Source organism: Methyloversatilis universalis FAM5 (assembly GCF_000214035.2).
Classification (GTDB): domain Bacteria; phylum Pseudomonadota; class Gammaproteobacteria; order Burkholderiales; family Rhodocyclaceae; genus Methyloversatilis; species Methyloversatilis universalis.
Genome location: NZ_AFHG01000029.1, coordinates 171615 through 228454, shown reverse-complemented (window position 1 = coordinate 228454; position 56840 = coordinate 171615). Strand labels below are relative to the sequence as shown.

The window sequence follows — 56840 nt, the reverse complement described above, 5'->3', positions numbered from 1 at the left end:
ACCGGCGACAGCGCGAAGCCGCCGCGGGCGCCGAACAGCCCGCCCCGGGCATCGCGGAAACCGAAATCGACCTTGGATTTCTGCTTCAGGTCGGTGCCCACGTTTTCCAGCTTCAGCGCGATCCGGTCCAGTTCGATCACCGCCGGCGTGGCGAAGCCCCGGTCCTCGAAACGGACCGCGCCGTCCTTCAGGTTGAAGGTGGACAGCTGGGCTACCCAGGCGGGGCCGGACCCGCTGCCGGCCGCGGACGCCGGTCGTGCCGGCGCCGCGGGCGCGTCACCGGCCCGCACCAGCCCGGCCAGATCGATGCCGCCGTCGGCCAGGCGCGCGGCGCGCAGACGCGGCTTGATCAGATCCACGCTGTCCACCGCCACCTTGTGGGTCGATACGTCGATGCGGGCGCCGGTGACCGAAATGTCCTCCGCCTGGGCGAAGGGCTGCTTCTCGCCGCGGCGCGTGAGCTTGAGCCGGGCGATGCCGGCTTCGGTCACGACCACCTCGCCCTGCGGTGCGCCATCGACCACACGCAGGCCGAAACGGGTGCCCAGGCGCGCCTGTGCCTGATCGACCGAAAAATTGATCAGGTCGGCGAAATAGGGGCTGAAGCGCGGCAGGTCGACCCCGCTCACCGTCAGTTCGCCCTCGATGTCGGGCTTGGAGGCGCGCAGCTTGGCGTCCAGAGACAGCCGCACATTGCCTTCGCCCTGGGCGCCAATCACCAGCGTGGCCGGTTCGTCGCCCTGCAGCGAGAAATCGCGCAGCACGATGTCCATCGGCTCGATCGCGTAGCTGAAAGCCTTGGCCGGCTGCTCGTCGGTAAAGGCCACGCGGGCCTGCATCACCTCGAACAGCCCCACCTTCACCTCGGGCGGTGCCGCCGGTCTGGCTGCGGTCGGGGCCGGCGCGGTCTCGGCCGCGCCGGCACGCGGCCGCGGCTGCAGCGCCAGCAGGTTGAGCCGGCCGTCCTTGCCGCGGGCGATCTCGAAATCCGGCTGGTCGATGCGGATGCTGGCAATGTCGATCTTGCCGGCCAGCGGCTGGATCTCGTTCAGCACCACATCGAGTGCCGGCAGCTTGAACAGCGGCTTGCCGTCGCGGCTGTCCAGCTCGAGGTCGCGCAGTTCCACCGCGCCATGCAGCGCGATCAGCGGGTCACCGCCGGCCCTGGCCTGGCGGAAACTCAGCTCAATGTCGGTGTCGAGCGAACCGGAGGTGATGCGGAAACCCAGCGGCACCGGCGAGTATTCGTCGAAACGCGCCAGATTGAGTGCGTTGAATTCGATCTTGAGCGCCGCTTCACGCTCTTCGACGAAGGGCTTCACCTTGCCGTTGAGCGAGAACGGGGCATCGTTGATGCGCGCTGCCAGCGACGGTTCGACGAACAGTTCGACGTCGGCCGGCAGGTTGGACACGAAGGGCAGGCCAAGCCGGATGTCACTGATCACGTGCTTGCGCGCGAAGGGCTGGTCGTCGATGTCGATGCGGCCGTCACGCAGCTGGATGTTGTTGATCGAGAAGCGCGCCGGCTCCTCGCTCGGCGGCTGGTCGAGAATCTTCTGCAGCACGTCGCTGAAGTTGAACTGCCCGTGCTCGTCCAGCCGGACCACTTTCAGCACTGGCCGGTCCACCTCGACCGAACGCACCACCGGCGCGCCCCTGAACAGCGAGGACCACTCGACATCGACCGCCACCCGGTCAAGCGTGAGCGCCTCGTCCTTGCCATTGGCTTCCAGCAGCCGGATGCCGGAGGCGCTCAGCTCCAGCGTGTAGGGGTTGATCGCGACCTCCTGCACCGTCAGCGTGCGGCCGAGGAAGGCGGAGCCGTGCTTTTCAGCCAGCGAACGCACCAGATGCGGTGCGGCGAAGGCGCCGAGCAGTCCGAACAGCACCAGGCCCGCAACCAGTCCGAACAGGGTCTTGCGCAGCGCGGGGCGGGATTTGAGCGATGAAATCGTCATGGCAGCGGAAGTCGGAGATGTAAGTGGAATTGAATCGGCATCAGGATGCGCTGGCCGCGGCCAGATGGGCGTCGGCCGCAGCGACCGCCTGATCCAGTACGACGAGGAAATCCTGCAACGCGGCGTTCAGCGGTTCGGCTGACAGCCCGCCGCTGCGCAGCGCGCGCTCCAGTGCAGCGGCCTGCGCGCCGGCCCGGGCAAAGCACAGATTGAGACAGACGCCCTTGAGCGCATGGATCTGGCGGACCAGATCGCTGTCGGACAGCGTACCGATGCCGGCCGCCAGCCGGTCGCGCAGCGCGCGCACCTCGTCCAGCGTGGTCAGCAGGATGTCACGGTAAAGATCGAGATCACCGTCGAACTGGTCGGACACCGCGGACAGGTCGATGACCGGCGCAGTCACCGGCGCCGCATCCGGCGGCGTCTCCGGAACGGACGCCGCCACCGGCGCGCGAGGCACCGGCACGCTGCCGGCGCGATCGAGGGCGGCCGCGGTATGCGCCAGCACGCCCAGCAGGGCGTGCGTGTCGATCGGCTTGGTCAGGTAGGCGCGCATGCCGAGCGCCAGACATTCGTCGCGCTCTTCGGCCACCGCGTGCGCCGTCAGCCCGACGATGGGCGGTGCGGCCGCACCGAGGCGGGCCAGGATTTCGCGGGTGGCGGTCTTGCCATCCATCACCGGCATCTGGATGTCCATCAGCACCAGGTCGATGCCGCCCGCCACCACACGCTCCAGCGCCTCGCGGCCGTTGCCGGCCTGCTCGGCGTGGGCGCCGGCCCGCTCGACCAGATGGGCGGCCACGGTGCGGTTGACCGCGACGTCGTCGACCACCAGCACGCGGAGATCGCTGAGCGACGCCTCAGCCACCCTGCGTGCCGCGTCGCGCACGGCATCGATGTCCGACTCTTCCAGCCAGACCTCGGCCCAGAAGGTGGCGCCCACGCCGGGCTCGCCGTCGCCGCCCACGCTGCCGCCCATGGCTTCCGCCAGCCGCTTGCAGATGGTCAGGCCGAGTCCGGTACCTCCGTGACTGCGCACCACCGACGCGTCGGCCTGGACGAAGGGCTCGAACAGCGCGGCGATGTCGTCGCGGGCAATGCCGCGGCCGGTATCCCGCACGGTCATGCGCAGCTTCACCATGCGGTCCACCCGCTCCTGCAGCGACAGCCCGACGTCAATGCGCCCGCTGGCCGTGAACTTGATCGCGTTCGACACGAAGTTGTTCAGGATCTGCGCCAGCCGGGTCGGGTCGCCGACCAGCGCCGGCGGCACATCAGGCGCAAGCGAAAACGCCAGCGCGATCCCCTTGTCCTGGGCCTGTGACGTGAAGGTGGCGCGGCAGGTGTCCAGCAGGTCGGGCAGCGCGAACGGAATGGTTTCGAGATCGAGCTTGCCGGCTTCGATCTTCGAAAAATCGAGGATGTCATTGACGATCATGCGCAGCTGGTCGGCCGCGATGCCGAGCTGGCGACCGTGGTCGGCCATGGCGCCGGTACCGGCGTGCTCTGCCAGGATGCGGGCGAGGCCGACCACGCCATTCAGCGGCGTGCGGATTTCGTGGCTCATCGCCGCCAGGAAGGCGCTCTTGGCGCGGCTGGCTTCGCGCGCGTCCGACACCGCCTGCTCGGCGCGCGCGAGCAGGGCTTCGCGCTCCTGCTCGCGCGTCTGGAGCGAGGCCGCCATGGCGTTGAAGGTCTGCGCCAGCACGCTCAGTTCGCGTTCGCCCTGTTCGGCGACCCGTGCATCGAGCTGGCCGGACGCGATGCGCTGCGCGCCATCGGACAGACGGCGTATGCCGGCCGCCAGCCAGCCGCTCAGCAGCCAGGAAAACAGCGCGGCCAGCGCCATGCCCAGCGCGGCCACCATGGCGGCCAGCCGGTTTGCCTGCGCCACCTTGAGTCGGGCCTGCCGGCTGTCGATGCCGAGCTGGACCCGACCGGCCACCACCTGGCCCGCCCTGATGTCGGTCTGGAAGGCGTACAGGTCCTGCCCTTCGGCCAGCGGGTCGTCCATGGCTTCGAACGGCCGGGCCAGTGCATCCGGGTCGCCACGCGCCACCACTTCGCGCCCGTCCTGGTCGAACACCCGCACGAACACCGCTTCCTCGCGCGATACCAGGTCCAGCGACACCGCCTCCACCTTGGCCAGATCGCTGGCGATCAGCGCGTCGGACACCGCCGCCGAAAAAAGCGAAGCCGCCACCTGGGCGCTGCGGCGTATCAGATCGGCCTGCGAGCGCTCCATCTGGCCGAGCGCGCCGAAAATGGTGACCGACAGCGTGATGGCCTCGATCAGCGCGATGCCGATGATGGCCTTCCAGCGGAAGGACATGCGGGCGATGCGAAAGCCGCTCATGACCGGTTCAGCGGGCCGGCTCGGCCAGCAGGGCGTCCAGCACCCTGATGTCGAGCGCGCGGATCGGATCCCAGTCCCTGTCCTGGGCCGGTACCAGGCCCTTGAAGCCGATCTGCTTCAGCAGCGCCGCACCCTGCGGGGTCGCCGCGACCGCCTGCACGCCTTCCAGGAAGCTGCGGCCCAGCGCCTCGGGCGCGCCCGGCAACCGGGCGAACGCGTGCGGCGGATATTCGGCCGAACGCCAGATCACCTTCAAGCGGTCTCGCACGTCGGCATCGATGGCTTCCAGCGTGCGTTCGATGCCGCCGCCGGCCGGCACCAGGCCGCGTGACACGTTCAGATAGACCGAGTCGTGCGAGGCGACGAAACGCGGCTTCACGATCACCCCGCCCTTCTTCAGTTCGGCCAGCGGAATCACCGTGGCGGCGAACGCGGCCGGCGACGGGAAGGCCACCTCCCGGCCGTCCAGTTCCTGCACCGAGTTCACCGTACTGTCGCTGCGCACCACCAGCAGCCCCCGCAGCTTGCGGTCCTTCTCGCGGGCAAATGCCTGGTAGCCCGCGCTCTGATGGAACACCACGTAGTGATAGGGATTCATGTAGGCGATGGCGTATTCGCCGCGCGCCAGACGCTTCTCGAATTCGGTGATGGTGGGCGCGGTGGCGAAGCGGAACTCGCAGCCGGTGGCGCCCGACATGTCCTTCAGCAGCGGAATCCAGCTCTGGGCCAGTTCGCTGGCCGACTGCTGGGGAACGATGCCGACCGTGACCGTGCCCTCGACCGGGCAGGCCGCGTGCAGCGCCGACGCAAACAGGGTCGCGCACAGCGCAATGAAATGACGCAGTTGAAGACGTGAATGCATGGATCCAGGCCGGTGACAGGGCAAGACAAAACGGCGGCATGAACCGCTCACCGGCGATTCTATCGCTCAAGTCGCACACCGGTCCGGCCGATAGAACATACCGATTACCCGTGATGACCTGCCCAGAACCCGCCCATGTCTGATCTCATCGGATCCGTTGCGAACCTCACCGGTTACCGCGATCGCGATCTCATCGACAGCACCTTCGTATCCGTACTCGGCGACTGGCTTGATCCGGTGCGTCTGAGCCTCTACCGCTGCGTGGGTGACGTCGCTGACCTCCGGCTGCTGCTGCAGGCGCGCATGCGCAAGGGCGTGGGCATGGAAAGCGGGGATCCGAGCTGGACCGCGCTCGACGCCCTGCCCGCACTGTCCGCCCAGCCGCATTTCGAACAGGCTTTCGCATCGGAAGAACCCCTGCTCGACCTGCCCTTCGAAAACCAGGAAGGCCCCTGGCTCAACCTGTTCGCGGTATGGGCCGGAGCAAGACGCTTCGGCATCATCGAACTGGTCAGCGAACAGCCGCTGCTGCCGGTGCAGCTGCGGCTGGTCACCGGGCTGCTGAAGATCTATCGCAACCAGATCAGCCTGCTCGACTACAGCGAGCGTGACAGCCTGACCGGCCTGCTCAACCGCAAGACCTTCGACGAACAGTTCCTGAAGTGTCTGGACACCATGAGCGCCGCTGTCAACGACGACATCCCGGTGCCCACCTGGTGGCTGGGCGTGGTCGACGTCGATCACTTCAAGCGGGTCAATGACAGCTACGGTCACCTGATCGGCGATGAGGTACTGCTGCTGGTCGCACGCATCCTGCGCACCGCCTTCCGCCACAGCGAACACCTCTACCGTTTCGGCGGCGAGGAATTCATCGTGCTGCTGCGTGCGGAAGATGACGACGAAGCGCATCTGGCTTTCGATTTCTTCCGCCAGCAGCTCGCCAGCTTCGCCTTTCCCCAGGTCGGCTCGATCACCGCCAGCGTGGGCTTCACCCGGCTGCGGCCGATGGACAACGCCAGTGGCGCGGTGGACCGCGCCGACCGGGCGGTCTACCACGCCAAGCGCAACGGGCGTAACCAGGTGCACTCCTACGAGTCGCTGCTGCAGTCAGGGCTGCTCAGCGAGGTGAACAACAGCGGCGCGATCGAACTGTTCTGAGCCTCACCGGACGCCGGAAGGGCTGCGCAAACGCTCGGGACGAAGATCGCAAGGTCGGAAACGAGAAAGGGCCGCGGATGCGGCCCTTTCTTCAGCTGCGGTCGGCAGGACCGCAGCCCGGATGTTGGCGGAGTGGACGGGACTCGAACCCGCGACCCCCGGCGTGACAGGCCGGTATTCTAACCAACTGAACTACCACTCCAGAATCGGTGCCGGCGCGAGCGCGTCCGGACTAGCAGGCCAGCGTGGCGCTGGCGTCCCCACGGGGATTCGAACCCCGGTTATCGCCGTGAAAGGGCGGTGTCCTAGGCCTCTAGACGATGGGGACCAGGGTTGTCGACTTTCATCGACAACAAAAAAGGCCGCTTTCGCGACCTCTTCCGTCATCGCCCTGCCCTGAGACAGCGCGACGTGTGTTGGCGGAGTGGACGGGACTCGAACCCGCGACCCCCGGCGTGACAGGCCGGTATTCTAACCAACTGAACTACCACTCCATGTTGGTGCCGGCAGACTGCTTCCGGACTTGCACGCCAGCTTATCGCTGGCGTCCCCACGGGGATTCGAACCCCGGTTATCGCCGTGAAAGGGCGGTGTCCTAGGCCTCTAGACGATGGGGACCTAGTGGTGAAACTCGGTGCATCTTTACTGCTTTTCTCTTTCACGCCCAGGTCAGAAACCTTGGTGGAGGTAAGCGGGATCGAACCGCTGACCTCTTGCATGCCATGCAAGCGCTCTCCCAGCTGAGCTATACCCCCGTCGAAAGAGGAGCGCATTATAAACAGTGATCAGCGTTTGTAAAGCGCTTTCGGCGAAAAAATTTTTACGACCGTGCCGCAGACAGACATCCGATTCCGAATGAATACCCATATGGCATGGTCAGTCACTCGCCGTATTCAGGCAGCACCTTCCCCGGGTTCATCAATGCATGCGGATCGAATGCGCGCTTGATGGCCCGCATCATGTCCATCTCGACCACGCTCTTGCACTCGCCCAGCAGCGCGCGCTTGAGCTGGCCGATGCCGTGTTCGGCAGAGATCGAACCATTGAGCGCCCTCACCGCCTCGTAGACCACCGCGTTCGCGACCTGTGCGTCCGCCACCAGCCGCGCGTTATCCGACGCATCGCTGAACGACAGGTTGTAGTGCAGATTGCCGTCGCCGGCATGGCCGAAGGCAACGATGCGCACACCGGGCAGTTCAGCCTCAAGCCGCTCACCGGCCACCTCGAGAAACTGCGGGATGGCCCCCACCGGCACGCTGATGTCGTGCTTCACGCTGAAGCCCTCGATGCGCTGTGCCTCAGAAATGTTTTCGCGCAGCGACCACAGCGCGAGGGCCTGTGCGCCGTCCTGAGCGATCACCGCATCGCGCACTGTGCCGGACGCCATGCAGGCGGCGAGCAGCGCTTCCAGCCGGTCGCTGATCCGGTCTCCGCTGCCGGCCAGTTCCACCAGCGCGTACCAGGGCGCCGGAACCGACAGCGGATCACGCGCGCCGGGGATGTGCTGCAGCACCATTTCAAGCGCGGTGCGGCCGACCACTTCGAAAGCATTGAGCGCGTCACCTGCGCCGGCCTGGAGCCGGTGCAGCAGGTCGATCGCACGCTGCGGGCCATCGAGCGCAACCCAGGCCAGCGCGGTGTCGGTCGGCTGCGGCGCGAGCTTGAGCACAGCCGCGGTAATGAAGCCCAGCGTGCCTTCCGCACCGATGAAAAGATGCTTCAGGTCATAACCGGTATTGTCCTTGCGCAGCGCACGCAGACCGTCCCACAGCCGTCCGTCCGGCAGCACGACCTCGAGGCCGAGCACCTGGTCACGCGCATTGCCGTGACGCAGCACGTGCACGCCGCCGGCGTTGGTCGACAGGTTGCCGCCGATCTGGCACGAACCTTCGGACGCCAGACTGAGCGGAAACAGCAGGCCGGCGTCGCGTGCGGCCTGCTGCACGGCCGCCAGCGTGCAGCCGGCCTCGACCGTGATCGAGGCGTTGTCCGGATCGATCGCGCGGACGCGGTCCAGCCGCGACAGGCTCACCAGCACTTCGCGCCGGCCGGCGTGTGGCGTGGCACCGCCGCACAGGCCGGTATTGCCGCCCTGGGGCACCATGGGCAGACGCGCCTCGTTGCAGATGTGAACCACCTGTACCAGTTCGTCAACCGTGCCCGGACGCACCACGCACAGCGCCTCGCCGCTGTAGCGGCCGCGCCAGTCGGTGAAATGCGGCGTCGTGTCGGCCGCATCGGTCAGCACGCAGGCGTCGCCGAGCACGGCACGGAACCGGGCCAGCGCGGAATCGATCAGGCCGCTTTCCATGCCGCTGCGCCTCCGCGCTCAGTCTTCGGTGATGACTTCGGCGTACAGGTCGTGCACATCGCAGTCGGTGATGCGCACGCGCACGAAGTCGCCGACTTCCAGATCCTGACCGTCGAGGATGTGCACCAGACCGTCGATGTCCGGCGCATCGCCTTCCGAACGCGCGACCGCACCGTCCTCGTCGACCTCATCGACCAGTACGATCATTTCGCGGTCGATCTTCTCTTCCAGGCGCTGGGTGGAAATGTCTTCCTGGAATTCCATCAGGCGCTGACGGCGCTCTTCGCGCACCTCTTCCGGCAGCGCACCCGGCAGGTCGTTGGCACTGGCGCCCTCGACCGGCGAATAGGCAAAACAGCCGACTCGATCGAGGCGGGCTTCGCCGAGGAAGTCCAGCAGCTCCTCGAACTCCTGTTCGGTCTCGCCCGGGAAGCCGGCGATGAAGGTGCTGCGTATCGTGATGTCCGGGCAGATCGAGCGCCAGGCGCGGATGCGTTCGAGATTGTTCTCGGCATTGGCCGGCCGCTTCATCGCCTTCAGCACGCGCGGACTGGCGTGCTGGAAGGGCACGTCGAGGTAGGGCAGGATCTTGCCCTCGGCCATCAGCGGAATGATGTCGTCGACATGCGGATACGGATATACGTAATGCATGCGCACCCACATGTCCAGCTCGCCCAGCGCGTTCGCAAGGTCGTACAGCTTGGTGCGCAGCGGCTTGCCGCCCCAGAAGCCGGTGCGGTACTTCACATCGACGCCGTAGGCGCTGGTGTCCTGCGACACGATCAGCAGTTCGCGCACGCCGGCATCGCGCAGCGCCTCGGCTTCGCGCATCACGTCGCCGATCGGCCGGCTCACCAGATCGCCGCGCATCGACGGGATGATGCAGAAGCTGCAGCGGTGGTTGCAGCCTTCGGAAATCTTCAGGTAGGCGTAATGCGACGGCGTGAGCCGTATGCCCTGCGGCGGCACCAGATCGGAAAACGGGTCGTGCGGCTTGGGCAGGTGGCGATGAACCGCGTCCATCACCTCTTCGGTCGCGTGCGGACCGGTCACCGCCAGCACCTGCGGATGCGCGGACAGCACCTGCTGGCGCTTCGGGCCTTCGGCGCCCATGCAGCCGGTGACAATCACCTTGCCGTTTTCGGCCAGTGCCTCGCCGATTGCGTCCAGCGATTCCTCGACAGCGGCATCGATGAAGCCACAGGTGTTGACCACCACGACATCGGCATCGTCGTAGGTCGGCACGATGTCGTAGCCTTCGGAGCGCAGCCGGGTGAGGATGGACTCGGAGTCCGAAGTCGCCTTCGGACAGCCGAGAGAGACGAAGCCGACCTTGGGGGTCGGCTTCGCGGTGCTGCCAGATTCAGAAGTACGGGTCACGCCGCGTCTCCGCCGCAAAACCCGACATTTTACTTGTTTTGCGGGCCTTTATCGCCCCCCGGTCCGAAGCCCGGGAACTTGAAGCCGGACATCATCGAGCGGGTCTGCTGCTCGATCTGTTCCTGCATCTGCACGAACATGCGCTTGCTCTGTTCCATGTAGGCACCCATCATGCTCTGCATGGCCGGGCCCTGGAAGTTCAGGAACTGCGCCCACAGGTCCTTGCTCATGGCGTTGTTGTCGCCGTAGATGGCGCGCGCCTGGTCCTGAAGCTTGCTCTGCACGTCGGTGAAGGCCTTGATGTTGCCTTCAAGGTACTTGCCCATCATGCCCTGCATCGCATTGCCATAGAAGCGGATCATCTGCGACAGCAGGTCGGACGTGAACATCGGCACGCCTTCGCTTTCTTCTTCGATGATGATCTGCAGCAGGATGCTGCGGGTGAGGTCTTCGCCGGTCTTCGCATCAACCACCTGGAACTCTGCGTTCTCCAGCACGAGTTCCTTCACATCGGACAGCGTGATGTAGGAGCTGGTACGGGTGTCGTAAAGCCGGCGGTTGGGGTATTTCTTGATCAGGCGGTTGGTGGAACTCGTTCCCTCGCGGCTTTCGGAAGCGCTCATTGTGTGGTGTCCTCGCTCGTTTGAACTGCCCCGGGGCGGTGTGTCCGCCCACTCTTTTTCGATCATACAGCAAGCAAAGGCCTTATGCGGCAGTGCCGCATAAGGCCTTGCGAACCGTCACAAAGCGATGTTGCTGTGCGACGCGACGGTGATTACTGGTAGTACAGGCCGCCGTTGATGTTCAGCGTCGCGCCGGTCACGTAGCCCGCGTTTTCCGACGCGAGGTAGGACACGGCCGCGCCGATCTCTTCCGGCTTGCCCAGACGCTTCATCGGCACCGAGTCGATGATGCCCTGACGGATGTCCTCGCGGATGGCCATCACCATGTCGGTACCGATGTAGCCCGGAGCGATGGCGTTCACGGTGACGCCCTTGGACGCCATTTCGGCGGCCAGCGCCTTGGTGAAGCCGACCACGCCGGCCTTGGCGGCCGAGTAGTTGGTCTGGCCCGCCTGGCCCTTCACGCCATTGACCGACGAAATGTTGATCACGCGACCCCAGCCACGCTCGGCCATCTTGCCGGCGACGTGGTGGGTCACGTTGAACAGGCTGTCGAGGTTGGTGGTCAGCACCGCATCCCACTGCGCCTTGTCCATCTTGGAGAAGAACTTGTCGCGGGTGATGCCGGCGTTGTTCACGACCACATCGACCGGACCGATGTCCTGTTCAACCTTCTCGATCATGGCCTTGCAGGAGTCGTAGTCGGACACGTCGCCCTCGGCGGCTTTCATCTCGAAGCCTTCGGCCTGCATCTTGGCCAGCCATTCGTCCTTTTGGGGGAACGCGGGCAGACAGTTCGCCACGACGGTGTAGCCGTCCTTGGCCAGTGCCTTGCAGATTGCGGTACCCAGACCGCCCATACCCCCGGTAACCAGGGCAACTCGTTTCGTCATGACTTCTCTCCCAGCCAGCTGCGTTGAAAACCCTCCACCCCCGCCGGTCGGGGTGGAAGGTGTGCGCGGACCTCCGCGCCGGCGGTCAGGACATGTGCTGGCCGCCGTTGATTGCGATGTTGGCGCCGGTGACGAAAGCCGCTTCGTCCGACGCCAGATAGGCCACCAGGCCTGCGATCTCTTCCGGCTTGCCGAGGCGGGAAACCGGAATCTGCGGCAGGATCTTGGTGTCCAGGATGTCCTGCGGAATGGCGGTCACCATCTTGGTGCCGATGTAGCCCGGGGAAATCGTGTTCACGGTCACGCCGGCACGCGCCACTTCGAGCGCCAGCGCCTTGGTGAAGCCGTGCATGCCTGCCTTGGCGGCCGAATAGTTGGTCTGGCCGAACGCACCCTTGGAGCCATTGACCGACGACACATTGACCACGCGGCCCCACTTGCGCTCGGTCATGCCGTCGATGACCTGCTTGGTCATGTTGAAGCAGGAATCGAGGTTGGTGCTCATCACCACATCCCAGTCCGCCTTGGTCATCTTCTTGAAGGTCATGTCGCGGGTGATGCCGGCGTTATTCACCAGCACGTCCACCGGTCCCACTTCCTTGGTCACCGTCTCGACACACGCCTTGCAGGAGTCGAAATCAGACACGTCGCACGGGTAGGCCTTGAAGCCGTAGCCCATGTTGTTCATGGTCTGCAGCCATTCGGCTGCCTTGGTGTTGCCGGGGCTGTGGGTAGTCACCACGCGGAAACCCAGCGCGGCGAGCTTGATGCAGATCGCTTCACCCAGTCCTCCCATACCGCCCGTTACCAGTGCGACTCGCGTCATTTCCTTGTCTCCTATTTATTAGTCGAGGGTGTGTCTTCCGCAGCCCCCCTCATGAGGCTGCCATGCGTTCAGTTCGTTGCGCTGCCTTTCACGTAGCGCCCGGGTGCGGGCTCGATCACGGTGTATTGCGCGTTGCCCGCTCGTGACGGGGGCGCGACCTTCTTGCCTGACTTCGCAGTCAGCCACTTGATGTAGTGCTTCCACCAGCTGCCCGGCTGTTCGCTGGCGTTCGCGCGCCATTCCTCGGCGGTCGACGCATCGCCGCCGATCCAGTGCGAGCGCTTGTCCTTGGACGCCGGATTGATGACGCCGGCCACGTGGCCGCTGGCGCCCAGCACGAAGGTGGTTTCGCCGCCGAGCAGCTTGCGCACCAGATAGGCGCCGGTCCAGGGCACGATGTGATCTTCCGAGGTGGCCAGCAGGTAGGCCGGCATATCCACCTTGCCCAGATCGGCCTTGACGCCCAGCATGTCCAGCTTGCCCGGCACGCGCAGGCTGTTCTCGAGATAGAGGTTGCGCAGGTACCAGGCCAGGAAGGGGCCGGGCAGATTCGTGCTGTCGCAGTTCCAGTGCAGGATGTCGAAGGCCGGCGGCGTTTCGCCCTTCAGGTAGTTGCCGACCACGTAGTTCCAGATCAGGTCGTTCGGACGCAGGCTGCTGAAGGTCTGCGCCAGTTCGCGGCCGGGCAGCAGACCGCCGCGGCCTATGGTCTGTTCGCGCATCGCGACCATGCCCTCGTCCACCAGGCAGCCGATCTCGCCGGCGTCCGAGAAGTCGAGCAGCGTGGTGAGCAGCGTGACACTGGCCGCAGGCTTCTCGCCGCGGCCGCAGGCCACTGCCAGCGCCGAGGCCAGCAGGGTGCCGCCTACGCAGAAACCCATGGTGTTCGGCTGAGCGTCGCCGCTGATGTCGCGCACCACGTCGAGTGCGGTCAGCGGGCCCAGGCGCAGGTAATCGTCCCAGGTGAAATTAGCCAGCGCGGCATCCGGATTGCGCCAGGAAATGAGGAACACCGTGATGCCCTGCTCCACCAGGAAGCGCACCAGCGAGTTCTCCGGCTGCAGGTCCATCAGGTAGTACTTGTTGATGCACGGCGGCACGATGAGCAGCGGCTTGGCATACACCTTGTCGGTCAGCGGCGCGTACTGGATGAGCTGTATCAGCTCGTTCTCGAACACCACCGATCCTTCGGTCACCGCCAGATTGCGGCCGACCTCGAACGCACCGGGCGCCGACATCGAAATATGGCCCTGCTGCAGGTCGCGCACCAGATTTTCCATGCCGCGACGGATGCTTTCGCCTTCGGTGCGCAGCGCGGTTTCGACGAATTCGGGATTGGTGGCCGCGAAATTGGCCGGCGACAGCGCCTCGATCACCTGTTTGGACAGGTAGCGCATGCGGTCCTTCGCGCGGCCGTCGGCCACCGGCGTGGCTTCGACACAGTCACGCACGAAGGCGGAATTGATCAGATAGGCCTGGCGCAGGTAATCGAAGTACGGCTTGCTCCATTCCGGGGAGCGGAAGCGGCGGTCACCCGGTTCGGCCTTGGCCACCGGCTGCACGCCCTCATCGCCCGGCTTGTGCTGGGCAAAGGCCTGCCAGAGCTTGTGCTGGCTTTCCAGCCACTGCTGCTGCAGGGCCGCAAAACGGGCGGCTTCGGGCGCCGGGAAAGCGCTGCCTGCAGTCGGCGCATGCACCGCGAGCGCACTGTGCTGGCGGGCGACGAAATCGCTGAAATTCTTGCCCATGGCGGCCATCATGGCCGTCCAGTCGGGCGGAAGTGCCTCATTGCGAGGCGGGACGGACTTTCCGGGTGCTGCCGAGTCACTGCTCATCAAACCAAACCCCGTTCGTTCTTTCTTGTCTCAGACGCGATGCAGCGGCATCGCTCGGATCTGCGAGCATCTTGCCGTCCACGGGCGCGCCGGGCGAGCATATCAGTGCCGGACGCGCACGGGCGCCTCCTCTGTCCGGCAATCGCAGTGCGAGAGATTGTTGCATCGCACAAAATCACTGTCAATCCCGGCTGCCGGAAGTCTCTTCCGCGTGGCCATGCCCGCCTGAAAGGCCCCGATGTACATCGTTGCGATTGCGTGGATCTATGTGGTGCTGATGATGGCCGTGACCGAACATTCGATCGTGGCCGGCGTGATGACCGTGGTGTTCTACGGCCTGGCGCCGCTGGCGCTGTTCCTGTGGCTGTTCGGCACGCCGGCGCGGCGGCGCGCGCGCATGGCGCGGCCGCAGCCGGGCGAGGATGGACCTGCGGACGACTCAGTGACCGTGGGCAAAGCCGTCGACGAAGTGGTGGATCAGCAGAATGCTGCCCACGCCGAGCGAAATCAGTAGGACCTGCTGCAGCGTGGCGCCGATCTCCGCCCGCTTGTGCAGGCCCGGAATCAGATCGGCCACCGCCACGTAGATCATGCTGGCCGCTGCAATGCACAACAGGTAGGGCACCGCGTCGCCCACCAGTGACAGCGCGAAGTAGGCGCCCACCGCGCCGACCAGGGTGGCCATGCTGGACAGCAGGTTGAAGGCCAGCGCCCGCAGGCGGCTCATGCCCGAGTGCAGCAGCACCAGATAGTCGCCCACTTCCTGCGGGATTTCGTGCGCCACGATGGCAGTGGCGGTCACGATGCCCAGCGGCACGCTCTGCGCGAAGGCCGCCGCGATCAGCACGCCATCCACGAAGTTGTGAAAGGCATCGCCGATCAGGATGAGCGAGGCGGCGCGTGCCCCCTCGTTACCGTGGCCATGGCCATGCCCATGATGCGCATGAACGTGGTGCGCATGGGTCAGCGCCGCCTGCTCCGCCCGGTGGGCCTCTTCATGCGCTGCCTGGTGCGCCAGTTCGGCCGGGTCGTGCGCTTCGCAGCTCACTTCATGACAGTGGCGCCACAGCACCAGCTTTTCCAGCAGGAAGAAGCCGAGAATGCCGGCCAGCAGCATGGAGGTCGCCATTTCCACGCTGCCGATTTCCTCGATCGCCTGCGGCAGCACGCCCAGCAGCGCAGCACCGAGCAAGGCGCCGACCGAGTAGCTGATGAGCATGGGAATGCGCTGCAGATTGACCGCCATTCCGAACAGGGCGGCGGCGCAGACGCTGATCGCGCCGCCGGCGAGCGAGGCGAGCACGATCCAGGCAAGGACAGACATGGGAGCGTTTGAAACTGAAAATGGACTCTTATTATCCTTGATACGACGGTTCCGCGCCCAGCGCCGACGCATCGCGCGCCAGCCAGACCAGACTGGCCATGCGCCCGCACCGCCCGTCGCGGCGGTAGGAGTGGAACAGAGCCGCCTGACTCACCGTGCACAGGCCCCCTCCGTACACCGCCTGCACACCGGCGCGGGCCAGCTCCAGCCGGGCCAGCAGATAGATATCGGCGTACAGGCGATCACCGGTCCCGGGCCTGAACGCGGCGGCCGCGCCCGGCAGCCGTTCGAGAAACACCGCCCTCACCTCCGGTCCGACTTCGAACGCGTCCGGACCAATGGCCGGGCCCAGCCAGGCCAGAATGTCGCCCGGCGACCCGCCCATGCGCTGCACGGTACGCGTCAGCACACCCATCGCCAGGCCGCGCCAGCCGGCGTGGGCCGCGGCCACCACCGTGCCCTGCCGGTTGCAGAACAGCACCGGCAGACAGTCGGCGGTCATCACCGCGCAGACACTGCCCGCGCAGTGCGCGATCGACGCGTCGCCGGTGCCACAGCGTTCGCGGTCGGCATCCAGCACCTCGACGCCATGCACCTGCTCCAGCCACAGCGGTTCGGCCGGCAGGTGGGCGCGCAGCAGCGCCCGGTTGGCCGCCACCGCCCGCGCGTCGTCGCCGACGTGGGTGGCCGGATTGAAGCTGTCGAACGGTGCGGCACTGACGCCGCCCAGACGGGTGGTGACGCAGGCGCGCACCGCCGGCGGCGCCGGCCAGTCCGGCAGGATGAGCGGCAATGCGGGCGCGCTCATGCCGCCGCCCTCAGGCTGTCCAGCAGCGCGACCATGTCGGCCGGCAGCGGCACTTCCCAGCCCACCTCCTCACCGCTGCGCGGGTGCACCAGACCGAGTCGCCAGGCATGCAGGGCCTGACGGGAAAAGCGTTCGGCCACGTTACGCGGGGCATACACCTCGTCGCCGAGCAGCGAATGCCCGATGTGCGCCATATGTACCCGGATCTGATGGGTACGGCCGGTTTCCAGCCGGCATTCGACCAGCGTGGCATCGCGCAGCCGCTCGCGCACGAAATAGTGGGTACGCGCCGGTTTGCCGCCAACCTGCACCACCGCCATGCGGGTGCGCTGTACCGGATGGCGGCCGATCGCCGCATCCACGGTGCCATCGGCGCCGACCGATCCGGCCACCACCGCGAAATAGCGGCGCGACACGGTGCGCGCCTGCAACTGGCGCACCAGATCGGTCTGGGCCTCCACGGTGCGGGCCACCACCAGCAGGCCGCTGGTGTCCTTGTCCAGCCGGTGCACGATGCCGGCGCGCGGCACCCGGGCCAGCTCCGGCCAGCGGTACAGCAACGCGTTGAGCAGCGTGCCGTCCGGCACGCCATTGCCCGGATGCACCACCAGCCCGGCCGGCTTGTCGATCACGATCACGGTGTCGTCCTCGAACACCACCCGCAGCGGGATGTCCTGGGGCGCGTGCACCGTGTCTTCCGGCAGGCTGCCCGGATCCAGCTCCAGACGTTCGCCGCTGAAAGTGCGTCGCCGCGCGTCGCTGCATTCACGCCCGTCCACCCGCACCCTGCCCTCACGCAACCAGCCCTGGAGGCGGCTGCGCGAGTACTGCGACCACACCTTCGCCAGCACCGCGTCCAGCCGCTCGCCGGTCACGCCCGCAGGAACCGTCGCCAGAAGCCGTTCCGGAGTCGGGTTCGGCGGCTGCTCGGCGATATAATCGTCGTCTTGCGTATCTTCCAGGGTCAGTGCGGTCATGTGGCGTAGTGTAGCGATACTGTGGGTGGCTCTGGCCGCCGGGTGCGGTCTTCTGCCGGACAAGATCGACGAGACGGCGAACTGGTCGGCGCAACGCCTGTACCAGGAGGCCAAGCAGCTCATGAGCGACGGCTCCTACGAGCAGGCGATCAAGATGTACGAAAAGCTGGAGGCCAAGTATCCGTATGGCCGCTATGCCCAGCAGGCCCAGATCGAAGTGGCCTACGCCTACTACCGTCAGGGCGAGCGCGTGCAGGCGGTGGCGGCCTGCGACCGCTTCATCAGGCTGCATCCGAATCACCCCAACGTTGATTACGTTTATTACCTGCGCGGCCTGATCCACTTCAACGAGGATCTGGGCATCATGAGCAATCTGTCGCGCCAGGATCTGACCGAGCGCGACCCCAAGGGCCTGCGCGACTCCTTCGATGCGCTGAAGGAACTGGTGACCCGCTACCCGGAAAGCAAGTACGCGCCGGACGCGACCATCCGGATGAACTATCTGGTGAATTCGCTGGCGGCGCACGAAGTGCACGTGGCGCGCTATTACATCCTGCGCGGCGCCTACCTGGCGGCGGCCAACCGGGCACAGTTCGCGGTGAGCAACTATCAGGAATCGCCGGCGGTCGAAGAGGCGCTCTACATCCTGATGGTGGCCTACGATTCGCTGGGTCTGGTCGATCTGCGCGACGATGCGAAACGCGTGATGCAGAAGAACTATCCGAAGAGCGAATTCCTCGCCCGCGGCTTCAGGAAGCCGGGTGAGGACGACCCCTGGTGGAAGCTCTGGTAAGCGCCGCAGGCCTGCGCCGCGGTACCTGAATGCCCCTTCAGAAGGAGACGGATCATGTACAGCAAGGTACTGCTCGCCTACGACGGCTCTGAATCCGGTCGCCGCGCGCTGCTCGAGTGCGCGGAAATCAATGACCTCCTCCATGCCGAGATCCACCTGCTGGCGGTCGCGCCGATCGCCGCCACGCTGTTCGTGGCCGAAGGTTTCGTCGCCGACGTGCCGCAGGAAGAGGAGAACGAACGCTTCTCCGAGGTGCTGAAGGAAGGTCTGGAGCAGTTGAAGGCGCGCGGCGTCACCGCCGAAGGCCATCTGGTGACCGGCGACGCGGTGCGCGAAATCAGCCGTCTGGCGCACGAACTGAAGGTCGATCTGATCGTGATCGGCCACACCCACCACAGCTCGCGGCTGGAACGCTGGTGGAAGGGCTCGGTCGGCGCCTCGCTGGTCGAAGAGGCGCCCTGCAACATCCTCATCGTCGTACAGCGACCAGCATGAGCGCGGCACGCGCGCCCTCACCCGCTCCCCGCGACAGCCAGCGCGACTGGCAGCAGTACTCGGTACTCGTCGTCGACGACGAGGAAGGCATGCGCAGCTTCATAAGCCGCGCGCTCGGCCCGCGCTGCGGCCTGGTTGAAACCGCCGGCAGCGTCGAACACGCGCAGCAGCTGTTCGCGCGACTGCACTTCGATCTCATCATCCTCGACATTTCACTGCCCGGCCGCAGCGGCCTGGAATGGCTGAACGAGCTGCGCGAGCAGGGTCATCAGTGCGATGTCATCCTGATCACCGCGTTCGCCGACATCGAAACCGCGATCAACGCGCTGCGCGCCGGCGCGTCGGACTTCATCCTGAAGCCCTTCCGCATCGACCAGATGATGAACGCGGTCGGCCGCTGCTTCGACCGCGCCGGCCTGCTGCGCGAGAACTACGTGCTGCGCCGGGAGATCGCGCGCCAGACCGAAGGCGTGGCCGGCATGGTGGGCGAATCGCAGCCGGTACGCGAACTGGCCAGCGTGCTGCGCCGGGCGGCGGCCATGCCCAGCACCGTGCTGCTGACCGGCGAATCCGGCGTCGGCAAGGAAGTGGCGGCGCGCGCCCTGCACCAGATGAGCCCGCGCGCGGGTGCGCCCTTCGTGCCGGTCAATTGCGGCGCGATCAGCGCCGAACTGATCGAATCCGAACTGTTCGGCCACGTGAAGGGCGCCTTCACTGGCGCCCAGGACAACAATCCGGGCCTGCTGTTCTACGCCCAGGGCGGCACCCTCTTCCTGGACGAGATTTCCGAACTGCCGGCGGCGATGCAGACCAAGCTGCTGCGGGTGCTGGAAGACCGCATGATCCGCCCGGTCGGCTCGTCGCGCGAAGTGCCGGTCGATATCCGCGTGGTGGCCGCCACCAACCGCGATCTGGCCAGCGAGGTGCGTGCCGGCCGCTTCCGGCAGGATCTGTTCTACCGGCTCGACGTGGTGCGCATCACCATTCCGCCACTGCGCGAACGGCGCGAGGACGTGAAGCTGCTGGTCGCCCACTTCATGGCCCAGCTTTCATCGCGGCTCGGCGTGGCGCCCATTCCGCTCGACCGCGACACCGCCGCGCGGATGGCCACGCACGACTGGCCGGGCAACATCCGCGAACTGCGCAATCTGGTCGAACGCGCGCTCATCCTCGGCTATTTCCCGGCCGATGCCTTCGGCACGCTCACGCCGCCCCGCTCCACCGAACCGGCCGCCGCGCTGGAAGACGTCGAGCGCAAGCACATCCTCGACGTGCTCGCCGCCTGCGGCGGCAACAAGTCCGAAGCCGCCCGCCAGCTCGGCGTGTCGCGCAAGACCATAGAACGCAAGTGCGCGCAGTGGGGTCTCGCAGGATAAAGGCGACGCATGCGTCGCCCCTGCGAGACGGGTTCGCCAGCCAGGGCGAACCGCTCACGCAAGAGGTTTAGCAGCGCATGCGCTGCTCCGGCGACACGGACCGGCTGTGCAAAGCCGGCCTTACGCACAAGAGCTTGAGCCACGCGGTCGCCCGAGGGCGCCGATCGCCCCTCACGCCGCCAGGCGCTGCGCCTCTTCCAGTGCCTCGCGCACACCCAGCACCGCGCGTACGTCCAGTGCCTGCACGCGCGCCTGCTCGGCGCACAGCGCACCGCGAAAACCGAGGTAGTCGGGGCACAGCTGCGCCAGCGCCGGAATGTGGGCCACCCGCAGCGAGCCCGCGAGCCCGCACAGCAGACCGTGTGCGCGGGCGCGTTCGACGAAGCCGGACAGCCATTCGACACCGGCGACGTCCGGCAGGCTGTGGCCGGTCTTGTGCGCGGTATCGACCATGACGCCGTCGAAACCGGCAGCGGCGACCGCGTCGACCAGATCCAGCGGCGGTGCAAGGTCGGCGAACATGACCGCGATGCGGCGGGCACCGGCCAGCGGCGCCAGACCGCGCAGGCATGCATGCACGGCCGCGTAGTCGCGCCCGCCCTGCTGCCAGCCGGCAGGGAAAAGTCCGACCTTCACGTAATCGACGCCGGTCGTGGCGATGCGCGCCATCGCGGCCTGAACTGCCTGCGCATCCGGTTCGACGTTGCCGGCGGTGGCGCTGGTGAGCGTGCGGCCGGCGACGAAGGCGACGACCTCGCGGATCACGTCGGCCGGCAACGCCCCGAGCGCGCCATCAGCCGGCTGCTTCAGGTCGATCAGATCGACCCCGGCCTCGAGCACGGTGCGCGCCTCGTCAAGGTCGCGCACGCTGGCCAGCATGCGGATCACGCCTGCACTCCGGCGCGGTGCGCGGCGATGCGCTCGACCAGCCAGCCCCAAGCTTCGAGTTCGGCCGGGCCGGCGGTCTTGTCGATGGCGATCTGCAGATAGGCCAGTTCGGCGTCGATCTTCTCGACCGGCAGCATGTGCAGCCGGCTCACCAGGATGGCTGCCTCGATCACCGCTGAACGTGCGCGGTTGAAGCCCGGGAACACGCCGTGACTCTGCTCGTGCACAGTGCGGCAGTACAGGCGCGGGCGGACGTCGTCCTCCTCGACCTCGACCAGTTCCAGTTCGCGGTGGGCCAGCGTGTTAACCAGCCGCGCGCAGCCTATCTTCTCCGCCGGCTGCACCGGCCAGTCGCGGCGGCCGGTCAGCGCGCCGGCGAACACGCGCACGTCGTCGGTGAAGTTCACCACCGCGATGCGGGTGGCCAGCACGTTGTCCAGCGTACCGGACGGCCGGAAGGGCGCGAGCACGGTGAGGCCGCGCTCCTCGCGCACGCCCAGTGGCGTGATGTGGGTGCGGCCCTGCACGTCCACGGTGGTCAGTATGGTTTCCCAGATCATGCTTGGTCCTGTGTGTCGTCCGGCGGCGCCGGGTCGGCCTCGGCCGGCCTGCGCTTCGCCTTGCGCTGCAGCGTGGTACCCGGGGCGCAATGCGCCATCAGGTCCTGCGTCTTCTTCTCGACTGCAGCCCCCCAGTCCAGTTCCTCGTCCTGTGCGTAGCGGCGGCCCAGCTGCCAGGCAATCTGCGCGCGCGCCAGTTCGACGCCGAGGTAGAAGGCGTGCGCGCCGTCATCCGCGACGTTCAGGCCCGGGTACAGCGCGAACGGGTCGGTGCCCACCTGCATGCCGTCGCGGTTGTAGATGTGCACGCCCTGCTCGCTGAGCTGGATGCGGAAGTTGGGGTCGCGCACGGTGGCGGCGATGTCGGCGATCTCCTGCGGCGTGTCCGGGAAAGGACGGCGCTGGTGGGTGGTCATCAGCTCGCCGGAATAGTCGCGCGGCAGCGCGTTGTCCTCGCGCGCGGCGAACATGACGCGGCGCGCGATATCCGCTTCCTTCACCGCACGGCGGGCGTGCGGACTCACTTCGGTGGCCAGCACCGCACCGACGCGCAGCTCGGAAATGATGCCGAACAGCAGCGCGTTGATGCCGCTGGTATCGGCATCGGTCAGTTCGGTCAGATTGCCCACCCCCATCATGATGGGGATGTCCGGATGGGTCCGCCGCAGCTCGTGATAGCGCACGATGGACGCGGTGAAGCCGAAGTGGATGGGCTCGATGATGGGGTCGGCGTAGAAGGGCAGACCGCGCTCAGTCATGATGTCCGCCGCCTCGCGCAGCGAATCGAGGTCGCCCGGCGTGTCCGGAATCAGCACCGGAATCGCATCGACCTCGTCGGCCACCCACAGCGTACTTTTCTTCAGACTGAGCAGATAGTCGGCGCCGGCGCGCGCACCGCGCAGCAGGTCATCGGTGTTCAGCGAGTCGATGCTCACCTGGAAACCTTCGGCCTTCAGCGCGCGGATGCAGTCTTCCATGTGCGGGAAGTCGGTGTCCGGCAGACAGCCGATGTCGATCACGTCCGCGCCGTCACGGCGGTAGCGGCGTGCGGTGGCCAGCACCGCATCGACATCGACCTGGGGCGCATCGACGATTTCGGCGAAGATGAGCACGTCGTGCCGGTCGAGCACCCGCTTTTTCGCCTTCCGGCCGAAGTGCATCGGCAGGTCCTTCACCTCGTCCGGGCCGCGCTGCACCGGTACGCCGTAGTGCTGCGCCAGCGCGTCGAGGTCGCCGCGGCAGCGGCCGGGCACGACGATGCGGTCGGCCTGCACCTGATCGACCGGCAGCCGCCGGCGTATCAGGTCGGCGGTCATCAGACCGGCGACATTGATGCCGATGTCCAGCACCCGCGGCTCGAAGGGCAGCGGCTGCATGTCGTCCAGCACCCGCTGCAGGCTTTTCCACGCCAGATGCCCGGTCAGGAAAAGAATGCGTTCGCCCGGGATGGGCCCGCCGGATCGGACCTGCTGTTCAGCCATGACGATGTGACCGGTCGCCGCCGCGCCCGCTCAGCGCTGGACCGCCGCGAGCCGCTGCCTGAGCGCGGCCTGCAGTTCTTCGACGTTCTTCACCACGGTCACGCCTTCGAATCCGGACAGACGCGCGGTGTGCTCCAGGTCGATGGCACGCGGGTACAGCGTCACCCATTCGCTGGGCGACTCGGTGATCACCACCGGCTCGTTGTCGCAGGCGAACACGATGATGGGAATGCGCAGCTTGCCGGCCTGGGCGAAGATGTTGGTCACCAGGGTGTCGGAAATGCCGCTTGCACACTTGGCCACGGTGTTCGACGTGGCCGGCGCGATCACCACCGTGTGGTACTGCCCCTGGTAGAACAGCCCGACCGGCGCCGCACTGGCGGTGCTGTCGCGGAAGATGCGGTAGCGCTTCTTCATGTCGACCAGCGGGTAGCCGTACATGTTGAGCACCTCTTCGCCGGCGCTCGACAGGAAGAGGTCGATGCGGTCCAGCGTGTCGGCGAATTCCAGCGATTCCTTCAGGAAGTGGCCAGAGCCGGTCAGCCCCCAGGCGATGCGCGCATCGGGCAGGACTTCGGCTTCATCCGGAATGTCGTTCAGGCGCGGGTCAGTAGCCATCACCCGCCTGCGTGTCGGTATCGATGTCCAGTCGCTTCATCTTGCGATAAACGGTGTTGCGGCTCACGCCGAGCTCGCGGGCGAGGCCGGCGATGTTCCAGCGGTGGCGGCGCAGTTCCGCCAGCAGCGCATCGCGCTCGGCCGACTGCAGCGGATTGAGGTGACTGGTCGGCGACGGCGGCGGCACATCGGCGTGGCTGTCGGCCGCGGGCAGCGTGGCCACCGGCGGCGCCGGCATCGGTTCGGGCGCGTCCATCAGTTCGGCCGGCATGTCGCGCAGCGTGATCTCTCCGCCGTCGCACATGGCAACCAGCGTGCGCAGCACGTAGCGCAGCTGGCGAATATTGCCCGGCCAACGGTAGCGGTCCAGCACCTGCATCGCGGCCTGGCCGAGGCGAACCGGCGGATGGCGGCCGGCGCCTTCCTCATTCAGGCAGCGCTCGATCAGCGCGCGGCGGTCGGTGCGCTCGCGCAGCGGCGGCAGCGTCACTTCCATGCCGCGCAGGCGGTAATAGAGGTCTTCACGGAAGCTGCCGTCGCGCACCATGGCACGCAGGTCGCGGTGGGTGGCGCACACCAGCTGCAGATCAACCGGTACCGCGTTCTCGCCGCCCAGCGGCGTCACCTTGCGCTCCTCCAGCACGCGCAGCAGGCGTGCCTGAAGCTGCAGCGGCATGTCGCCGATCTCGTCGAGGAAGAGCGTGCCACCGTCGGCCTGCAGCACCTTGCCGCGACGGCCGTCGCGGTTGGCGCCGGTGAAGGCGCCCTGCTTGTAGCCGAACAGTTCGGATTCGATCAGCGCTTCCGGCAGCGACGCGCAGTTGATCGCGACGAAGGGGCCGCGCGCGCGCTGGCTGGACGCGTGAAAGGCGCGTGCGAACACTTCCTTGCCGGTGCCGGTCTCGCCGGCGATCAGCAGCGGAATGTCGCGGTCGAGGATGCGCATCGCGCTGTGCACATTGCCGGCCATGCGCAGATCGCCCAGATCGAGCTCGGCCAGCGCCTGGGCGGCCGAACCGGAATCGCCGCGCGCGCCGGACTGGGCGCGGTTGCGCGCCGGCTGCTGCGCCAGCAGATACCAGGTCTGGTGCTGCGGCATCGACAGCGTGAGCGGATGGAAACCGGCACGGAAGGTGCGCGACAGCAGTTCCGGCAGCGACTGGCCGAAGAACTCGGTCACCTCGCGGCCCAGCAGCGCCTCGCCATCCGGCGACAGCAGTTCGAAGGCAGTGTGGTTGGCTTCGATCACCTCGCCTTCAGGCGTCAGCGCGAGCAGACCGTCGACAGCGGTGAGCACGCGACCGGCGTGGGCGTGGAAACGGATGATGTAGTCGGTGGCGTGACGGGCACGGAAGGCGCGGTGCTCGATCACCCTGGCCGACCGTTCGACCAGCGCGCGCAGCGCGCGGGCACCGCCCGGAGACAGCGAACACACGGCCAGCACCGCCGCCACCTCGCCGACGCCGTCATAGATCGGCGCACCGGCACAGACCATGTCGGTGTGGCGGGCGAAAAAATGTTCCTCGCGCGAAATGACCAGCGAGTGACGCTCGGCCAGCACGGTGCCGATGCCATTGGTGCCCTGCACCTCTTCGCTCCAGCGCGCGCCTTCGACCAGACCGCGCAGCGAGGCCTCGCGGGCGAAGCCCGGGTGACGCACGATGCTCACGATGACGCCTTCGGCGTCGGCCAGCACCAGCGCGGAATTCGGATCGTCCAGCTGGCGATGCAGGGTCTGCATTTCCGGCACCGCGCTGTCCATCACTTCGCCCAGCCGGTCGCCGCGTTCGCGCCAGGCCTGGGGTGCGAGCGGCGGCGGCGCGTCGTCCGCCGCCGGGTCGAGCGCCAGTTCGTGAAAACAGCGCAGCCACGAGCGCGCCACCAGTTCATGACCGGACGGGCGCTGCGGACGGCTGATGATGGCGTGCACCGAACGGACGTGTTCGGCCACCTGACTGGAAGACACCATGTGTTCGACCTTGGGAACCGGTACGGCGGACGTGAGGGAAAAACCGGGCAATGGTAACACCCGGGCTCCGGAGCCGGCCACCGGCGGCCGTTGCGCAGCGCGGCACGGCTGCGCCCGAAGCGGCGCGCCAGTGTCGCGGAAGACGGCCACTGTGTTCCGCCCCGGGCGCGGCTGTGCGCGCCGGACGGACCGGTGCGCCGCTTCAGTCGTAGATGTCGGTCGACATCGCGCCGGGCTGGGCGCCGGAGGCCAGCAGGTGGGCCACCGCCAGCCGCTGCTTGCGGAACACCGCCCAGTACAGCGCATTGAAGCCGGCGCGGTCCGGCAGATTGGGGTCGAAGCCGGCGGCCAGCAGGCGGTCCAGCACCCGCAGATGGCCGAGCGAAGCGGCCAGTGACAGCGCGTGGCGCCCCTGCTCCCTTTCGGTATGCAGCCAGTCCGGCGAGGCGCGCAGCAGTTCGCCCACCACCTCGTCGCGGTCCAGCAGTACCGCATCGATCAGCGGCACATGTCCGTTTGCGCTCTTGGCATCGACGTCGGCGCCCGCCTTCAGCAGCAGCGCCGCCACCTTGTGATGGCCGGCAAGTGCGGCGGCGCCCAGCGGCGTGAAGCCGGATGCGCCCCTGCGATCCGGCGCTGCACCCGCAGCCAGCAGGGCACGCACGGTTTCGGTTTCGCCGGCGGCGGCCGCGTGGACCAGCGCGCTGTCGCCCCAGGCGTCGCGCACATTGGGCGCTGCGCCGGCCTTCAGCAGCCGGTTCACCGCCGCCCAGTCGCCGCGGCGCGCGGCCGACAGCAATGCATGATCAGCGCTGCGGTAATTGCGCGGACCGGCGTCGTCGCCGGTCCGGCGGATGTCGGCGTACTCCATCGCGGTCGCCGGCACCGCTGCACGCGGCCGCGCCGCGTCGGTGAAGCGGCCCTGCCACTCGGGCGGCAGTTCCTGGGCGCCGGCCTGCGCCACACACAGAACGCCGGCCAGCGACAGAAGCGAACGAAAGAGCGGGCGCATCATCAGGCGTCTCCGAAGGCCTCGCGGCCGGGTTCATGCGCGCGCAGCGCGGCGAGCCGGGCCACGGCCTGGGCACGGTTGGTCACGTCGAGCTTGCGCAGTATTTTCTGGATGTGGTTCTTCACGGTGAGCGGGCTGATGTTCAGGATCTGCCCGATCTCGTGATTGGTCTTGCCCTCGCGCACCCACTCCAGCACCTGCAGTTCGCGCGCGCTGAGCGTGACCGGCGACGCGCTCCGCCCCACCACCCGCTCGCCGCCCTCGCGCCGCTCGTGTTCGGTGATGCGCAGCAGTGCCAGATGCAGATTGGGCATCAGCAGTTCGATGCGACGCGCATCGAGATCGGTCGGCGCTTCCGGCATGCCGAGCAGCGCGAAGAAGGTGGACTGTTCGCCACGCGCTTCGCGGCAGCCGTGCGCCAGCGCGTGATCCACACCGGCGACCCGCGGCAGCTGGGCCAGCGCACGGCCGCGGGCGCCGCCCGGCACCAGCGGCTCCCGTCCGCCCGCCTGCCAGTCCGCCAGCAGTCGCGCGATCAGGCCGCCGCCCGGGTCGGTCAGCCGCGCCTCATACTCCGGCGACAGCACCGAGCGCGAGAACACCGACGCGGTGTACTCGCCGCGCTCGAAGTCACCGCAGGCGCACAGCAGCGTGTCATGCGGCAGGAAGGTCTGCAGCGAGCCCTGTGTCCACAGGAAGAACTGGAAGCGCTTCACCACCCGGATGGATGTTTCGATCGTGAACAGCAGCAGCTGTACGTCGATCTGATCCTTCGCGAGCGGATCCGTCATGGCAAACCGGGAGCTTTTCGGCCTTTGAGGGCCCTTGTTCGAATGATGCCCGGCCAGCAGGCCGGGCGCGTCGGTGTGTGAGCGCATAGCGCTAGCCGACATGCAGTTTTGCATCTGATTGTTTCAGCCCGGTGTCAGCCCGACTGCATGTGTCCGGAGATTCGAGCCTCACCGCAGGATTCGCCCGGGCAACCGTCAGGCGAAGCCCCGGTTGGCATCGCCGGTTGACGCCGGCGACTGGACCACGCAGGCTTTTCGTGCCTGATACAAACAGAAATCCGCACAACCGGGGCGCTTCGAACGCGCGCCCGGGCACTCGCCAGACAGAACTCCACAGAAGCGTCTCAAGCCATGCTCGTTATTCGCACCCTCGTACTGCTGTTGCTGACCTGCAGCACGGCACTTTCATTCGCGCAGACTGCGCCCGCCCTCTACGTCGGATTCCCCGCCGCCGGAGAGGTCGATACCGCGGCTCGCGCGATCGCGACTGAGCTCGGCAAGAGGCTCAAGCTGCCCTATCGCGTGGCTAATCATGCCGGCAATTTCACGAAGGTGGCCGTGGACAGGTTTCAGCAGGATCCGGCCACCGATAGCAAGCTTCTGCTTGCTTCGCCCAGTCCCGGCTACCCCTCCCTTGCATCCTTCCGGCTCGTGGCCCTGGTTGGCGAAATGTGGGGACTGCCGGAACCCTTCGGGCTTTATGCCGCGGAGCAGATGCCGGAAGAGAAGGCGCAGGCCATCGGCAAAGCCGTCCAGCCGCTGTTTGCGAACAGGGTGACGCCGCCTCCGGGAACTGGCACACAAGCAGTAACGGCGACTTCACCGCTCCGCGAAATCCGGATACCGGGCAAGACCGTGCAGGTTCCGGGCGGCGGTTTTGCAGAATCGGCGTCGGTTCAGACCCTGTGCCAGCCAACGTCGGTCAGGGCTCAGATCCGGGACAAGGCCGGCCGGAACTACCTGCGCGAACAGGATCTGCGCCAGGTGCTGGAGCACGGACAGCGGATCGCTCAGGCGTCGGATCGGTGGGCGCGTGCGCTGGGCACCAATACGCTGATTCAGCGCCAGCTCCCCAACCGGGGTACCAACGACCAGAACCTCGGCATCCGCCTGTCGAGGGAACAGATCGAAAACACGAACTGGGGCACGATGAAGCAGCCAGCCCCGACGCCGGTCATGCCGGTGATGCCTGAACAGCAGAAGGATCTGGACTACAACTTCGCGGTACTGGAAGCCGTTCAGGCCGACATCGAAACCGCGGCGCAGGCCTACCTCGCCGATCTGACCACGGTGGAACTGAACGCAGCCCTGGAAATTTCCCGCGCCGACATACCAGTCACGGAAATCGGCGACTTGACGCAGCAGCTTGATCGTTTCGTGATCGACAACTTCGTGTGCCGGAACGACCGACTGCTCGGCCGCAAGGCCATGGACGACCTGCGCACCAAAGGCTGGCCGGTGGTCAATATCAAGCAGGCCCTTTCACCTGCATGGCATGCACAGAACCTGCGCGCTCGGGAGGCCGGTGACCGCCTCGAAACCGCGTTCCTGGCGCTGGCCGAGCGCGCCATACGAGAACGGCGCTCCACGCTGGTCGGTCAGCTGAACAACGCCCGGACGCCCGAGGAACTGCCCCGCCTGATGGCGGCGGCGTTCGGCACCGGCCGTCTCGGCGTGCTGGCCATGAAGGACCCGGAACTCAGTGCCGCCTTCAGCGCGAGATCTGCTCACTTGCTTGCGGAGATTGCACATCAGGCAAGGCTCGCCGAGGAACGTCGCATCGCGGCAGACAAGGCTCGCGTCCTCAAGAACTTCAAGTCAAACGGCAAGCCCTCACAGGCTGACATTCAGGCGCTGATCGCGAAAGTCAGCATGCAAGCCAGCACCGAAGCGCTCCGACAGCGGGCGGAACTGCGTTCCGAGACCGGCTACAACCTGTACGGCGGTTTCTTCGACGTGGAGTGGAAGACCACCGAGGTGGACATCGTCGTCAGCAATCTGACGTGCCAGGCGAAAGAGGGCGGACAGCACTGTAGCTGGGACGAGCATTTCGTTCGCCGCGACTACGCCACCCTGCTGTCCGAAGAACCGATCCGGTCGGAGTCCTCCACATCAAGATGCGACGGGCGTTTCCGCTGGACAGCTACCCAGCTCACGATAGACGGCGAACTGGCTCCGCTCGTGACCTACGTGACAAGAGGACGCGGCAGTGCGGGCGGGGGCGGAAGCCCGTCCGGCAGAGGATCGCGCGATACGATGCTCGACCAATGGATAGAGCGGGATCGCGACAACCGGGCGCGTTACGACGAGGCCGTGCAGGCGGCGCAGTACCGCCGCATGGAACAGTACAACCCGCAGAAACAGTATTGAGCGGCCGTCATGTCCGGGTGCAGTGCACAGCCGTCATCAGCCCGTCCCGGGCGACAGCGGGACGAGGCGGAAACGCGGCCGGGCTCGACCTCTCGATCACGATCGGCAGCCGTATCTAGATCGAATCCTTCACGCGCCATGCCGCCACGGAAATGTCTGCAAAGGGCGGCTCAGGGTCACGATGGCGCAGACGGAAGGCGGCCCGGACGTCGGCAAATGAAAATGCGGCAGCCGGTACGCAGAGCGTATCGGCTGCCGCATTTCAAGTGGGTCGCAGCCAGGTGAAACCCGGTGCCGCTCAGCCCAGACGGCGGCGCGCGATGGCGCCCAGCATGCCGAGGCCGGCAAGCATCAGCGTGTAGCTTTCCGGTTCCGGCACGGCCGTGATCTGGAAAGCCGTGGTGTTCGGCACGAGAGCGGCGTAGTCGCCATTGTTCGTGTCTACCGTCCAGTTGTTCAGATCACCCAGGGCGGCCTTGGCAGCGGCCACGCTGCTGAAGGTGCGCGTGCCGGTGTACTGGGCGTAATCCGGCGTCGAGGTGCCGGCCTTGGCGGTCAGGCGGATGGCGTTCGAGCTGCCCTCGGTCAGGCCGGTGTTGGTGAGCGAACCGTCGGCCGCGAACGTGCCATTGGTGATGGCAGCCAGGAAGGTAGCGGGTGCCGTCACGCTGCTGGCCACATAGGCGTAAATGGTTTCATTCGAGTTGGCGATGCCCCAGTTGGCGCTGCCGGACACGGTGACGCGGCTCAGCGTGCCGACCGACGCCGACAGCGTGGTCTTGTCGTAGGCCGCAAGACGCACGACGGTACCTGCGGAAACGGCGGTGGCACCGGCGTTCCACTGGTTGTAGCTTTCGCCGGTATTGAAGGCGGCGCCGGTCCACTCGTTGTCGCTGAAGTAGATGGTGGTGTTGGCGGCGATATCGGCCAGCGCAACGAAGGACAGGCCGTCTTCGTCGGCATTGAAGGCGGTGAAGGCAATGTCGCCGGTCTGCAGCGCGGCCTGGGCGGAACCGGCAGCCAGCAGGGCGGCCAGCAGCATCGAAGTACGGATCATCGTGAATCTCCGGAATGAGAGTGGGATGACCGCACGATACGGCGCGTGGGTGACCGCCTGTTGAAGCCCTGAACGCGTTTTCGTGGTCTGTTCGGACTACGGCGCTACCGGCGTCCGTCGCTCGGAGCCGCTGTTCAGTCCTGCGGTGCAGCCCTGCTCATGCCGCCAGCGCCGCGCCAGCAGCGCCGACAGGATTTCGCTCCAGCGGCTGAACACGAAGAAATGCCCCTCGCCCGCCAGCAGCCTTACGCTGGCCTGCGGAAACAGGAAGGCCAGCCGGCTGGCGCAGTCGGCCGGCACGATGCGGTCGTCGCAGCCCTGCACGATTTCCACTGCGCCGGCATAGCGGTTCAGCACGAGCGCCCAGTCGGACGCGGCGATCGCCAGATCGCGCACGATGGCGGCCGCGCCCTGCCGGGTGGCGCGGGGCAGGTCGTCGAAGAACATGTCGTGAATATCGCGGCGCGCCAGTTCGGCGCGGTCAGCATCGCCCACCAGATGGCGCACGATGGCCAGCCAGGTGCGCGGCCACAGCGTGGCCACCAGCGCCAGCGGCTCGAACACCATGCGCGCCAGTCGGGGCGCGTGCACCGCCAGCCACACCATGCGCGCTTCCAGCCGGTGCGGCATCGGCAGGCCGACATGCAGGCCGTAGCCGGGCGCCACGCCGCTCACCAGCACCAGCCGGGACACCTGCTCGCCAAAGCGCTCGACCAGCGCACAGGCGAACGGTGCGCCGCCTGACACGCCGCCCACCGCGAAATCGCCCAGCTTCAGGTGCTCGACCAGGACCGCCATGTCGGACTGCCAGTCCGCCAGCCCCCAGCCGGGCGCGTCGTCGGACAGGCCGTAGCCGGCGCGGTCGGGCACGATGAGCCGCGCGTGCCGCTCGCTGGTCAGCGCGTCAAAGGGCGGCACCTGACGGCGCGATCCAGGCACGCCGTGACACAGGATGACCGGGTAGCCGAAGGGATCGCCGTACTCGGCCCACGCCAGCGTTCGCCCGTCCGGCAGCCGCATGCTGCGCTCATCCACGACCGGCCTCATGACATGAAGATTGAACGCAGCAGTCTGTGCCGGGCGTGTTTCAGTATCGCGACAGCAGGCTTCGCCGGACGAAAAAAAGCCCGCCGTGTGGCGGGCTTGCGACAGGGCCGGCAGCGCCGGCCGGAAACGCTTCAGTTCGCATCCAGGCTGCCCATCGCGCGCGGCCAGGTCACGATGCCCCAGGGCAGCTTCTTGTCGGCGATGCGGCCGGTCACTTCCAGCTTCTGCGTGTCGACCACCACCACCGCGTCGGAACGGCCGCAGGCGATCAGGATCTGCGCATCGTCCGGCGTGAAGGTGAAGTGCCAGCAACGCTCGGCATCCAGCGCCACGTCCTTGATCTTGTCGAAGGTTTTCGCGTCGAACACCTCAAGCGCCTTGGCGCGCGCGGTAGCAACGTACAGGCGCTCGCCCTTGCGGTCGAAAGCCACGCCGTAGGGCGTCTGGCCGGTGGCCACGGTCTTCACCGGATTCAGCTTGTCGTCCAGCACAAGGAAGTTGTTGCTGAACTCCAGCGTGGCGACGAAGGTCTTGCCGTCCGGCGACAGCTTGATGCCGCGCGGCCGGGTGCCGTACTGCGAGGTCTCGACCTTCTTCAGCAGCTTGCCGGTCCTGATGTCGTGCAGCGTGAGCGTGTTGTCGGCTTCGTTGGTCACCACCAGGCGCTTGCCATCGGCGGTGAATTCGATGCCCTCGGTTTCCGGTCCGCCGACGATGTTGCGCAGCACCTTGCCCTTCTTCAGATCGACCACCGCGACCTTGGCCGGCTCCTTGTCATCATCGTCGTCATCGTGGCCGCCTTCCTTGCCACCATCCTTCTTCTCGTCCTTCTTGTCACCCTTGGGCGGCGGGCCCAGCTTGGACGTCGGTTCGAAGGACACGAAGGCCATGTGGCCGCGCACCCGGACGAATTCGGGGTTCTTGCCGATCTTGATGCGCTTGTTCACCTTGCCGCTGGCGATGTCGATCAGCGCGATGTCGCCGGATTCGCGCACGGCCACCACAAGGGTCTTGCCGTCGTCGGTCACGCCAAGGCCGCGCGGCACCTTGCCGCCGACCTCGAATTCACCGGTCACTTCCATCTTCGCCAGATCGATGACCGAAATGCCGCCCTCCTGATTGCTCACATAGGCGGTGCCGGCCGCCTGCACCAGACCGGCGGCGGCCATCATCGAGAACAGGGCGGCCGAAATGAGGCCGCGACATGCGGACTTCAGTTGCATTGGGGAGTTCCTCCGTCGTTTCTTGTCGAGTGCCGGACCGGCAGCGTCGCGCAGTATAGAGAGCGGTCCGGGCCATCCGGTTCAGGATTTCCGCGAATCGGCTCCGCAGACCGGCCTGCACGGCCACCGGGAAGGCGTCCCGGAACGGTGCGGCAGGCCGGCGACCGGAACAAGGGAAAACATCCCGGCCGCCTGCGGCGGTAGAATGTCGGGTTTTACGCAATTCGGCCGGTACTCACCATGGAAGCAGAACGCCTCAACGCCATCGCCAATCACCTGACCGACCTGCAGTCGCGGGCCGGCGAACTGCGGAGGTATCTTTGACTACGATGCCAAGGCATCGCGGCTCGAAGAGGTAGAACGCGCGCTGGAAGACCCGACGGTGTGGAACGACACCGCACGCGCGCAGGAACTGGGCAAGGAGAAGCACGGCCTGGAATCGGTCGTCCGCACGCTGGAGTCGATCGACGCCCGGCTGGCCGACGCCCGTGACCTGTTCGATCTCGCCCGCGAAGAAGCGGACGAGGACACGGTGGTGGCCATCGAGGCGGACAAGGAAAAGATCGAAGCCGACGTCGCCGGCCTCGAATTCCGCCGCATGTTCAACAACCCGCAGGACCCGAGCAACTGCTTCCTGGAAATCCAGGCCGGCGCCGGTGGCACCGAAGCGCAGGACTGGGCCTCGATGCTGCTGCGCATGTACGTGAAGTACTGCGAGCGCAAGGGTTTCGGCGTCGAGGTGATGGAAGAGTCGGAAGGCGAAGTGGCCGGCATCAAGAGCGCCACGCTCAAGGTGAGCGCCGAATACGCCTACGGCACGCTGCGCACCGAAACCGGCATCCACCGGCTGGTGCGCAAGAGCCCCTTCGATTCCGGCGCGCGCCGCCACACCAGCTTTTCCAGCGTGTTCGTGTATCCGGAAGTCGATGATTCGATCGAGGTCGACATCAATCCGGCCGACCTGCGGGTCGACACCTTCCGCGCCTCGGGCGCCGGCGGTCAGCACATCAACAAGACCGACTCGGCGATCCGCATCACGCACGTGCCGACCGGCATCGTCGTGCAGTGCCAGAACGACCGCTCTCAGCACAAGAACCGCGCCGAGGCGATGGCCATGCTGAAGTCGCGGCTGTACGAAGCGGAGCTGCGCAAGCGCCAGGCCGCCCAGCAGGCGCTGGAAGACACCAAGAGCGACATCGGCTGGGGTCACCAGATCCGTTCCTATGTGCTCGACCAGAGCCGCATCAAGGATCTGCGCACCAACCACGAAGTGGGCAACACCCAGGCCGTGCTTGACGGCGATCTCGACGGCTTCATCCAGGCCAGCCTGAAACAGGGCGTCTGACGGTGCGTTTCCTGCTGCGCGCCGTGCTGTCCGGCGTCGCACTGGGCGTCATCGGGTGTGCGGTCGCGCTCGCCCTGCTGCTGTGGCGAGGGCTGGATCGCGCGCCGTCGATCGCGGAAGCGCCGCCGGCGCTGTCCGCCGCGTCGGTCGATGCGGCGATGCGCCGGGTCGGCGAGCTGGACCCGCGCAAGGCACGCACCCAGCGTGGCCGCATCACCCTGTCGGCGGAAGAACTGCGCGTACTGCTGCAGATGGCCGCGCGCCGGCTGCCGGCCACCCGCGCCGATCTGACGCTGACCGGCCGCGGCGACAGCGCGCTCGGCACCCTGCGCAGCAGCACCGCCCTGCCCGCCGGCCTGTGGCTGAACACCGAACTGCAGCTGGGCATGGATGAGGACGGTCCGGTGCTCGACCGGCTGCGCATCGGCGACCTGCCGCTGCCGCCGGCACTGGCCCGGCGTCTGGCCGGCATGCTGCTGCCGGGCGTGCTCGAACGCATCGGCTACCACGGCGACCCGGCGCTGATCGCGCAGGCGCTGCGCGGTGCGCAGCTGAGCAGCGCCGGTCTGTCCATCGACGACCGCGCCGGCCGTGGCGCCGCGCGTGAGGGCCTGCGCGCCCTGCTGCCGCCGGGCGAACCGGAACGGCTGGCCGACTACCACGCCGCGCTGCGCCAGTCACTGACCACACCCGGCGAGCGCGGCAACAGCCTGCTGCCGCCGCTGCAGGCGCTGTTCGCCCGGGCCGGCGAGCGCGCCGCCCGCGGCGGCGATCTGCTGACCGAACAGCGCAGCGCGCTGCTGGTGCTGACACTGCACGTGACCGGCCGCAGTCCGGCCAGCCTGCTGCCGGAAGCGGCGGACTGGCCGGCGGCGCCGCGCACCGTGCTCACGCTGCGCGGGCGCGAGGACATGGCCCAGCACTATCTGGGATCCGCGCTGATCGCCGCCTGGGCCGGCGGCCAGTGGGCGCAGGTGATCGGCCTGTCCAAGGAAATGCGGGATGCCCGTTCGGGCAGCGGCTTCTCCTTCACCGACCTGCTGGCCGACCGCGCCGGCACCCGTCTGGGCGAGCGGATCGCCGCCGGCCACACCGAGCCGGCGAAACGGCTGGCCGCCGGTCTGAAGGTGGACGCGCTGCTGCCACCGCTGGACGGCCTGGCCGAATTCATGCCGGAAGCCGAATTCGTACGCCGCTTCGGCGGCGTCGGCGCCCCGGGCTACCGCGCGGTGCTGGCCGACATCGACGCACGCATCGCTGCGCTGGAGCTGTACAGATGAGTACCGACAACGCCCACGCCGGCCTCGCCGATTTTCTGGCCGCCGGCACCGACGCCGACGAAGTGCCCGAGCTGGACCGCCTGCTGCGCGCCCGGCCGCTGCTGGGCGCCTTCAGTACGCTGTTCCACGGCTCGGAGGCCGAAGTGCTGATGCGCGTGATGGTGCTGGGCGAAATCGGCCGCAACGCCGACATGCCGCGCTGGTCGCCGGACAGCCTGCGCGCCCGCTTCGCCTTCATCGATCCGGTCAAGCTGGAAACCGTGCTGCGCCGGCTGCGCGACCACACGCTGCTGCGCTTCGAGGACGGCCAGTACCTGCTGTCGGACATCGGCCGCAATGCCGGCGCCGCGCTCACCATGCTGCTCGAACTGTCGGGCGAGGAAGACGCCGAACTGGGCTTCCTGACCGCCCAGCTGGCCGGCCTGCAGGCGGTGGACCGCGACACCGGCGACGCGCTGCAGCAGCTGCTCGGCAAGCTGAACGACCTCACGCTGCACTTCGAGGACGCCATCGCGTCCGGCTCCGAATTCCGCATCCTGTCCGCCCGCCGGCGGCTGGCCGCCAACGCGCGCTGGCTGGACCGCGGCACCGCGCTGCTGCGCGACCTGCTGGCCGACGAGGACATTCCGTTCGAGCGCGCCACGCTGGCCCAGCGCATCGGTCTGGCGCAGTCGCGGCTGGCGCGGGTGGACGCCTCCTTCCAGCGCGCGCTGAACAAGATCGAATCGCAGCGCGTGACGCTGGGTGGTTCCGGCATTTCGTCGTCCGACGTGGCCGGCTGGCTGCGCGGGCTGGACGCAGCCGCGCTGGCGGGGCTGTGCGCCGACGCGCTGACGCCCTGCCCCGACCTCACGCTGCTGGCCGGTGGCCACGAACTGCTGGACCGCGCCGAACCGGCGGCCGCCAACGAACCGGTGCCGGAGGCCGCGGCCGCGGTGCTGCCGGCACCGGACGACGCGCCCATTGCACCGGCGCCGCAGATGGAGGACCTGCGCCTGCTCGAACTGTTCGGCCAGCGCATGGCCCGCCTGACCGCCCCGTCGGCGCTGGCCGACATCGTGCCGGGCGGCAGTTTCGCCCAGGCCTCCTACCGCATGTCGCTGCTCGCCCTGCTGCGCGATGCCGACGCCGACGGCATGCGCGAAGCCGGCGAAGGCCCGATCGCGGATTTCCTGCGCATGCCGGTGGACGTGCGCTTCAGCGAACAGCTGCAGCCGGTCGAGGACGACAACGTCGCCGCCATCACGGTCGGCGAGGTCGTGCCGCGGCCGGCAGATCCAATCTGAATTGACGGGAGTGACGATGGAAACCGAACTGCGCACCCTCACCGCCCGCCTGCTGGCTCACCGCTCGATTCCGCGCAGCGATGCGCTGGCCCGCCGGGCGCTGGTCGATGACAGCTTCCGCCATGCGCTGGACAACCGGCTGGCCTCCGTCGGCCTGCAGCTGCTCGACAACCCCTATGCCGCCCACATCGCGGTCGGCCTGGCCGAAGACATGCGCGAGCCGGTGTTCGGTCAGGGCCGCGAATACGCCGCATCGAATGTCGGCCTCACCCGTGACGAACTGGCCTGGCTGATGGTGATCTGGGCGCTCATCGTGCTGCCCAAGCGCGAGCGCCAGGTGAACCGCCGCAGCCTGCACGACGACGGCCAGAACGACATGTTCGGCGCCGAAACCCCGGTCGAGCATGGTGAAACCGTATCCGGCGCGCTGTCGGAAGCGTCGCTGGCGGCCGACTTCGGCAATCGCCTCGGCGGCAAGACCAAGCTCAATTTCGCGCTCGGCAAGCTGGCGCGACTCGGCTTCATCGAACGGCGCGGCGGTCAGGTGCTGGAAGGTCCGCTGCTCGACGTGCTGCTCGACTACCGCATCCTGGCCGACCGGGTCATCCACGGCACGCTGGCTGACGTGCTGGCGGAAGCCGGCCACCGCCTGCCCGCCGCCAACGCCTTCGAACAGGCGCAGGCGGCACAGGCCGACGAGGACGGCGAAGAATGACGACGCAGCCCCTGCTCCCCTGCCCCCCTCACCTGCGCTGACGATCCACGACCATGTTCCACATCAAGCAACTCGAACTGGTGCACTGGGACTTCTGGCGCCGCTTCACGCTGCCGCTCGACGCCCAGATCATCACCATCGTCGGCCCCAACGGTTCCGGCAAGACCACGCTGCTCGATGCGCTGCGCACGCTGTTCGCGCTGCGCTGTTCCGGCAAGCGCGACTTCCGCCGCTACGTGCGGCGCGCCGACCGCGACTTCGCCTGGATACGCGCGGTGGTGGCCAATGTGCCGGGCGGCACCGGCAAGCGGCCCTTCTTCCCCTGCATCCACGACGAAGTGACGCTGGCCTGCCGCATCCGGCGCGCCGGCGGCGACTGGACGCGCGACTACGCCATCGTCGACGGCAACGTGGCGATCGAACAGCTGGAAGAGGCCGGTGACTGGGCCGGCCTGCGCGACTACCAGAACCGGCTCGCCTGGGGCGGCCTGACGCCGGCCATCGCCAAGGTGCTGTCGCTGGAACAGGGCGACACCGACAAGCTGTGCGAATACTCGCCGCGCGCGCTGCTCGATCTGGTGTTCGACGTGTTCGGCGACAAGGAGGTGCTGGACAACTACCAGGCCGCGCGCGAAGAACAGAAGAGCGCCGAGCGCGAACTGGAAAGCATCGGTCTGGACCTCGACCGCCTGCGTACCCAGGCCGAAGCCAAGCGCATGGAGGCCGACAACTACCTCGAATGGAAGCAGCACAGCGACGAGGCGCACGCGCTGGAGTCGGAAATCGTGCCGCGCCTGGAGGTGGCCGAACTGACCCGTGAAACCGAGGGCGAACGCAACGGCCTGGCGCGGCTGCGCGAGGATGTGCGGCGGCTGCGCTTCGAACACGACGCCGCCACGGCCCGGCTCGACACGGTGAAGTCGGAACGCGACGCCGCTCGCGGCGCTCTCGACGCCGCCCGTGCGACCGAAAAGGCGGCCGAAGCCGAACAGCTGGCGGCGCACGACGCGCTGCGCGACATCGAGCGCCTGCTCGATGAGGAACGCAAGCTGCGCGACCGGGTCGCCAGCGAACACGGCGCCGATGCACTGGCACTGGAAGCCGAACACGCCGACGCCGAATCGGCAGTGGCAAAGCTGGTCGCCGAAGAGCGTGCGCTGGTGCAGCGTTTCGAGGAGAAGACCGAGGCGCTGCGCGCCGCCCGCGAGCGCCGCGGCGCACCCAGTGACCGCGAAGTGAGCGAGTTCCGCGCCCAGCTCGACGAAGCCGGCATCGCGCACAGCGCGCTGTCCGACGTGGTCGAGGTGACCGACGCCGCCTGGCAGGCGGCGCTGGAGGCGGTGCTGCGCCCCTACCGCCATCTCATCCTGCTGGAGCGCGAGGACGACCGCCACGCCGCCTGGGCGCTCGGCGAGCGTGCGCGCTTCCGTCATTTCATCGTGGCCGAGCGCGAAAGCGCGCCGGCCGCGCGCACCGGCTCGCTGGCCGAAGTGGTGCGTTTCGCCGCCCCGGTGCCGCGCTGGCTGTGCGACCTGCTCAACCGCATGCAGCGGGTCGACGACGCCGAAGCGGCGCGCAGCCTGCCGCGCGATGCCGAATGGATCACCCGCGACGCCTATCACAAGGAAAGGCGCGGCGCCCGCCACCTCGGCCGGCCGAGCGAGTTCCACTTCGGCGAACTGGCCCGTCAGGCGCGCATCGCCCAGCTGGGCAGCGACATTTCGGCGCTCGACACGGCACGCCGCGCACTGAGCCCGAAACTGGATGCCGCGCGCGAAAAGGTGGCCGGCCTGCGCGCCCGCCTGCTCGGCCTGCAGTCGGCCAGCCTGCTGGCGGCACGCAGCGCGGAATTCGCCGAAGCCGCGGCGGCGCTGCCGGCCGCGCGCGAAAGAGGCAGCGCGGCCGAGGCGGCCCGCGACGTCGCCCGGCGTGAGGTGGAAGGTCTGAATGAGAACCTGCGCGGCATCGAGGTCGAATCGGACCGCCGGCGCCGCGAAATCGACGACAGCGGCCGCCGTCTGCGCGAACTGAGCCAGGAATCGGCGCCGCGCCGCGCCGAACAGGCGCGCCGGCTGCTGCGTCTGCGCAGCCGCCGGCGCGGCATGCCCGCGCACTGGCTGGACCCGCAGGAACTGGCCCAGCTCACCGAACGCTACGGCGACACCCGTGCCGCACGGCGCGAACTGGAACGTCTGCGCACGCTGCTGGCGCGCGGCGACTGGATCACCGACCCGTCGGCGCTCACGCTGCGCGAACGGCTGCGCGACGACCTGACCAAGCGCGAACAGGACTACGCCGCCCGCCAGGGCTACTGCGCCACTGCACAGCGCCTGACCGACGACGCGCGCTCGGCCTACATCGCCAAGCTGCGCGCCACGGTGCGCCAGTACGCGAAGAACCTGCGCGCGCTGGGCGAACTGGCGGGCGTCGGCGTGGACTGCCCGACGCCGCATCTGGACAACGACGACCTGTCGCTGGCGCAGGCCGGGCTGGACGTGAGTTTCGACTTCGACCGCAAGGGCGCGGTCGGGCTGAACGACGGCGAAGCGTCGGGCGGCCAGCAGGTGATGAAGTCGCTCATCCTGCTGATCGCGCTGCTGATGGACGACAGCCGCCCGGGCGGTTTCGTGTTCATCGACGAACCGTTCGCCCACCTGGACGTGGCGAATATCGACCGCGTCGGCCGCTTCCTCGGCGCGACCCGGGCGCAGTACCTAATCACCACCCCGGTCACCCACAACGCCAACGTGTTCGCGCCGGCCCAGCTCACGCTGGTCACCAGCAAGAAGGCGCCGGGCGAGGGCTGGGCGCCGCCGATCGGCGTGCTGAAGCGGGCGCGCTGATCGGCTGAGCGGCCGGCAGGCGCGGCTCAGCCGCGCCTGATCGCCCAGGCCAGCGCCAGCCAGCCGGCGATGAAAGCCAGTCCGCCGAACGGCGTCACCATGCCCAGCGCGCGCGTGCCGGTCAGCGCCATCGCATACAGGCTGCCGCTGAACAGCAGCAGGCCGGCCAGCATCAGCCAGCCGGCCCGCATCAGCCAGCAGGCGTCGCGCAGGTGCAGTGCCAGCAGGCCGATCAGCCCCAGCGCCAGCGCGTGCCAGAAGTGGTACTGCACCGCGGTCTGCCACACCGTCAGCATGGGCTCGTCCAGCCGCGCCTTCAGCGCGTGCGCGCCGAAAGCGCCGAGCACCACGGCCAGCGCACCGGCCAGTGCGGCGAGGAAGAGAAAGCGGCGGGCGTAATCAGGCATGCAGGGCTCCAGGAATCGACGATGTCAGGCGAAGGCAGCGGGAATGCGGCACCTCAGAAGCCCGCCGCACGGTCGAGCTCGGGGATCAGCCGCTCATCCACCTCGCGACGGAACCGCGCGAGCCGGCGGCTGCGTATCGCGTAGATCCACATGAACAGCGAAGCGACCACCAGCAGCGCAGGAAAACCGCACCACAGGACCAGATGGCCGGTCACGTCCCAGCCGTCCTTCACCACGCGCAGTGTATCGGCCCGCATGCCCACCCAGATGCAGGTACCGAAAAACAGCGCGACCAGCGCCCACACCGGCCAGCTGCGCAGTCCGTAGGGCTTCTTCGCGTTATTGCCGAACCACAGCGTGGTGCGCATCGTGTGATTGCGCATGAACAGCCAGGGGCCGCCGGTGGCGCCCGGCTTCTGTATCCAGGCGGCGGTCATCCGGTGACCGTCGCGCGCGCCGGAATCGGCGTTGGTCAGTTTCACTTCCAGTTCGCCACCGACCGGGCCGACCAGGAAGAAGCGTTCGTGCAGCACGCTGCGCGACGAACTGGTGACCGGCGTGTTGTTCTGGCCGCCACTGACCGTGGTGATGGTTTCGATGCCGCGGCTGTAGCCCTGGAGGTCGCCGGCGAACAGGTCGAGTTCGTACGGTACCGAGGACACGAGCTTGCGTGCGTTGCCGCGGTCCAGCGTCACGTTGCGCAGGGTCTGGCGGAGCGCCAGCACGATCAGCACGGCTGCGGCAGCGGCCGCCAGCAGAAGTCCGGGCAGCACGTCGTCGAACAGCACGCGCGGCGTGCGGTAGGTGCGCACGTCACCGACCAGCAGGCCGGCGAGGACATCCCGGCCGATGTCGGCGCCGGCCGTGGCGTAATCGAGCAGGCCCGGTTCGCCGGCACCGGCGCCGGCGCAGGGCAGACCGTCCGCAAAGCCGGCCGGCAGCGGCGTGCCCGCGGGCAGCTTCAGCGCACGCTGCCAGAGAGTGCCGTGCACCCGGGGTACCCAGCTGCGCTGCCAGTCCGGCGTGAAGTGGCGATCCATCACCACCCGGTAGAACTCGGGCGAGAACGCATACTTCTGTGCGCAGCGCGGATAGAGATATTTCTCGCACTGATCGCCCTCGCAGCGGCTGCCGGAAAACTTCTCCATCTCGCGCGCATCGATGCGCTCGCGTGCGGCGCGGTATTCGTCGAGCCGGCGCCTCACCTCCGGCGTCAGGCGCGCGGGGTCGAAGGGCTTGGGCGACAGGCTCTGCACTACGCCGTCCATCATCTGCAGCGCAGCACTGGTCTGCGCCGCAGTGTCGCGCTCGTTGCGCCCCTGCACCGCCGACTCCACCTGCTTCGCCGTAGGCATGCCGGACAGCCACTCGGTCTGTGCCTGCACTGCGCCACTCAGCGCAGCGCAGATCGCCGCTGCTACGAATATGCCGCGCATCCTGCTCTCCCCAAGGCCCGGCGCCAAAGGCGCGTTGATCACGCGCGCAGCATACGCAAGCGTGTTCGCCCAGTACAGCCACCGGGCATGGGCATTGGCGGTGCTCGCTGCCAAGAAGTACATCATTCCCGCCACCCCACACCGATGTCATGCACGGAGTGAACGGAAGGGCCTGTTCCGGTATCCGGCGCCTGATCCACGCCAGGAGGCCGAGGGGCGGCGCCTGCGGTAAGCTTGCCGCCCCATGCCCAACACCCTCGCCGCCGCGGTCCACAGCGACCTCACGATCAAGAAGAGCCGTTTCATCGGCTGTGTCGAGACCATGCGCGACCGCGCGGCGGCGCAGGCGCGCGTGATCGAGCTGTGGCGACAGCATCCGGGGGCCACTCATGTGTGCTGGGCGCTGCTGGCCGGTGGCCAGTCGGCTGCGGTCGATGATGGCGAACCGAGCGGCACCGCCGGCCGGCCCATGCTTGAAGTGCTGCGCCACCAGGACCTGGAAGGCGTGCTGGCCACGGTTGTGCGCTACTACGGTGGCGTGAATCTCGGCGCTGGCGGTCTGGTACGCGCCTACACCGACGCGGTGGCCTCGGCGCTGGCGGGTGCGGTGAAAGTGCCGCTGACCCGGCTGCGCACGCTGCGCTGCACCCTGCCCTATGCGCTGGAAGGCACGGTCCGGCGGGAAATCGACGCCGCGCGCGCGGCGCTGGTCGAGGTCAGCCACGACTCGGTGGTCACGATGACGATCAGCCTGCCGGAGCCCGACGCGCCGGCCTTCGTCGCACGGCTCAATGACGCCGGTCAGGGACGCATCGGCTGGATCGAATGATCCGGTGCCCGACGCCTGACCGCGCGCAAGGCGTGGGTGTCAGGCCAGCACGCGCAGCAGCCACTGGTTGATGTCGCGGATCTCTTCCAGGCTCACTTCGTGCCCGATGTCGTATTCGTGCCATTCGCAGGGCACGGCCAGACTTTCCAGCACCTCGCGCGCGGCGGTGGCGCGCGGCATCACCACCACATCGTCCTGCCTGCCGTGCGCCATGAACACCGGCAGGTCGCGGCTGGCGTCGCTGCGCTCTTCCGCCGTCCTGTCGGCCAGCGGCAGGTAGCCGGACAGCGCGATCACGCCAGCCAGCCGCTGCGGATGACGCAGGCCGGTCACCAGCGCCATCGCGCAGCCCTGGGAAAAACCCATCAGCACGATGCGCGATGCCGGCACGCCGCGTTCGATCTCGCGCGCGATCAGCGCATCGACCAGCGCCTGCGAGGCGCGCACATCGGCTTCCGCCTCCTGGCCTGCGCCCGGCGCGTACAGGTCGAACCAGGCGCGCATGACATAGCCGCCGTTGCGGGTGACCGGCCGCTCGGGCGCGTCCGGCAGCACGAAGCGCACCGGACCGACCTCGTCCAGCCTGAGCCGGCGCACCACCGGCACGAAATCGTTGCCGTCGGCCCCGAGGCCGTGCAGCACTATCACCGACGCACGCGGGGCGGCGCCGGTGGCATCACTTTCCAGTTCGATCAGCGAGAGGGACATGCGGGTGCCTGCAATTCACGGAACGCGCATGCTACCGGAGCGGAATCTCCCCGCACGGCGCCATGCGCGCTAAAGTGCCGCCTCATCACACGGAGATTCCCATGAAGACACTGACCGTACGCGTGACCGCAGAGCTGCAGGTGCCGGACGACTGGACCCTGGTCGACCACGCTGCCGGCATGACCGCGCTGAAGATCGGCGACCAGTTCGTCGATTTCGACATCGCCCCGCTGTCGACCCGGGACAACGATCCGGAAGCGATGTGGACCGACGAAGACGAGGCGCTGACCGCGCGCGTGCTCGACTGCGTGATCGAACTGGATTCGGATCTCGACCTGAATTACCAGCAGTAAGCGGCCCCGCGCTGCCTCGCCTGCGCGCTATTCCGGCGGCGGGCCGAGATAGCGCCGGTCCGACCAGGTCGCCAGCCACTCGGGCACGAAGGCGACGAATACGGCCACCAGCATGCCGGTCAGGAAGGCGTCGCCCCAGGCCATCAGCCAGCGGGCCACCAGCGCGTGCTCGAGTTCGACGCCGTCGAGCAGGTGGTGGATGACCTCATAGGCCGCACCGGCCACGAAGATGCACAGCGCGGTGCCGATGAAGCCGCGGCCCAGCACGTAGATGAAGGGATGCGATGGCAGCCGCCTGCGCAGCAGTTCGCCCAGTCCCAGCGCCAGCGTGGCCGGCACCAGACCGACCCACACCAGCTGCGACAGCACCGCGGCAAAGCCGAGCCGGCCAAGCATCCATACCGCCAGCGCCACCAGCACCAGTTCGATCACCGCCAGCGGCCAGCCGAACATGAGCACCAGCAGGCAGGCGCCCGACAGCTGGATCGAAATGCCGGCAGGCAGCGCCTGCGGCAGCACCCACAGCAGCGACAGCAGCACCAGCGATGCCGCCCAGGGCGCGGCGAGCGGTCCGGCGAGCATGCGCCAGGGGCGCATCAGCATGCTCAGGCCCAGCGCGACGAGCAGGATGCAGGATTCAAGGAACAGCACGCGGAGTGACCTTGCAGTGGACGCACGTCGGACAGTGTGTCACGCCGCTCCGGCCTTCGGTGGCTCCCGACACGGCGTGCATCTCACTGACCGGCCGCGGCGCCTGCGGTTCGCCGCAGCGCCTCAGCCGCCCAGCGTTTCGAGGAACTGCACCGCCACATCGGCGCTGCGGGTGCGGCGCATCGGCGGCAGGCTGCGCCAGATCACCTTGCCATAGGGTTTGTCGACCAGGCGCGGGTCGCACACCATGAGCACCCCGTGGTCGCGCTCGTCGCGGATGAGCCGGCCGGCGCCCTGCTTCATGCTGATCACCGCGTGCGGCAGCTGGTATTCGGAAAAGGCGTTGCGCCCCTGCTTCTTCAGGTGCTCGATGCGCGCCGACAGCACCGGATCGTCCGGCGGCGCGAACGGCAGCTTGTCGATGATGACCAGCTGCAGCGCATCGCCACGCACGTCCACGCCTTCCCAGAAGCTCTGGCTCGCCACCAGCACCGCGTTGCCGGCCGCACGGTGGCGGTCCAGCAGTTCGCTGCGCGTGGCCTGGCCCTGGATCAGCAGCGGGCGCTCCGGATCGTAGGCCGACAGCCTGTCCTCGATCAGTTCGTGGATGCGCTTCATTGCCCGCAGCGAGGTGCACAGCACGAACACGCCGCCGCGGCAGGCCCTGATCAGCGGCCAGGCCGCCTTGGCGACCGCCTCGGCATAGTTCGGCGACGACGGTTCAGGCATGTTTTCGGGCGCGTACAGCAGTGCCTGCTGTTCGTAGGCGAAGGGGCTGCCCCACTGCGCGGTCTGGGCGTCGTACAGCCCCAGCTCGCCGCAGTAATGGCCAAAATCGTTGCCGACCGACAGCGTGGCCGAAGTGAAGATCCAGGCGCGCGGGTTGTCTTCCATCTGGCGGCGGAAAATGTCGGCCACCGACAGCGGCGTGGCGTTCAGCGCCAGTGCCTGGGTATAGATTTCGGCCCAGCGCACGCGGTCGGTCTTTTCGCCCGGCCGGTCTCCGGTCTGCCAGCGCTCGACCCGCACGATCAGATCGAGCGCGCGCTGCCAGCACTTTTCCAGCCCTTCGCTGCGTGCGGCCTGGGTTTCCAGCAGACCGGCCAGTTCGTTCAGCGCCTCCATCACGGTGGCCAGCGCCGGCGCGAAAGCCGGGCGCTCGTCGATCTGCGCGGCGGAAAGGCGCACGTTCTCTTCGCGGAACACCAGGCGCAGATCGCGCACCGCCTTCACCAGCCGCTCGGCGGATTCCGGCAGCGCCTTGAAATCCTTGGCATTCACCACCGCCTCGGCGCGGGTATCGCGCGCCAGTTCCATCATCTGCGAGGTCGATACCGATTCGCCGAAGAACAGGCTGGCGGTTTCGGCGAGCTGGTGCGCCTCGTCGAACACCACCGCGTTGCAGGCGGGCAGCAGTTCGGCCACGCCCTCGTCGCGCAGCATCAGGTCGGCAAAGAACAGATGGTGGTTCACCACCACGACGTCGGCTTCCATCGCCTCGCGGCGCGCTGCGGTAACGAAGCATTCCTTGGCGTTCGGGCAGTCCTGGCCCAGACAGTTGTCGCGGGTCGAGGTGGCCAGCGACCAGGCGCCGGATTCTTCCGGCACCTCGCTGCACTGCGCCTTGTCGCCGGTACTGGTCACCTTGGCCCAGCGCGCGATCGCCTGCAGGTGCGACGCCTCTTCGCGCGAGCCCAGGCGGCCCTCGTGCAGCGCGCGTTCGAGGTGATAGTGGCAGAGATAGTTGGCCCGCCCCTTCAGCAGCGCGATGCTCACCGGCACGCCGAGGGCGCCGCGCACCGTGGGCAGGTCGCGGCCGTAGAGCTGGTCCTGCAGCGTCTTGGTGCCGGTAGACACGATCACCTTGGCGCCCGACATCAGCGCCGGCACCAGATAGGCGTAGGTTTTGCCGGTGCCGGTGCCGGCCTCGACCACCAGCACGCTGCGGTCGGCGATCGCCTGCGCCACCCGCTCGGCCATTTCAGTCTGCTGCGTGCGCGGCGAAAAACCGGCGATGGCGCGGGCCAGCGGGCCGTCGGGAGCGAAGGTGGCGGGAATGTCGGACACGGGAGGAAGGCGGTGCGGAATGCGGCTGAAACCGGTCCGGAGTGTACCCCAGCCCGCCCGCGTCCACATCCGCGGCGGACCTGTGCGACGGCATGTCCTATCCTGAAATCATGATTCCGGCAGGACGCCCTCGCCATGCACGCATCTCCGCCTGCGCCGTCAGACTCGACCGGCACCCGCACCGAACGCGATTCCTTCGGCCCGATCGAGGTGGCGGCCAATGTGCTGTGGGGTGCCCAGACCCAGCGCTCGCTGCATCACTTCGCGATATCGACCGAACGCATGCCCGGCGAACTGATCCGCGCGCTGGCCTGGGTCAAGCGCGCCGCGGCCCTGACCAATGGCCGGCTGGGGCTGCTGGCGCCGGAACGCATGAGCGCCATCGTCGCGGCCGCCGACGAGGTGGTGGCCGGTCGGCATGACGATGCGTTTCCGCTGTCGCTGTGGCAGACCGGCTCCGGCACCCAGACCCACATGAACATGAACGAAGTGCTGGCCAACCGCGGCTCTCAACTGATGGGCGGGGGCGTGGGCGAGGCCCGGCTGCTGCATCCGAATGACGACGTGAACATGGGCCAGTCGTCGAACGACGTGTTCCCGACCGCGATGCACGTGGCGGCGGCGCTCGGCGTACACCGGCAGGTGCTGCCCGCACTCGACGCGCTGCACGCCCGGTTGACCGGAAGAGCGGCGGCCTTCGCCGGCATCGTGAAGATCGGTCGCACCCATCTGCAGGACGCGACGCCGCTGACGCTGGAACAGGAGTTTTCCGGCTACGCCGCCCAGCTCGCGCTGGCGCGCACGGCGCTCACCGCCGCGCTGCCGGCCGTCTGGGCGCTGGCCATCGGCGGCACCGCGGTGGGCACCGGGCTCAACACCCATCCCGAATTCGGCGCCCGGGTAGCGCACAAGCTGGCCGACAGCCTCGGCCTGCCCTTCGTGCCGGCCGACAACCGGTTCGCGGCGCTCGCCGGCCATGAGCCGCTGGTGGCGCTGCACGGCGCGCTGAAAACGCTGGCGGTGGCGCTGACCAAGATCGCCAACGACATCCGCTGGCTGGCGTCCGGCCCGCGCTGCGGCCTCGGCGAACTGGCACTGCCGGAGAACGAACCGGGCAGCTCCATCATGCCGGGCAAGGTGAACCCGACCCAGTGCGAGGCGCTCACCATGCTGTGCGCCCAGGTCATGGGCAATGATGTCGCGCTCACGGTGGGCGCCGCCGCGGGGAATTTCGAGCTGAATGTCTACAAGCCGCTGATCGCCGGCGCGGTGCTGCAGAGCATGCGGCTGCTCGCCGACGGCATGCGCAGCTTCGACGCGCACTGCGTCGCCGGCATCGAGCCACGGCGCGAGCGCATCGACGCGCTGCTGCAGCAGTCGCTGATGCTGGTGACCGCGCTGGTGCCGCACATCGGCTATGACCGCGCGGCGAAGATCGCTGCCCACGCCCACCAGGACGGGCTGACGCTGCGCGAAGCGGCGCTTGCGTCGGGCGAGGTGAGCGGCGAGCAGTTCGATCAGTGGGTGCAGCCCGGCGCCATGCTGGGCGTAGGCGCGCGCCACCCGCAATGAAGTTCGCACCGGCCGGACATTCGGACCGGATGGAAACCTGCCGTCAGGAGATCACATGGACACCACGCCGCATTCAATGGAAACCCTGTTCGCCCAGCTCGGCCTGCCGAACGACCTGCCGTCGATCGAACGCTTCATCGCCACCTGCGGCCACCTCGACAACGGCCTGCCGCTGCACGAAGCCCGCTTCTGGACCCCCGCCCAGGCCGCCTTCCTGCGCGACGCGGTCACCCAGGACGCCGACTGGGCGGAAACCGTCGATGCGCTGAATACCCGCCTGCACGCGCGGCCGCGCACAGCCTGAGCGCCACAGCGTCCGCACGGATCGCGCTGTGCGCCGTTGCCCCTTCGTCATGCAGCCGGCGTAAGCTGGCCGCTCATTTCACCCCGGGAGACCGATATGGGACTTTTCGACGCACTCGCCGGACAGGTGGCCGGCGCACTCGGCGGGCAATCCGGTGCCGGCGGCAATGCCGCGCTGCTGCAGGCCGCGATGAACCTGATCAACAGCCCGCAGATCGGCGGCCTGCAGGGGCTGATCGCCCGGTTCCAGCAGGGCGGCCTGGGCGAAGTCATCGCCTCCTGGCTGGGTTCCGGCCAGAACCTGCCCATCTCCGGCGACCAGATCCAGGCCGTGTTCGGCGCCGGACAGATCGGCGACGTCGCGCAGCAGGTGGGCCTGTCTTCGCAGGAAGTGTCCTCCGGTCTCGCCGGCCTGCTGCCGCAGCTGGTCGACGCGCTGTCTCCGGACGGCAAGGCGCCGGAGGGCGACGCGCTGCAGACCGCGATGGGCATGCTGGGCGGACTGCTGAAGTCGTAATCCCTTCACCGGCCGTGCCCCACCGAACGGCTCCGCACGGCCGGTGCCCCGACCGTCCTGCAGTGGCATGCGCTACCCGCGCAGCGCCTGCACCTCGCCCACCGCGGTGTGCAGGCGCGCCGCCAGCGAACGCGTGAGCTGGCGCAGCAGCGCCACGGCCAGTTCGCCGTGTTCGGCAGCCAGTGCGTCGAAGCGGGCGCGTGGCAGCGCGAACACCTCGACGTCGGTCAGCGCGAGCGCGTCCATGCCGTAGAGGCCGCCCTCGACGAAACCCATGTCGCCGACCAGTTCGCCCGGCCCGCAGGTGGCCAGGTGGTAGCTCTGGGTCTTCTTGTGGATGGGCACCGACACCCTGACCAGCCCGCGGCTGACGAAGAACAGGGCCTCGCCGTCGGCGCCGGACTTGAGCACCCGCTTGCCGGATTTCACCGCACGCGGCTCGACCGCCGCCTCCAGCGCAGCGAGTGCGGCGGGCGAACAGCCGACCAGTGCCGGCATGTCGCGCAGCGCCAGCGCGGCCGCGGCCCGTCCGGAGGCATCATGGCTCATCTGCTGCGCCTCGACCCAGTCCAGCGCCTCGTCCAGCTGGCGGAAGGCGACCGCCTTCTCGCTCGGCCTGACCACGCCGGTTTCCTTCAGGAAGCGCTTCATCTTGAGGCCGCTCGGCAGGCCTTTCGGGATGTCGCAGAACACCAGATAGGCGTCGCGCTGTTCCAGCCTGTCCTTGATCTGTTCGAGCACGTGCGTGGCGGTCACGTCCAGCGACTGCACCCGGCGCATGCTGAGGATGAGGAATCTGCGGTTGCCGATTTCCGGCTCCAGCGCGCTCTGCAGCTGGCTGGCGGTGCCGAAGAACAGGCTGCCCTGCAGTTCGAACACCACCACCTCACCTTCGTCGGCGTTGGCGTCGCCAGCGTCGGCCGGTACCGGCGCTCCGGCGCGCCGCGAGAAGATTTCCCGCCCTTCGATACGGCTGCGCACCACCGACGAACGGGTCTGTTCGCGAATGAACAGCAGGATGGAAAAGCCGACCCCGGCCGCCGATGCCGCGACCAGATTGGCCGACAGCGCGACCAGCACCACCACCACGATGACCGCGAAATCGAGCCGGGTGTCCGGCGCGAAGAAGAAGGCCAGACCGCGGCGGTCGATCATGCGCGCACCCAGCACGATGAGGATGCCGGCCAGCGCGGCCACCGGCACCCAGGCGATCAGCGGCGCCAGCACGAACAGCGCGAGCAGCGAAAACACGCCGGCCAGCAGCGACGAGCGCCAGCTGCTGGCGCCGGAGGAAACATTGACCAGCGACGGCCCGAGCGTGGCCGAGCCGGCCAGCCCGCCGACCAGCGCGGATGCCAGATTGCCGACGCCCTGCCCGATCAGTTCGCGGTCCGGATCGAGCCGGACCGCGGTCATCGTTTCCACCACCAGCCCGGTCTTCAGCGTGTCGATGGACAGCAGCGCAGCCAGCGTGAGCGCTGGCGCCAGCACCTGCAGCAGCTGCTGCAGCGTGAAGCCATGCAGCAGGAAGGCGTGCCGCTGCAGCATGTCGGCCACGCTGCGGTCGTCGTCGCCGAGCTCGCCGATGAGCAGACGGTTGCCCTCCAGCATCCGCAGCGCCGGGTCGACCAGACTGAGCGTGAAATAGGCGGCAATGCCGGCCAGCAGCGCGAGGATGGCGACCGGAATCGCGCCCCGCCGCTTCGGCACCGCCACCATCACGCCGGCGGCCACCGCACCGACCAGCAGGCTGTGGCCGCTCCAGCCGCCGGGATGCAGCAGCGCATCGGACAGCGAAACACCCGCCGGTGCCCCGAGCAGCCGGGGCAGCTGCCCGCCGATCAGAATGAGCCCGACCGCGCTCAGGAAGCCGCTCACCACCGGATAGGGCACGAACTTGATCAGCCGGCCCACGCCGGCGAAGCCGAGCACGATCTGCAGCACGCCGGCCAGGAACACGATCAGGCCGAGCTGCAGCAGCACCGTGTCGGCCAGTCCCTGATGCGCCAGTTCGCCGGCGAAGGCGGCCAGTACCGCGGCAGCCGGTGCGCTCGGCGCACTCACGCCGAGCGAGCGGCCGCCGAACAGCGGCGCCAGAATGCCGAGGAAGATGGCGCCGAAAATGCCGGCGATGGCGCCTTCGGCCGCCAGCGTGCCACCGAAAGGCGCGAACACGGTGACGCCGAAAGCGATGGCCGCAGGCAGTGCGACCAGCATGGCGGAAAAACCGCCCCAGGCATCTCCGATCAAGGCCGCGCGGGTTCCGGGCGTATCGTCCTCGTGCATGTCGTCTCGTTATCGTTGTCCGGGTGCACAGGCACGGAAAGCCTCCCCCGCGGCACCGGCGCCGATGTTACACCGCGTCGCGCAGTGCGGATTTCGACCGCAGCCCGCCGAGGTCCTTCATTTAGACTGCATGCCGCCGCCCGCCCACTCCACGCACTCGATGGCATCGTCGCACACCGTCCTGAACGCACCGCCCGCCGGCCCGGCCCCCGGTGCCATCGCGCTCGCCGGCGCGCTGCTGGTGTGCGGCCTGCTTGCGCTGCACCTGCTGCTGCGCGGACCGCACTACCCATTCATGCCGGACAGCGCGTCCTACATCCAGCTCGCGCGCAGCCTGGCCGATCTGGCGCCCGGCGGCGCGCCGGTGCCCGCCTACCAGCCCAACCCGCTGTTTCCGATCGGATTTCCGGCGCTGCTCTCGGTGTTCGCGCGCGCCGGCCTCGACCCGCGCGACGCCGCCCCGCTGCTGGGCAGCCTGTCCTCGCTGCTGCTGCCGCTGCTGATCGTGCTGGCCTTCCGCCACGCACTGGGCAGCGCCACCGCGGTCGCAATCGCCTTCATCGCCACGCTGTCGCCCGGTGTGCTGTGGCTGGCCGGATACGGCCTGACCGACCTCCCCGCCTGCGCCCTGTCGCTGGCGGCGGCCAGCTGTCTGCTGTCCGGACGTTCGGCGAAGCACTGCATCGCCGCCGGCCTGCTCGCGGGCGCCGGCTATGCGCTGCGCAATGCTCAGCTCGCGCTGTTCGCTGCCCTGGGCCTGCTGCTGATTTACCGCGTGCTGACGGACCCCGCCGGCCGGCGACCGGCGCTGCGCAGCGCTGTGCTGTTCGCCGCCGGTGCCGCGCTGCCGCTGGCACCGGTGCTGGTCTACAACGCCCTGACCTTCGGCACCCTGCATCCGTATGCGATGGCGCCCTCGACCGTGGGCGTGGTCGACAACCTGCGGACCTTTCTGCAGGAATTCGTCTATGACGCCACCGGATACCGCGAGGCGGGGGTGAGGCTGGCGTGGACCGTGCCCGGCCTGCTGCTGTGCCTGCTGGCTGCGGCCGCCCAGGTGCGTGCGCTGCGGCGCACCTGGGCGGGCATGAACGCGGCGGGTCGCGAACTGTGGGTGCTGGCCGCCGCCTACGCCGCGGCCGGCGCGGTCATCGTGATTGCCGCGCGTTCGCGCTACGAATGGGGCGAATTCATCAGTACCCGGCACACGCTGCAGATACTGCCTTTCGCGCTGGCCGCCTGGCTGGTGCTGCCGCTGCAGGGGACGATTGCCGGCCGCCTGCGCACCGCGGTCCTGGTGCTGCTGTGTGCCGCGCACGCGGTGTTCGCGATGCGGCTGGACCCGCAGCTTGAACTGCAGCAGGCACGCGGGCAGACCGCCCGCGAGGTGGTCGCTGCCGGCCGGCTTCTGATGTGCCCGCCGCATGACGGCGCACAGCGGCTGTCGAACTGGGCCTATGTGTTCGAGATCGAGTGCGCGGCCCCGGTCAGGCAGTTCAGCCTGAAGGCGCTGGACACACGCGAAGCTACCTTCGCCCGGCTGGTCGCCGGGCTGCACGGCGCCGCCGATGCCGTGCCCGCCGGCGGCGCGCTGATCGCGATGTATCCCGGCCGGGCCTGGCTGTCGGCCGACAACCTGCGCTTTACCGCGGAAGAGGTGGACGCGATCAGCGCCGCCGGCTGGACGGTGCGACAGGCCGACGGCCGCGCTTTCATCGCGGTCCGGCCATGACGCGCCGCCAGCACGTGGCGCCTGCAGCCGCTTGAGCGGCGCGCCGCGCTGCCGGATAATCCGCCGCTTACGGCGCAGCTGCGCCCCGCGGCCACTGCGGCCGGGCCCGCTCCTTCCATCATGACGAGTTACCTGTTCATCCTGCTCGGCACCGCGCTGGTCAACAACGTGGTGTTTGTGCGCATCCTCGGCCTGTGCCCCTTCATGGGCGTGTCGAAGAAGCTGGAAACCGCCATCGGCATGGGTCTGGCCACGACTTTCGTGCTTACGCTGGCCTGCGGTTCGAGCTATCTCATCGACCGCTATCTGCTGCAGCCCTTCGACCTGGGCTATCTGTCCACACTGAGCTTCATCGTGGTGATCGCGGCCATCGTGCAGCTGACCGAACTGGTGATCCAGAAAACCAGTCCGCTGCTGCATCAGGTGCTGGGCATCTACCTGCCGCTGATCACCACCAACTGCGCGGTGCTGGGCATTCCGCTGCTGAATCAGGCGGCGCGCCACGACCTGCTGCAGTCGCTGCTGTTCGGCTTCGGCTCGGCCGCGGGCTTCGTGCTGGCGCTGGTGCTGTTTGCCAGCATCCGTGAGCGGCTGGACGGTGCCGACATCCCGGCGCCCTTCCGCGGCAACGCGATCGCGCTGATCACCGCCGGTCTCATGAGCCTGGCCTTCATGGGTTTTGCGGGACTGGATTCATGATCAGTGCGCTGCTCGTGATGCTGGGTCTGGCGCTGGCACTGGGCGCGGCGCTCGGTGCCGCCTCGGTGCTGTTCAGGACGCAGGGCGACCCGCTGGTCGACAAGATCGACGCCATCCTGCCGCAGACCCAGTGCGGCCAGTGCGGCTACCCGGGCTGCAAGCCCTACGCCACCGCGATCGCCGGCGGCGAAGCCGACATCAACCAGTGCCCGCCGGGCGGCGACGAAGGCGTGCGCAAGCTGGCTGACCTGCTCGGCCGCGAATACAAGCCGCTCAACGCCGAACACGGCGTGGAGAAGCCGAAGGCGGTGGCGGTCATCGACGAGGCGACCTGCATCGGCTGCACGCTGTGCATACAGGCCTGCCCGGTGGACGCCATCGTCGGCGCCGCCAAGCAGATGCACACCATCGTCGCCGACCTCTGTACCGGCTGCGAACTGTGCGTGGCACCCTGCCCGGCCGACTGCATCGCCATGGTGCCGGTGGCGGACACCGTGGACACCTGGAAATGGCGCTACCCGGTGTTCGAACTGAAGCCGGTCACGCACGCGCCGGCGAAGGAAGCCGCCTGATGCTGCGCCAGCTCTTCTCGTTCAATGGCGGCGTCAAGCCGGACCCGAACAAGGGTGCATCGACCCGCGAACCGATCGCCCGCCTGCCTCTGCCGCCGCAGCTCATCATTCCGCTGCACCAGCACATCGGCGGCACGCCGCGGCCGCTGGTGAAGGCTGGCGACCGGGTGCTGCACGGCCAGCGCATCGGCGCGGCGGACGGCAATGTGTCGAGCGCGGTGCACGCGCCCACGTCCGGCACCGTGGTCGCGGTCGAGCCGCGGCTCATGCCGCACGCCTCCGGCCTGTCGGCCATGGCGGTGGTGATCGAGCCGGACGGGCTGGATCTGCGCGTCGAGCGCGAGCCCTTCGACTGGCACGCCGCCACGCCGGGCGAGGTGCGCGACCATCTGCGCGACGCCGGCGTGGTCGGCCTCGGCGGTGCGGTCTTCCCCAGCCACCTGAAACTGTCGGCCGGCAAGGCCGGCAGCACCGACACGCTGGTGATCAACGGCGCCGAATGCGAGCCCTTCATCACCTGCGACGACATGCTGATGCGCAGCGAGCCGCTGGACATCCTGCGCGGCGCGCAGGTCATGAAAACGCTGCTGGCGGCGAAGCAGGTGCTGGTCGGCATCGAGGACAACAAGCCGGAAGCCGCCGCCGCGCTGAAGGCCGCCGCCGCCGAACTGGGCGATCCGGCGCTCGACATCGTCGTGGTGCCGACCCGCTATCCGGCCGGCGGCGCCAAGCAGCTCATCCGCGTGCTCACCGGCATCGAGGTGCCGCACGGCCAGCGCTCGACCGACTACGGCGTGCAGTGCTTCAACGTGGCCACCGCACTCGCGGTGTGGAATGCGCTGGAACGCGGCGAACCGCTCACCCGGCGCATCGTCACCGTGGCCGGCAATGTCGAGCGGCCGCGCAATTTCGACGTCGCCATCGGCACGCCGATCGGTTTCGTGTTCGAACACGCCGGCCTGAAACCGGACACCGACAAGCTCATCATGGGCGGCCCGATGATGGGCGTGCCGCTGCCCGGCGTCGAGGCGCCGGTGGTGAAGGCGACCAACTGCCTGCTCGCCTCGTCGCCCGCGCTGTTCCCACCGCCGGAACCGGAAATGCCCTGCATACGCTGCGGCGAATGCGCGCGCGCCTGTCCGGCCGATCTGCAGCCTTTCGAGCTGTACTGGCACTCGCGTTCGCGCAACTTCGGCCGCGCGCAGGAATACCACCTGTTCGACTGCATCGAATGCGGCTGCTGCGCCTACGTGTGCCCTTCGCACATTCCGCTGGTCGATTACTACCGCTACGCCAAGAGCGAAATCTGGGCGCGCGAGCGCGACAAGGACGCCGCCGACTCGGCGCGCGAGCGCTTCGAGTTCCGGAACTGGCGCGCCGAGCGCGAGAAGGAAGAGAAAGCCGCCCGGCTGGCCGCGCGCAGTGCCGCGAAGCCGGTGGCGAAGACGGCCGAAGTGGCGGACACCGCCACGTCGCCCGCCGACGCACAGGCGGCCACGCCGGCGGTGACCGACCCGAAGAAGGCGCTGATCGAAGCCGCGATGGCGCGCGCCAGGGCGCAGAAAGAAGCCGCGGCAGCGAAGAACACCGACGCGCTCACGCCGGACCAGCAGGCCCAGGTCGATGCGGCGGAAGCGCGCCGCAAGCGGGCGGCCGACCTGGTGGCGGAAAAGCAGGCGGCCACCGCCGGCGAGACCGCGACGGTCAGCCCCGATGCGCCGGCCCCGTCGCCCGCCGAACCCGGCGACGGCGCGCGCTGAGCGTCCGGCCGCGCAGACAGACAACGACAGCGATGTACAACTCTCCCTACCTTCGACAGAACACCAGCGTGCGCCGCGTGATGGGCACGGTGATGGTCGCCATGCTGCCGGCCATCACGGTGCAGGTGTGGCTGTTCGGCCCGGCGCTGATCGCGCAGCTGGCGATCGCCAGCCTCACCGCGCTGGCCTGCGAGGCCGTCATGCTGGGGCTGCGCGGCCGGCCAGTGGCCCCGGCGCTGACCGACCTGAGCGCGCTGGTCACCGCCTGGCTGATCGCGGTCTGCCTGCCGCCGCTGCTGCCCTGGTGGGCGACGGTGCTGGGCACATCTTTCGCGCTCATCATCGGCAAGCATCTGTACGGCGGCCTCGGCCAGAACCCGTTCAATCCGGCGATGCTGGCCTACGCGCTGCTCATCGTGAGCTTTCCGGCGCTGATGTCGCAGTGGCCGGGCCTGCAGTCAGCCGATGCCGCGACCCAGTTCGGCTGG

49 protein-coding genes and 5 tRNA genes (2 of these 54 cut by a window edge) are annotated in these 56840 nt (G+C 68.1%); 21 read left to right on the top strand and 33 right to left on the bottom strand.

Features of this window, described 5'->3' with window-relative positions:
- The 3 genes in view from METUNV1_RS02325 to METUNV1_RS02315 are tightly spaced (at most 40 nt apart) and all read right to left on the bottom strand, a layout consistent with a single transcriptional unit that may run on beyond the window.
- A protein-coding gene (locus METUNV1_RS02325) for a DUF748 domain-containing protein (protein WP_008058438.1) crosses the window boundary here: on the bottom strand, positions 1–1958 show its 5' portion. The gene continues 1744 nt to the left of window position 1, outside the view; only the first 1958 of its 3702 coding nucleotides appear in the window; its start codon is at positions 1956–1958; its stop codon lies off the left edge, out of view.
- Between the two features lie 40 nt (positions 1959–1998).
- Positions 1999–4314 carry an ATP-binding protein gene (locus METUNV1_RS02320; protein ID WP_008058437.1) on the bottom strand — a complete coding sequence of 772 codons (2316 nt, stop codon included), beginning with the start codon at positions 4312–4314 and terminating at the stop codon, positions 1999–2001.
- Between the two features lie 7 nt (positions 4315–4321).
- Positions 4322–5176 (bottom strand): PhnD/SsuA/transferrin family substrate-binding protein, encoded by an 855-nt coding sequence (locus METUNV1_RS02315; RefSeq protein WP_008058436.1) that lies wholly within the window; start codon positions 5174–5176, stop codon positions 4322–4324.
- Positions 5177–5311: 135 nt separating this feature from the next.
- Between METUNV1_RS02315 and METUNV1_RS02310 the strand changes: the two genes are divergently transcribed.
- A complete protein-coding gene (locus tag METUNV1_RS02310) occupies positions 5312–6334 on the top strand; it encodes a GGDEF domain-containing protein (protein ID WP_008058434.1) in 1023 nt (340 codons plus the stop codon).
- Between the two features lie 125 nt (positions 6335–6459).
- Here the strand turns inward: METUNV1_RS02310 and METUNV1_RS02305 are convergent.
- The 11 genes from METUNV1_RS02305 to METUNV1_RS02255 all read right to left on the bottom strand — a co-directional run bounded on the left by METUNV1_RS02305 (position 6460) and on the right by METUNV1_RS02255 (position 14115).
- A tRNA-Asp gene (locus tag METUNV1_RS02305) sits at positions 6460–6536 on the bottom strand.
- A gap of 50 nt (positions 6537–6586) precedes the next feature.
- A tRNA-Glu gene (locus METUNV1_RS02300) sits at positions 6587–6662 on the bottom strand.
- 89 nt (positions 6663–6751) lie between these two features.
- Positions 6752–6828: transfer RNA gene (locus METUNV1_RS02295), tRNA-Asp, on the bottom strand.
- A 48-nt stretch (positions 6829–6876) separates the two neighbouring features.
- Positions 6877–6952, bottom strand: a tRNA-Glu gene (locus METUNV1_RS02290).
- Positions 6953–7013: 61 nt separating this feature from the next.
- Positions 7014–7089 (bottom strand) — tRNA-Ala (locus METUNV1_RS02285).
- Positions 7090–7214: 125 nt separating this feature from the next.
- Positions 7215–8645, bottom strand: coding sequence for an FAD-binding oxidoreductase (locus METUNV1_RS02280; RefSeq protein WP_008058433.1), 1431 nt, complete (start codon positions 8643–8645; stop codon positions 7215–7217).
- Positions 8646–8663: 18 nt separating this feature from the next.
- Positions 8664–10025: a 30S ribosomal protein S12 methylthiotransferase RimO gene (gene rimO, locus METUNV1_RS02275; RefSeq protein WP_008058432.1), complete on the bottom strand. Its 1362-nt coding sequence runs from the start codon at positions 10023–10025 to the stop codon at positions 8664–8666.
- A 29-nt stretch (positions 10026–10054) separates the two neighbouring features.
- Positions 10055–10648: a polyhydroxyalkanoate synthesis repressor PhaR gene (phaR, locus tag METUNV1_RS02270; RefSeq protein ID WP_008058431.1), complete on the bottom strand. Its 594-nt coding sequence runs from the start codon at positions 10646–10648 to the stop codon at positions 10055–10057.
- A gap of 152 nt (positions 10649–10800) precedes the next feature.
- Positions 10801–11541 (bottom strand): beta-ketoacyl-ACP reductase, encoded by a 741-nt coding sequence (gene phbB / locus METUNV1_RS02265; RefSeq protein WP_043358839.1) that lies wholly within the window; start codon positions 11539–11541, stop codon positions 10801–10803.
- A gap of 85 nt (positions 11542–11626) precedes the next feature.
- A complete protein-coding gene (gene phbB, locus METUNV1_RS02260) occupies positions 11627–12367 on the bottom strand; it encodes an acetoacetyl-CoA reductase (protein WP_008058428.1) in 741 nt (246 codons plus the stop codon).
- 68 nt (positions 12368–12435) lie between these two features.
- A complete protein-coding gene (locus METUNV1_RS02255) occupies positions 12436–14115 on the bottom strand; it encodes a PHA/PHB synthase family protein (RefSeq protein ID WP_085983283.1) in 1680 nt (559 codons plus the stop codon).
- Between the two features lie 325 nt (positions 14116–14440).
- On the opposite strand from METUNV1_RS02255, the gene METUNV1_RS02250 reads away from it, so the two are divergent.
- Positions 14441–14716, top strand: coding sequence for a hypothetical protein (locus METUNV1_RS02250; protein WP_008058426.1), 276 nt, complete (start codon positions 14441–14443; stop codon positions 14714–14716).
- Here the strand turns inward: METUNV1_RS02250 and METUNV1_RS02245 are convergent.
- Genes METUNV1_RS02245 through rluD form a run of 3 tightly spaced genes read right to left on the bottom strand, consistent with a single transcriptional unit; the run spans position 14642 to position 17311 of the window.
- Complete coding sequence (locus tag METUNV1_RS02245) at positions 14642–15526, bottom strand: ZIP family metal transporter (RefSeq protein WP_008058425.1); 885 nt, start codon at positions 15524–15526, stop codon at positions 14642–14644. The genes METUNV1_RS02250 and METUNV1_RS02245 overlap by 75 nt on opposite strands.
- 31 nt (positions 15527–15557) lie before the next feature.
- Positions 15558–16334 (bottom strand): peptidoglycan editing factor PgeF, encoded by a 777-nt coding sequence (gene pgeF / locus METUNV1_RS02240; RefSeq protein ID WP_008058424.1) that lies wholly within the window; start codon positions 16332–16334, stop codon positions 15558–15560.
- On the bottom strand, positions 16331–17311 hold the full coding sequence (gene rluD, locus METUNV1_RS02235; protein ID WP_008058423.1) for a 23S rRNA pseudouridine(1911/1915/1917) synthase RluD: 981 nt from the start codon (positions 17309–17311) through the stop codon (positions 16331–16333). The genes pgeF and rluD overlap by 4 nt, the downstream gene beginning before the upstream one ends.
- On the opposite strand from rluD, the gene METUNV1_RS02230 reads away from it, so the two are divergent.
- The 3 genes from METUNV1_RS02230 to METUNV1_RS02220 are packed head-to-tail and all read left to right on the top strand — an operon-like array spanning position 17310 to position 19975.
- Complete coding sequence (locus tag METUNV1_RS02230; RefSeq protein ID WP_043358834.1) at positions 17310–18104, top strand: outer membrane protein assembly factor BamD; 795 nt, start codon at positions 17310–17312, stop codon at positions 18102–18104. The genes rluD and METUNV1_RS02230 overlap by 2 nt on opposite strands.
- A gap of 54 nt (positions 18105–18158) precedes the next feature.
- Positions 18159–18599, top strand: a complete 441-nt coding sequence (locus METUNV1_RS02225) for a universal stress protein (protein WP_008058420.1) — start codon at positions 18159–18161, stop codon at positions 18597–18599.
- Entirely contained in the window at positions 18596–19975 is a 1380-nt protein-coding gene (locus METUNV1_RS02220; RefSeq protein ID WP_008058419.1) for a sigma-54-dependent transcriptional regulator, read from the top strand. The genes METUNV1_RS02225 and METUNV1_RS02220 overlap by 4 nt, the downstream gene beginning before the upstream one ends.
- A 171-nt stretch (positions 19976–20146) precedes the next feature.
- Here the strand turns inward: METUNV1_RS02220 and METUNV1_RS02215 are convergent, their stop codons facing one another.
- The 7 genes from METUNV1_RS02215 to epsA form a co-directional block, all read right to left on the bottom strand.
- The gene (locus METUNV1_RS02215; RefSeq protein ID WP_008058414.1) at positions 20147–20854 is read right to left on the bottom strand and encodes a (5-formylfuran-3-yl)methyl phosphate synthase; all 708 of its coding nucleotides are present in this window, start codon (positions 20852–20854) and stop codon (positions 20147–20149) included.
- 5 nt (positions 20855–20859) lie between these two features.
- Positions 20860–21423, bottom strand: a complete 564-nt coding sequence (locus METUNV1_RS02210; protein WP_008058413.1) for a DUF447 domain-containing protein — start codon at positions 21421–21423, stop codon at positions 20860–20862.
- Complete coding sequence (locus METUNV1_RS02205; protein ID WP_008058412.1) at positions 21420–22904, bottom strand: DUF6513 domain-containing protein; 1485 nt, start codon at positions 22902–22904, stop codon at positions 21420–21422. Before METUNV1_RS02205 ends, METUNV1_RS02210 begins: the two co-directional genes overlap by 4 nt.
- A gap of 30 nt (positions 22905–22934) precedes the next feature.
- Positions 22935–23522 (bottom strand): flavoprotein, encoded by a 588-nt coding sequence (locus tag METUNV1_RS02200; protein ID WP_008058411.1) that lies wholly within the window; start codon positions 23520–23522, stop codon positions 22935–22937.
- Complete coding sequence (locus tag METUNV1_RS02195) at positions 23512–25491, bottom strand: sigma-54-dependent Fis family transcriptional regulator (protein WP_008058410.1); 1980 nt, start codon at positions 25489–25491, stop codon at positions 23512–23514. Before METUNV1_RS02195 ends, METUNV1_RS02200 begins: the two co-directional genes overlap by 11 nt.
- A 202-nt stretch (positions 25492–25693) precedes the next feature.
- A complete protein-coding gene (locus METUNV1_RS02190) occupies positions 25694–26506 on the bottom strand; it encodes an ankyrin repeat domain-containing protein (protein ID WP_008058409.1) in 813 nt (270 codons plus the stop codon).
- Entirely contained in the window at positions 26506–27294 is a 789-nt protein-coding gene (gene epsA, locus METUNV1_RS02185) for an XrtB/PEP-CTERM-associated transcriptional regulator EpsA (RefSeq protein WP_008058407.1), read from the bottom strand. The genes METUNV1_RS02190 and epsA overlap by 1 nt, the downstream gene beginning before the upstream one ends.
- 351 nt (positions 27295–27645) lie before the next feature.
- On the opposite strand from epsA, the gene METUNV1_RS02180 reads away from it, so the two are divergent.
- Positions 27646–29664 carry a type 2 periplasmic-binding domain-containing protein gene (locus METUNV1_RS02180; protein WP_008058406.1) on the top strand — a complete coding sequence of 673 codons (2019 nt, stop codon included), beginning with the start codon at positions 27646–27648 and terminating at the stop codon, positions 29662–29664.
- Between the two features lie 298 nt (positions 29665–29962).
- On the opposite strand, the gene METUNV1_RS02175 is transcribed toward METUNV1_RS02180, so the two are convergent.
- The 3 genes from METUNV1_RS02175 to METUNV1_RS02165 all read right to left on the bottom strand — a co-directional run bounded on the left by METUNV1_RS02175 (position 29963) and on the right by METUNV1_RS02165 (position 32991).
- Positions 29963–30721, bottom strand: a complete 759-nt coding sequence (locus tag METUNV1_RS02175; RefSeq protein WP_008058405.1) for a PEP-CTERM sorting domain-containing protein — start codon at positions 30719–30721, stop codon at positions 29963–29965.
- A 96-nt stretch (positions 30722–30817) separates the two neighbouring features.
- Entirely contained in the window at positions 30818–31756 is a 939-nt protein-coding gene (locus tag METUNV1_RS02170) for an alpha/beta fold hydrolase (protein WP_139026263.1), read from the bottom strand.
- 143 nt (positions 31757–31899) lie between these two features.
- Positions 31900–32991 (bottom strand): YVTN family beta-propeller repeat protein, encoded by a 1092-nt coding sequence (locus METUNV1_RS02165; protein WP_008058403.1) that lies wholly within the window; start codon positions 32989–32991, stop codon positions 31900–31902.
- A 240-nt stretch (positions 32992–33231) separates the two neighbouring features.
- Here METUNV1_RS02165 and prfB point away from each other — a divergent pair.
- From prfB to METUNV1_RS02140, 5 genes are all read left to right on the top strand, one after another.
- Positions 33232–34336 (top strand): peptide chain release factor 2 gene (gene prfB / locus METUNV1_RS02160; RefSeq protein ID WP_139026262.1). Its coding sequence is split into 2 segments (ribosomal slippage): positions 33232–33312 and positions 33314–34336, totalling 1104 coding nucleotides; the frame shifts between segments, so codons are not numbered across the junction.
- A gap of 2 nt (positions 34337–34338) precedes the next feature.
- On the top strand, positions 34339–35616 hold the full coding sequence (locus METUNV1_RS02155; RefSeq protein WP_008058399.1) for a hypothetical protein: 1278 nt from the start codon (positions 34339–34341) through the stop codon (positions 35614–35616).
- On the top strand, positions 35613–36902 hold the full coding sequence (locus METUNV1_RS02150) for a hypothetical protein (RefSeq protein ID WP_008058398.1): 1290 nt from the start codon (positions 35613–35615) through the stop codon (positions 36900–36902). The genes METUNV1_RS02155 and METUNV1_RS02150 overlap by 4 nt, the downstream gene beginning before the upstream one ends.
- Positions 36903–36918: 16 nt before the next feature.
- Positions 36919–37617: a hypothetical protein gene (locus METUNV1_RS02145; RefSeq protein WP_008058397.1), complete on the top strand. Its 699-nt coding sequence runs from the start codon at positions 36919–36921 to the stop codon at positions 37615–37617.
- A gap of 53 nt (positions 37618–37670) precedes the next feature.
- Positions 37671–40460: an AAA family ATPase gene (locus METUNV1_RS02140; RefSeq protein WP_008058396.1), complete on the top strand. Its 2790-nt coding sequence runs from the start codon at positions 37671–37673 to the stop codon at positions 40458–40460.
- 26 nt (positions 40461–40486) lie between these two features.
- On the opposite strand, the gene METUNV1_RS02135 is transcribed toward METUNV1_RS02140, so the two are convergent.
- Together METUNV1_RS02135 and METUNV1_RS02130 are read right to left on the bottom strand one after the other, a co-directional pair.
- Entirely contained in the window at positions 40487–40867 is a 381-nt protein-coding gene (locus tag METUNV1_RS02135) for a DUF423 domain-containing protein (RefSeq protein WP_008058395.1), read from the bottom strand.
- 53 nt (positions 40868–40920) lie between these two features.
- Positions 40921–42303 (bottom strand): hypothetical protein, encoded by a 1383-nt coding sequence (locus METUNV1_RS02130; protein ID WP_008058394.1) that lies wholly within the window; start codon positions 42301–42303, stop codon positions 40921–40923.
- Between the two features lie 244 nt (positions 42304–42547).
- On the opposite strand from METUNV1_RS02130, the gene METUNV1_RS02125 reads away from it, so the two are divergent.
- Positions 42548–43132: an IMPACT family protein gene (locus METUNV1_RS02125; RefSeq protein WP_008058392.1), complete on the top strand. Its 585-nt coding sequence runs from the start codon at positions 42548–42550 to the stop codon at positions 43130–43132.
- 39 nt (positions 43133–43171) lie between these two features.
- On the opposite strand, the gene METUNV1_RS02120 is transcribed toward METUNV1_RS02125, so the two are convergent.
- Positions 43172–43840: an alpha/beta hydrolase gene (locus METUNV1_RS02120; RefSeq protein ID WP_008058390.1), complete on the bottom strand. Its 669-nt coding sequence runs from the start codon at positions 43838–43840 to the stop codon at positions 43172–43174.
- A gap of 101 nt (positions 43841–43941) precedes the next feature.
- Here METUNV1_RS02120 and METUNV1_RS02115 point away from each other — a divergent pair, with 101 nt between their 5' ends.
- A complete protein-coding gene (locus METUNV1_RS02115; protein WP_008058375.1) occupies positions 43942–44193 on the top strand; it encodes a hypothetical protein in 252 nt (83 codons plus the stop codon).
- Positions 44194–44220: 27 nt separating this feature from the next.
- On the opposite strand, the gene METUNV1_RS02110 is transcribed toward METUNV1_RS02115, so the two are convergent.
- Entirely contained in the window at positions 44221–44844 is a 624-nt protein-coding gene (locus METUNV1_RS02110) for a hypothetical protein (RefSeq protein WP_008058373.1), read from the bottom strand.
- 123 nt (positions 44845–44967) lie between these two features.
- Complete coding sequence (locus METUNV1_RS02105; protein ID WP_008058371.1) at positions 44968–46911, bottom strand: DNA repair helicase YoaA; 1944 nt, start codon at positions 46909–46911, stop codon at positions 44968–44970.
- 135 nt (positions 46912–47046) lie between these two features.
- Here METUNV1_RS02105 and fumC point away from each other — a divergent pair, with 135 nt between their 5' ends.
- From fumC to METUNV1_RS02090, 3 genes are all read left to right on the top strand, one after another.
- A complete protein-coding gene (fumC, locus tag METUNV1_RS02100; protein WP_008058369.1) occupies positions 47047–48483 on the top strand; it encodes a class II fumarate hydratase in 1437 nt (478 codons plus the stop codon).
- Between the two features lie 55 nt (positions 48484–48538).
- Entirely contained in the window at positions 48539–48787 is a 249-nt protein-coding gene (locus METUNV1_RS02095; protein WP_008058368.1) for a DUF2789 domain-containing protein, read from the top strand.
- A 96-nt stretch (positions 48788–48883) separates the two neighbouring features.
- Positions 48884–49303: a YidB family protein gene (locus METUNV1_RS02090; RefSeq protein ID WP_008058365.1), complete on the top strand. Its 420-nt coding sequence runs from the start codon at positions 48884–48886 to the stop codon at positions 49301–49303.
- A gap of 72 nt (positions 49304–49375) precedes the next feature.
- Here the strand turns inward: METUNV1_RS02090 and METUNV1_RS02085 are convergent, their stop codons facing one another.
- Positions 49376–51589 (bottom strand): SulP family inorganic anion transporter, encoded by a 2214-nt coding sequence (locus tag METUNV1_RS02085; protein ID WP_008058364.1) that lies wholly within the window; start codon positions 51587–51589, stop codon positions 49376–49378.
- 160 nt (positions 51590–51749) lie between these two features.
- Between METUNV1_RS02085 and METUNV1_RS02080 the strand changes: the two genes are divergently transcribed.
- The 5 genes from METUNV1_RS02080 to METUNV1_RS02060 all read left to right on the top strand — a co-directional run.
- Positions 51750–53321 carry a hypothetical protein gene (locus tag METUNV1_RS02080; protein WP_008058358.1) on the top strand — a complete coding sequence of 524 codons (1572 nt, stop codon included), beginning with the start codon at positions 51750–51752 and terminating at the stop codon, positions 53319–53321.
- A gap of 120 nt (positions 53322–53441) precedes the next feature.
- Positions 53442–54020: an electron transport complex subunit RsxA gene (gene rsxA, locus METUNV1_RS02075; protein WP_008058357.1), complete on the top strand. Its 579-nt coding sequence runs from the start codon at positions 53442–53444 to the stop codon at positions 54018–54020.
- Positions 54017–54592: an electron transport complex subunit RsxB gene (gene rsxB, locus METUNV1_RS02070; RefSeq protein WP_008058356.1), complete on the top strand. Its 576-nt coding sequence runs from the start codon at positions 54017–54019 to the stop codon at positions 54590–54592. Before rsxA ends, rsxB begins: the two co-directional genes overlap by 4 nt.
- Positions 54592–56352, top strand: a complete 1761-nt coding sequence (rsxC, locus tag METUNV1_RS02065) for an electron transport complex subunit RsxC (RefSeq protein WP_008058355.1) — start codon at positions 54592–54594, stop codon at positions 56350–56352. The genes rsxB and rsxC overlap by 1 nt, the downstream gene beginning before the upstream one ends.
- 32 nt (positions 56353–56384) lie before the next feature.
- Positions 56385–56840, top strand: partial view of an RnfABCDGE type electron transport complex subunit D gene (locus tag METUNV1_RS02060; protein ID WP_008058354.1) — the 5' portion only. It continues 549 nt past the right edge of the window; the window shows 456 of its 1005 coding nt (coding positions 1–456); the start codon lies at positions 56385–56387; its stop codon lies beyond the right edge, outside the window.

Bases quoted from the DNA above. Each gene is read 5' to 3' on its own strand.
- METUNV1_RS02180 (WP_008058406.1), top strand. From the start codon at position 27,646: ATGCTCGTTATTCGCACCCTCGTACTGCTGTTGCTGACCTGCAGCACG.
- phaR (WP_008058431.1), bottom strand. From the start codon at position 10,648: ATGAGCGCTTCCGAAAGCCGCGAGGGAACGAGTTCCACCAACCGCCTG.
- METUNV1_RS02255 (WP_085983283.1), bottom strand. From the start codon at position 14,115: ATGGGCAAGAATTTCAGCGATTTCGTCGCCCGCCAGCACAGTGCGCTC.
- METUNV1_RS02150 (WP_008058398.1), top strand. From the start codon at position 35,613: ATGAGTACCGACAACGCCCACGCCGGCCTCGCCGATTTTCTGGCCGCC.
- METUNV1_RS02090 (WP_008058365.1), top strand. From the start codon at position 48,884: ATGGGACTTTTCGACGCACTCGCCGGACAGGTGGCCGGCGCACTCGGC.
- METUNV1_RS02220 (WP_008058419.1), top strand. From the start codon at position 18,596: ATGAGCGCGGCACGCGCGCCCTCACCCGCTCCCCGCGACAGCCAGCGC.
- METUNV1_RS02165 (WP_008058403.1), bottom strand. From the start codon at position 32,991: ATGCAACTGAAGTCCGCATGTCGCGGCCTCATTTCGGCCGCCCTGTTC.
- METUNV1_RS02145 (WP_008058397.1), top strand. From the start codon at position 36,919: ATGGAAACCGAACTGCGCACCCTCACCGCCCGCCTGCTGGCTCACCGC.
- METUNV1_RS02140 (WP_008058396.1), top strand. From the start codon at position 37,671: ATGTTCCACATCAAGCAACTCGAACTGGTGCACTGGGACTTCTGGCGC.
- rsxC (WP_008058355.1), top strand. From the start codon at position 54,592: ATGCTGCGCCAGCTCTTCTCGTTCAATGGCGGCGTCAAGCCGGACCCG.
- METUNV1_RS02080 (WP_008058358.1), top strand. From the start codon at position 51,750: ATGGCATCGTCGCACACCGTCCTGAACGCACCGCCCGCCGGCCCGGCC.
- METUNV1_RS02215 (WP_008058414.1), bottom strand. From the start codon at position 20,854: ATGCTGGCCAGCGTGCGCGACCTTGACGAGGCGCGCACCGTGCTCGAG.
- METUNV1_RS02320 (WP_008058437.1), bottom strand. From the start codon at position 4,314: ATGAGCGGCTTTCGCATCGCCCGCATGTCCTTCCGCTGGAAGGCCATC.
- METUNV1_RS02095 (WP_008058368.1), top strand. From the start codon at position 48,539: ATGGACACCACGCCGCATTCAATGGAAACCCTGTTCGCCCAGCTCGGC.
- METUNV1_RS02135 (WP_008058395.1), bottom strand. From the start codon at position 40,867: ATGCCTGATTACGCCCGCCGCTTTCTCTTCCTCGCCGCACTGGCCGGT.
- METUNV1_RS02230 (WP_043358834.1), top strand. From the start codon at position 17,310: ATGTGGCGTAGTGTAGCGATACTGTGGGTGGCTCTGGCCGCCGGGTGC.
- METUNV1_RS02125 (WP_008058392.1), top strand. From the start codon at position 42,548: ATGCCCAACACCCTCGCCGCCGCGGTCCACAGCGACCTCACGATCAAG.
- METUNV1_RS02225 (WP_008058420.1), top strand. From the start codon at position 18,159: ATGTACAGCAAGGTACTGCTCGCCTACGACGGCTCTGAATCCGGTCGC.
- METUNV1_RS02315 (WP_008058436.1), bottom strand. From the start codon at position 5,176: ATGCATTCACGTCTTCAACTGCGTCATTTCATTGCGCTGTGCGCGACC.
- METUNV1_RS02280 (WP_008058433.1), bottom strand. From the start codon at position 8,645: ATGGAAAGCGGCCTGATCGATTCCGCGCTGGCCCGGTTCCGTGCCGTG.
- METUNV1_RS02250 (WP_008058426.1), top strand. From the start codon at position 14,441: ATGTACATCGTTGCGATTGCGTGGATCTATGTGGTGCTGATGATGGCC.
- METUNV1_RS02210 (WP_008058413.1), bottom strand. From the start codon at position 21,423: ATGATCTGGGAAACCATACTGACCACCGTGGACGTGCAGGGCCGCACC.
- METUNV1_RS02175 (WP_008058405.1), bottom strand. From the start codon at position 30,721: ATGATCCGTACTTCGATGCTGCTGGCCGCCCTGCTGGCTGCCGGTTCC.
- METUNV1_RS02190 (WP_008058409.1), bottom strand. From the start codon at position 26,506: ATGATGCGCCCGCTCTTTCGTTCGCTTCTGTCGCTGGCCGGCGTTCTG.
- METUNV1_RS02195 (WP_008058410.1), bottom strand. From the start codon at position 25,491: ATGGTGTCTTCCAGTCAGGTGGCCGAACACGTCCGTTCGGTGCACGCC.
- pgeF (WP_008058424.1), bottom strand. From the start codon at position 16,334: ATGAGCGCGCCCGCATTGCCGCTCATCCTGCCGGACTGGCCGGCGCCG.
- METUNV1_RS02085 (WP_008058364.1), bottom strand. From the start codon at position 51,589: ATGCACGAGGACGATACGCCCGGAACCCGCGCGGCCTTGATCGGAGAT.
- rsxA (WP_008058357.1), top strand. From the start codon at position 53,442: ATGACGAGTTACCTGTTCATCCTGCTCGGCACCGCGCTGGTCAACAAC.
- METUNV1_RS02115 (WP_008058375.1), top strand. From the start codon at position 43,942: ATGAAGACACTGACCGTACGCGTGACCGCAGAGCTGCAGGTGCCGGAC.
- epsA (WP_008058407.1), bottom strand. From the start codon at position 27,294: ATGACGGATCCGCTCGCGAAGGATCAGATCGACGTACAGCTGCTGCTG.
- METUNV1_RS02245 (WP_008058425.1), bottom strand. From the start codon at position 15,526: ATGTCTGTCCTTGCCTGGATCGTGCTCGCCTCGCTCGCCGGCGGCGCG.
- METUNV1_RS02200 (WP_008058411.1), bottom strand. From the start codon at position 23,522: ATGGCTACTGACCCGCGCCTGAACGACATTCCGGATGAAGCCGAAGTC.
- METUNV1_RS02310 (WP_008058434.1), top strand. From the start codon at position 5,312: ATGTCTGATCTCATCGGATCCGTTGCGAACCTCACCGGTTACCGCGAT.
- METUNV1_RS02205 (WP_008058412.1), bottom strand. From the start codon at position 22,904: ATGGCTGAACAGCAGGTCCGATCCGGCGGGCCCATCCCGGGCGAACGC.
- METUNV1_RS02130 (WP_008058394.1), bottom strand. From the start codon at position 42,303: ATGCGCGGCATATTCGTAGCAGCGGCGATCTGCGCTGCGCTGAGTGGC.
- phbB (WP_008058428.1), bottom strand. From the start codon at position 12,367: ATGACGCGAGTCGCACTGGTAACGGGCGGTATGGGAGGACTGGGTGAA.
- phbB (WP_043358839.1), bottom strand. From the start codon at position 11,541: ATGACGAAACGAGTTGCCCTGGTTACCGGGGGTATGGGCGGTCTGGGT.
- METUNV1_RS02120 (WP_008058390.1), bottom strand. From the start codon at position 43,840: ATGTCCCTCTCGCTGATCGAACTGGAAAGTGATGCCACCGGCGCCGCC.
- rsxB (WP_008058356.1), top strand. From the start codon at position 54,017: ATGATCAGTGCGCTGCTCGTGATGCTGGGTCTGGCGCTGGCACTGGGC.
- rluD (WP_008058423.1), bottom strand. From the start codon at position 17,311: ATGACCGCACTGACCCTGGAAGATACGCAAGACGACGATTATATCGCC.
- fumC (WP_008058369.1), top strand. From the start codon at position 47,047: ATGCACGCATCTCCGCCTGCGCCGTCAGACTCGACCGGCACCCGCACC.